Source organism: Pseudomonas sp. CGJS7, assembly GCF_036961695.1.
Genome location: NZ_JBAMDI010000005.1, coordinates 57,672 through 113,724, shown reverse-complemented (window position 1 = coordinate 113,724; position 56,053 = coordinate 57,672). Strand labels below are relative to the sequence as shown.

The 56,053-nt window shown below is 61.9% G+C and carries 55 protein-coding genes, 1 tRNA gene and 1 pseudogene (2 of these 57 only partly in view); 33 read left to right on the top strand and 24 right to left on the bottom strand.

From position 1 onward, the window contains the following. The 4 genes in view from V7787_RS05565 to V7787_RS05550 are tightly spaced (each overlapping or abutting the next) and all read left to right on the top strand, a layout consistent with a single transcriptional unit that may run on beyond the window. Window positions 1-253: the 3' end of a YbgA family protein gene (locus V7787_RS05565; protein WP_010951986.1), read on the top strand. It extends 716 nt beyond the left edge of the window; 253 of the gene's 969 nt are visible here — the last part of the coding sequence; its start codon lies beyond the left edge, outside the window; it ends in the stop codon at window positions 251-253. Continuing rightward, the gene (locus V7787_RS05560; RefSeq protein ID WP_198748413.1) at window positions 243-1,142 is read left to right on the top strand and encodes a MerR family transcriptional regulator; all 900 of its coding nucleotides are present in this window, start codon (window positions 243-245) and stop codon (window positions 1,140-1,142) included. The genes V7787_RS05565 and V7787_RS05560 overlap by 11 nt, the downstream gene beginning before the upstream one ends. Next, a complete protein-coding gene (phrB, locus tag V7787_RS05555; RefSeq protein ID WP_198748412.1) occupies window positions 1,133-2,578 on the top strand; it encodes a deoxyribodipyrimidine photo-lyase in 1,446 nt (481 codons plus the stop codon). The genes V7787_RS05560 and phrB overlap by 10 nt, the downstream gene beginning before the upstream one ends. Further along, window positions 2,571-3,269: an SDR family oxidoreductase gene (locus tag V7787_RS05550; protein WP_064490927.1), complete on the top strand. Its 699-nt coding sequence runs from the start codon at window positions 2,571-2,573 to the stop codon at window positions 3,267-3,269. Before phrB ends, V7787_RS05550 begins: the two co-directional genes overlap by 8 nt. A gap of 115 nt (window positions 3,270-3,384) precedes the next feature. Here V7787_RS05550 and V7787_RS05545 read toward each other — a convergent pair whose 3' ends face one another. From V7787_RS05545 to hemA, 6 genes are all read right to left on the bottom strand, one after another. After that, complete coding sequence (locus V7787_RS05545; RefSeq protein ID WP_003247385.1) at window positions 3,385-3,903, bottom strand: acyloxyacyl hydrolase; 519 nt, start codon at window positions 3,901-3,903, stop codon at window positions 3,385-3,387. A gap of 104 nt (window positions 3,904-4,007) precedes the next feature. After that, complete coding sequence (gene murI / locus V7787_RS05540; RefSeq protein ID WP_064490926.1) at window positions 4,008-4,805, bottom strand: glutamate racemase; 798 nt, start codon at window positions 4,803-4,805, stop codon at window positions 4,008-4,010. Then, on the bottom strand, window positions 4,798-5,553 hold the full coding sequence (locus V7787_RS05535) for a molybdopterin-synthase adenylyltransferase MoeB (protein WP_014589669.1): 756 nt from the start codon (window positions 5,551-5,553) through the stop codon (window positions 4,798-4,800). The genes murI and V7787_RS05535 overlap by 8 nt, the downstream gene beginning before the upstream one ends. Then, complete coding sequence (gene prmC / locus V7787_RS05530; RefSeq protein WP_014589668.1) at window positions 5,547-6,377, bottom strand: peptide chain release factor N(5)-glutamine methyltransferase; 831 nt, start codon at window positions 6,375-6,377, stop codon at window positions 5,547-5,549. The genes V7787_RS05535 and prmC overlap by 7 nt, the downstream gene beginning before the upstream one ends. Next, the gene (gene prfA, locus V7787_RS05525) at window positions 6,377-7,459 is read right to left on the bottom strand and encodes a peptide chain release factor 1 (protein ID WP_003247392.1); all 1,083 of its coding nucleotides are present in this window, start codon (window positions 7,457-7,459) and stop codon (window positions 6,377-6,379) included. The genes prmC and prfA overlap by 1 nt, the downstream gene beginning before the upstream one ends. After that, window positions 7,456-8,733 carry a glutamyl-tRNA reductase gene (hemA, locus tag V7787_RS05520; protein ID WP_010951977.1) on the bottom strand — a complete coding sequence of 426 codons (1,278 nt, stop codon included), beginning with the start codon at window positions 8,731-8,733 and terminating at the stop codon, window positions 7,456-7,458. The genes prfA and hemA overlap by 4 nt, the downstream gene beginning before the upstream one ends. Window positions 8,734-9,542: 809 nt before the next feature. Here hemA and V7787_RS05515 point away from each other — a divergent pair. The 14 genes and pseudogenes from V7787_RS05515 to V7787_RS05450 all read left to right on the top strand — a co-directional run bounded on the left by V7787_RS05515 (window position 9,543) and on the right by V7787_RS05450 (window position 22,594). Further along, entirely contained in the window at window positions 9,543-10,736 is a 1,194-nt protein-coding gene (locus V7787_RS05515; protein ID WP_231114221.1) for a hypothetical protein, read from the top strand. A gap of 23 nt (window positions 10,737-10,759) precedes the next feature. Continuing rightward, window positions 10,760-11,377: a CDP-alcohol phosphatidyltransferase family protein gene (locus V7787_RS05510; RefSeq protein WP_064490923.1), complete on the top strand. Its 618-nt coding sequence runs from the start codon at window positions 10,760-10,762 to the stop codon at window positions 11,375-11,377. 12 nt (window positions 11,378-11,389) lie between these two features. Next, window positions 11,390-12,700, top strand: a complete 1,311-nt coding sequence (locus V7787_RS05505; RefSeq protein ID WP_064490922.1) for an ATP-grasp domain-containing protein — start codon at window positions 11,390-11,392, stop codon at window positions 12,698-12,700. Between the two features lie 59 nt (window positions 12,701-12,759). Beyond that, window positions 12,760-13,503 (top strand): PEP/pyruvate-binding domain-containing protein, encoded by a 744-nt coding sequence (locus V7787_RS05500; RefSeq protein ID WP_336086332.1) that lies wholly within the window; start codon window positions 12,760-12,762, stop codon window positions 13,501-13,503. A gap of 23 nt (window positions 13,504-13,526) precedes the next feature. Next, window positions 13,527-13,655, top strand: a pseudogene (locus V7787_RS05495) (IS5/IS1182 family transposase); the annotation flags it as partial. A gap of 255 nt (window positions 13,656-13,910) precedes the next feature. Then, window positions 13,911-15,632: a tetratricopeptide repeat protein gene (locus tag V7787_RS05490; protein ID WP_336086330.1), complete on the top strand. Its 1,722-nt coding sequence runs from the start codon at window positions 13,911-13,913 to the stop codon at window positions 15,630-15,632. A 4-nt stretch (window positions 15,633-15,636) separates the two neighbouring features. After that, window positions 15,637-16,254 carry a lipoprotein insertase outer membrane protein LolB gene (gene lolB, locus V7787_RS05485; RefSeq protein ID WP_010951969.1) on the top strand — a complete coding sequence of 206 codons (618 nt, stop codon included), beginning with the start codon at window positions 15,637-15,639 and terminating at the stop codon, window positions 16,252-16,254. 4 nt (window positions 16,255-16,258) lie between these two features. Then, complete coding sequence (gene ispE / locus V7787_RS05480) at window positions 16,259-17,119, top strand: 4-(cytidine 5'-diphospho)-2-C-methyl-D-erythritol kinase (protein ID WP_019750445.1); 861 nt, start codon at window positions 16,259-16,261, stop codon at window positions 17,117-17,119. Between the two features lie 20 nt (window positions 17,120-17,139). Further along, window positions 17,140-17,214, top strand: a tRNA-Gln gene (locus V7787_RS05475). Window positions 17,215-17,262: 48 nt separating this feature from the next. Next, window positions 17,263-18,204 (top strand): ribose-phosphate pyrophosphokinase, encoded by a 942-nt coding sequence (locus V7787_RS05470; RefSeq protein WP_003247410.1) that lies wholly within the window; start codon window positions 17,263-17,265, stop codon window positions 18,202-18,204. Window positions 18,205-18,322: 118 nt separating this feature from the next. Continuing rightward, window positions 18,323-18,916: a 50S ribosomal protein L25/general stress protein Ctc gene (locus tag V7787_RS05465; protein ID WP_003247411.1), complete on the top strand. Its 594-nt coding sequence runs from the start codon at window positions 18,323-18,325 to the stop codon at window positions 18,914-18,916. Window positions 18,917-18,995: 79 nt separating this feature from the next. Continuing rightward, entirely contained in the window at window positions 18,996-19,580 is a 585-nt protein-coding gene (gene pth, locus V7787_RS05460; RefSeq protein WP_003247413.1) for an aminoacyl-tRNA hydrolase, read from the top strand. Window positions 19,581-19,604: 24 nt separating this feature from the next. Further along, complete coding sequence (gene ychF, locus V7787_RS05455) at window positions 19,605-20,705, top strand: redox-regulated ATPase YchF (protein ID WP_003247414.1); 1,101 nt, start codon at window positions 19,605-19,607, stop codon at window positions 20,703-20,705. A gap of 176 nt (window positions 20,706-20,881) precedes the next feature. Then, complete coding sequence (locus tag V7787_RS05450; protein WP_064490918.1) at window positions 20,882-22,594, top strand: SulP family inorganic anion transporter; 1,713 nt, start codon at window positions 20,882-20,884, stop codon at window positions 22,592-22,594. A gap of 18 nt (window positions 22,595-22,612) precedes the next feature. Here V7787_RS05450 and V7787_RS05445 read toward each other — a convergent pair whose 3' ends face one another. The 7 genes from V7787_RS05445 to ycaC all read right to left on the bottom strand — a co-directional run bounded on the left by V7787_RS05445 (window position 22,613) and on the right by ycaC (window position 30,150). After that, window positions 22,613-23,635, bottom strand: a complete 1,023-nt coding sequence (locus V7787_RS05445; RefSeq protein ID WP_020190536.1) for a DUF2955 domain-containing protein — start codon at window positions 23,633-23,635, stop codon at window positions 22,613-22,615. Further along, on the bottom strand, window positions 23,625-24,722 hold the full coding sequence (locus V7787_RS05440) for an HlyD family secretion protein (protein WP_020190535.1): 1,098 nt from the start codon (window positions 24,720-24,722) through the stop codon (window positions 23,625-23,627). The genes V7787_RS05445 and V7787_RS05440 overlap by 11 nt, the downstream gene beginning before the upstream one ends. After that, window positions 24,719-26,233, bottom strand: coding sequence for an efflux transporter outer membrane subunit (locus tag V7787_RS05435; RefSeq protein WP_064490917.1), 1,515 nt, complete (start codon window positions 26,231-26,233; stop codon window positions 24,719-24,721). Before V7787_RS05435 ends, V7787_RS05440 begins: the two co-directional genes overlap by 4 nt. 3 nt (window positions 26,234-26,236) lie before the next feature. Continuing rightward, window positions 26,237-27,334 (bottom strand): AI-2E family transporter, encoded by a 1,098-nt coding sequence (locus tag V7787_RS05430; protein WP_064490916.1) that lies wholly within the window; start codon window positions 27,332-27,334, stop codon window positions 26,237-26,239. 40 nt (window positions 27,335-27,374) lie between these two features. Next, the gene (locus V7787_RS05425; RefSeq protein WP_064490915.1) at window positions 27,375-28,571 is read right to left on the bottom strand and encodes a monovalent cation:proton antiporter-2 (CPA2) family protein; all 1,197 of its coding nucleotides are present in this window, start codon (window positions 28,569-28,571) and stop codon (window positions 27,375-27,377) included. A 36-nt stretch (window positions 28,572-28,607) separates the two neighbouring features. Then, window positions 28,608-29,423, bottom strand: a complete 816-nt coding sequence (ppk2, locus tag V7787_RS05420) for a polyphosphate kinase 2 (RefSeq protein ID WP_064490914.1) — start codon at window positions 29,421-29,423, stop codon at window positions 28,608-28,610. Window positions 29,424-29,529: 106 nt separating this feature from the next. Continuing rightward, a complete protein-coding gene (gene ycaC / locus V7787_RS05415; protein ID WP_010951959.1) occupies window positions 29,530-30,150 on the bottom strand; it encodes an isochorismate family cysteine hydrolase YcaC in 621 nt (206 codons plus the stop codon). A gap of 207 nt (window positions 30,151-30,357) precedes the next feature. On the opposite strand from ycaC, the gene V7787_RS05410 reads away from it, so the two are divergent. From V7787_RS05410 to V7787_RS05400, 3 genes are all read left to right on the top strand, one after another. Further along, window positions 30,358-30,747, top strand: coding sequence for a YybH family protein (locus V7787_RS05410; RefSeq protein WP_064490913.1), 390 nt, complete (start codon window positions 30,358-30,360; stop codon window positions 30,745-30,747). Window positions 30,748-30,839: 92 nt separating this feature from the next. Beyond that, entirely contained in the window at window positions 30,840-32,339 is a 1,500-nt protein-coding gene (locus V7787_RS05405) for a purine-cytosine permease family protein (RefSeq protein WP_004575698.1), read from the top strand. Window positions 32,340-32,352: 13 nt separating this feature from the next. Then, window positions 32,353-33,783, top strand: coding sequence for an aldehyde dehydrogenase family protein (locus tag V7787_RS05400; RefSeq protein ID WP_064490912.1), 1,431 nt, complete (start codon window positions 32,353-32,355; stop codon window positions 33,781-33,783). A gap of 438 nt (window positions 33,784-34,221) precedes the next feature. On the opposite strand, the gene ahpF is transcribed toward V7787_RS05400, so the two are convergent. Together ahpF and ahpC are read right to left on the bottom strand one after the other, a co-directional pair. Continuing rightward, window positions 34,222-35,784 (bottom strand): alkyl hydroperoxide reductase subunit F, encoded by a 1,563-nt coding sequence (ahpF, locus tag V7787_RS05395; protein WP_064492461.1) that lies wholly within the window; start codon window positions 35,782-35,784, stop codon window positions 34,222-34,224. Between the two features lie 124 nt (window positions 35,785-35,908). Next, complete coding sequence (gene ahpC / locus V7787_RS05390) at window positions 35,909-36,472, bottom strand: alkyl hydroperoxide reductase subunit C (protein ID WP_003250537.1); 564 nt, start codon at window positions 36,470-36,472, stop codon at window positions 35,909-35,911. A gap of 321 nt (window positions 36,473-36,793) precedes the next feature. Between ahpC and V7787_RS05385 the strand changes: the two genes are divergently transcribed. Further along, entirely contained in the window at window positions 36,794-37,858 is a 1,065-nt protein-coding gene (locus tag V7787_RS05385) for a TerC family protein (RefSeq protein WP_064492460.1), read from the top strand. A 7-nt stretch (window positions 37,859-37,865) separates the two neighbouring features. Here V7787_RS05385 and V7787_RS05380 read toward each other — a convergent pair whose 3' ends face one another. The 3 genes from V7787_RS05380 to V7787_RS05370 all read right to left on the bottom strand — a co-directional run bounded on the left by V7787_RS05380 (window position 37,866) and on the right by V7787_RS05370 (window position 41,038). Beyond that, window positions 37,866-38,255, bottom strand: coding sequence for a hypothetical protein (locus V7787_RS05380; RefSeq protein ID WP_064492459.1), 390 nt, complete (start codon window positions 38,253-38,255; stop codon window positions 37,866-37,868). After that, window positions 38,248-39,645 (bottom strand): PAAR domain-containing protein, encoded by a 1,398-nt coding sequence (locus tag V7787_RS05375; RefSeq protein WP_064492458.1) that lies wholly within the window; start codon window positions 39,643-39,645, stop codon window positions 38,248-38,250. Before V7787_RS05375 ends, V7787_RS05380 begins: the two co-directional genes overlap by 8 nt. Window positions 39,646-39,808: 163 nt before the next feature. Continuing rightward, window positions 39,809-41,038 (bottom strand): acyl-CoA dehydrogenase, encoded by a 1,230-nt coding sequence (locus V7787_RS05370; RefSeq protein WP_064492457.1) that lies wholly within the window; start codon window positions 41,036-41,038, stop codon window positions 39,809-39,811. A gap of 140 nt (window positions 41,039-41,178) precedes the next feature. On the opposite strand from V7787_RS05370, the gene V7787_RS05365 reads away from it, so the two are divergent. Then, window positions 41,179-42,105: a LysR family transcriptional regulator gene (locus V7787_RS05365; protein ID WP_336086246.1), complete on the top strand. Its 927-nt coding sequence runs from the start codon at window positions 41,179-41,181 to the stop codon at window positions 42,103-42,105. 194 nt (window positions 42,106-42,299) lie between these two features. Further along, complete coding sequence (locus V7787_RS05360; RefSeq protein ID WP_064492465.1) at window positions 42,300-43,454, top strand: cysteine desulfurase family protein; 1,155 nt, start codon at window positions 42,300-42,302, stop codon at window positions 43,452-43,454. A gap of 34 nt (window positions 43,455-43,488) precedes the next feature. Here V7787_RS05360 and V7787_RS05355 read toward each other — a convergent pair whose 3' ends face one another. The 3 genes from V7787_RS05355 to V7787_RS05345 all read right to left on the bottom strand — a co-directional run bounded on the left by V7787_RS05355 (window position 43,489) and on the right by V7787_RS05345 (window position 45,210). After that, window positions 43,489-43,926, bottom strand: a complete 438-nt coding sequence (locus tag V7787_RS05355) for an RES family NAD+ phosphorylase (RefSeq protein WP_003250527.1) — start codon at window positions 43,924-43,926, stop codon at window positions 43,489-43,491. Beyond that, on the bottom strand, window positions 43,923-44,372 hold the full coding sequence (locus V7787_RS05350; RefSeq protein ID WP_003250525.1) for an antitoxin Xre/MbcA/ParS toxin-binding domain-containing protein: 450 nt from the start codon (window positions 44,370-44,372) through the stop codon (window positions 43,923-43,925). The genes V7787_RS05355 and V7787_RS05350 overlap by 4 nt, the downstream gene beginning before the upstream one ends. Before the next feature lie 184 nt (window positions 44,373-44,556). After that, the gene (locus V7787_RS05345) at window positions 44,557-45,210 is read right to left on the bottom strand and encodes an oxygen-insensitive NAD(P)H-dependent nitroreductase NfsB (RefSeq protein WP_014591578.1); all 654 of its coding nucleotides are present in this window, start codon (window positions 45,208-45,210) and stop codon (window positions 44,557-44,559) included. Between the two features lie 103 nt (window positions 45,211-45,313). On the opposite strand from V7787_RS05345, the gene V7787_RS05340 reads away from it, so the two are divergent. Genes V7787_RS05340 through V7787_RS05330 form a run of 3 tightly spaced genes read left to right on the top strand, consistent with a single transcriptional unit; the run spans window position 45,314 to window position 47,752 of the window. Beyond that, on the top strand, window positions 45,314-46,237 hold the full coding sequence (locus V7787_RS05340) for a LysR family transcriptional regulator (RefSeq protein ID WP_010953383.1): 924 nt from the start codon (window positions 45,314-45,316) through the stop codon (window positions 46,235-46,237). Window positions 46,238-46,285: 48 nt separating this feature from the next. Next, window positions 46,286-47,116: an AraC family transcriptional regulator gene (locus V7787_RS05335; RefSeq protein ID WP_003250518.1), complete on the top strand. Its 831-nt coding sequence runs from the start codon at window positions 46,286-46,288 to the stop codon at window positions 47,114-47,116. A 51-nt stretch (window positions 47,117-47,167) separates the two neighbouring features. Beyond that, entirely contained in the window at window positions 47,168-47,752 is a 585-nt protein-coding gene (locus V7787_RS05330) for a LysE family translocator (RefSeq protein ID WP_064492455.1), read from the top strand. Window positions 47,753-47,791: 39 nt separating this feature from the next. On the opposite strand, the gene V7787_RS05325 is transcribed toward V7787_RS05330, so the two are convergent. Then, window positions 47,792-48,991, bottom strand: a complete 1,200-nt coding sequence (locus tag V7787_RS05325; protein WP_064492454.1) for a sugar transporter — start codon at window positions 48,989-48,991, stop codon at window positions 47,792-47,794. 206 nt (window positions 48,992-49,197) lie between these two features. On the opposite strand from V7787_RS05325, the gene V7787_RS05320 reads away from it, so the two are divergent. Then, window positions 49,198-50,514 carry a hypothetical protein gene (locus V7787_RS05320; protein ID WP_104887378.1) on the top strand — a complete coding sequence of 439 codons (1,317 nt, stop codon included), beginning with the start codon at window positions 49,198-49,200 and terminating at the stop codon, window positions 50,512-50,514. A 104-nt stretch (window positions 50,515-50,618) separates the two neighbouring features. Here V7787_RS05320 and calA read toward each other — a convergent pair whose 3' ends face one another. Further along, a complete protein-coding gene (gene calA, locus V7787_RS05315; protein ID WP_010953379.1) occupies window positions 50,619-51,671 on the bottom strand; it encodes a vanillin reductase in 1,053 nt (350 codons plus the stop codon). 181 nt (window positions 51,672-51,852) lie between these two features. On the opposite strand from calA, the gene V7787_RS05310 reads away from it, so the two are divergent. Beyond that, window positions 51,853-52,758, top strand: coding sequence for an AraC family transcriptional regulator (locus V7787_RS05310; protein WP_064492452.1), 906 nt, complete (start codon window positions 51,853-51,855; stop codon window positions 52,756-52,758). A 44-nt stretch (window positions 52,759-52,802) separates the two neighbouring features. Here V7787_RS05310 and V7787_RS05305 read toward each other — a convergent pair whose 3' ends face one another. Then, the gene (locus tag V7787_RS05305; RefSeq protein ID WP_064492451.1) at window positions 52,803-53,402 is read right to left on the bottom strand and encodes a TetR/AcrR family transcriptional regulator; all 600 of its coding nucleotides are present in this window, start codon (window positions 53,400-53,402) and stop codon (window positions 52,803-52,805) included. Window positions 53,403-53,493: 91 nt separating this feature from the next. Here V7787_RS05305 and V7787_RS05300 point away from each other — a divergent pair, with 91 nt between their 5' ends. The 4 genes from V7787_RS05300 to V7787_RS05285 form a co-directional block, all read left to right on the top strand. Further along, the gene (locus V7787_RS05300) at window positions 53,494-54,090 is read left to right on the top strand and encodes an NAD(P)H-dependent oxidoreductase (RefSeq protein WP_064492450.1); all 597 of its coding nucleotides are present in this window, start codon (window positions 53,494-53,496) and stop codon (window positions 54,088-54,090) included. A gap of 122 nt (window positions 54,091-54,212) precedes the next feature. Continuing rightward, a complete protein-coding gene (locus V7787_RS05295; protein WP_336086238.1) occupies window positions 54,213-54,719 on the top strand; it encodes a sigma-70 family RNA polymerase sigma factor in 507 nt (168 codons plus the stop codon). Beyond that, a complete protein-coding gene (locus tag V7787_RS05290) occupies window positions 54,716-55,693 on the top strand; it encodes a FecR family protein (protein WP_104887374.1) in 978 nt (325 codons plus the stop codon). Before V7787_RS05295 ends, V7787_RS05290 begins: the two co-directional genes overlap by 4 nt. 90 nt (window positions 55,694-55,783) lie before the next feature. Further along, on the top strand, window positions 55,784-56,053 hold the start of the coding sequence (locus tag V7787_RS05285; RefSeq protein ID WP_336086234.1) for a TonB-dependent siderophore receptor. It continues 2,163 nt past the right edge of the window; the window shows 270 of its 2,433 coding nt (coding positions 1-270); it begins with the start codon at window positions 55,784-55,786; the stop codon falls past the right edge of the window.

Sequence of the window (56,053 nt, the reverse complement as noted above, 5' to 3'; positions counted from 1 at the left end):
CCGCTGCGCCAGCCGCGGCACCCACAGTAACGTGCTGCAGCACCTGAGCGGCTACTTCAAGGATGCCCTGACGCAGCAGGACAAGGCGGAGTTGCAGGCAGTCATCGGCCAATACCAACAAGGCGTGGTACCACTGGTAGTGCCACTAACCTTGCTCAAACACCATTTGCGCAAGCACCCAGACCCCTACCTGCAGCAACAAGCCTACCTGCAGCCTCACCCCGAGAGCCTGGGCTTGCGCAATGCGGTCTGAGGACTTGCTGCCCATCGGCGAACTTGCCCGTCGCACTGGCGTCAACCCGGTCACCCTGCGCGCCTGGGAGCGCCGGTATGGGTTGCTCAAGCCGCAGCGCACCGCCAAGGGGCATCGCCTGTACCCACTTGAGCAGGTCGAACGCGTCGAAGCCGTTCTGGCCTGGCTGCAGCGTGGCGCGTCGGTCGGCCAAGTCCGCGAGTTGCTCGACAAACCCGCCAGCACCCCACCGAAGGGGGACTGGCAAGCCCGGCAATTCCAGCTGATCGAAGCCATCGCCGGCCTTTCACAGCGCGCCCTCGACCAGCAACTCAACCAGGCCATGGCGCTGTACCCGGCGGTCACCCTGTGCGAGCAATTGCTGCTGCCGCTACTCGACATGCTCGACCTGCGCTGGCGCAATTACTTCAACGCTCGGCTGGAGCAGGTGTTTTTTCACAGCTGGCTGCGCAGCAAGCTCGGTGCCCGCGTGTACCACGACAACCAGCTGCTGCAAGGGCCTGCCGTGTTGCTGGCCGAAGACAGCGAACGCACCTTCAGCCCGGACTTATGGTTGTGCGCTTGGCTACTCACCAGCAATGGCTTCCCGGTCGAGGTGCTCGAGCAGCCCGTCGCAGGCCCGCAATTGCTAAGCGCCGTCAACGCGCTCAAACCACGCGCCTTACTCCTGCACCTGGGGCCACGCATCGACGACAAGGCGTTGCTGCGCACCCTGCAAGGCTTGCCGATCCCCAAGCTGCTGGGCGGTGCCACGCTGGCGCTGCATGAAGCCCGCTTGAAGGCTTTTGAGCTGCCCGACCTTTTCCTGTTCGACACCCCGCAGGCGGCATTGCGCGTGCTTCAAGCCCATGATCGACAGCCTGTAGAGATAAATCCCCCATGCACCTGACCTGGCTGCGCAGCGACCTGCGTATCGATGACAACACTGCACTCAGCGCCTCTACCGAACGCGGCCCGACCATCGCCCTGTGGCTGGTCAGCCCCGGACAATGGCAAGCCCATGACGATGCCGACTGCAAAGTCGACTTCTGGCTGCGTAACCTGCATGACCTGCGCCAATCACTGGAAAAGCTGAACATCCCCCTGCTGATCCGCACAATCGATACCTGGGACCAGGCGCCACAGGCGGTGCTCGATATCTGCCGCCAACATCAGGTGCAAAGCGTGCACTGGAACGAGGAGTACGGCATCAATGAGCAGCGCCGGGATGATGCCACCCGCGCACTGTTGGAAAAGTCGGCCATCCAGGCGCACAGCCACCTCGACCAGCTGTTCTTCCGTCCGGGCACCGTACTCACTCGCAGTGGCGATTACTTCCAGGTGTTCAGCCAGTTCAAGAAGACCTGCCTTGAGCATCTGCACCGCAGCCTGCCGGCCCTGGCACGGCGGGTGAAGCGCCAGGCCCCGCTGAACATCGACAGCGACCCGATCCCGCAACATGTAGAGGGGTTCGGAAAAACCACGCCCGCACTGCGCGACCACTGGCCAGCCGGTGAAGCTGAGGCACAGTCCCGCCTGTCACGTTTCCTGGACGAAACCATCGACGACTACCACCACTTGCGCGACTTGCCTGCCAAGCCTGGTACCAGCCAGCTATCCCCCTACCTGGCCGCCGGCGTGATTTCGCCCCGCCAATGCTTGCACGGTGCACTGGCCGGCAACCGGGGCGAGTTCGACAGTGGCAGCACAGGCGTGCAGACCTGGATCAATGAGCTACTCTGGCGTGAGTTCTACAAGCACATCCTGAGCGGTTATCCACAGGTCTCGCGCCACCGCGCCTTCCGCGCCCAGACCGAAGCCCTGCCCTGGCGTGACGCCCCGGCAGACCTGGAGGCCTGGGAGCAGGGCCGCACCGGCTTCCCGATCATCGATGCCGCCATGCGCCAGCTGCTGCACACCGGGTGGATGCACAACCGCTTGCGCATGGTCGTGGCCATGTTCCTCAGCAAGAACCTGCTGATTGACTGGCGCAAGGGAGAGCGGCACTTCATGCGCCACCTGATAGACGGCGACCTGGCCGCCAACAATGGGGGTTGGCAGTGGAGTGCGTCCACTGGCACCGACGCGGTGCCCTATTTCCGTATCTTCAACCCGGTTTCACAGTCGCAGCGCTTCGATCCACAGGGTCAGTTCATTCGCCACTGGGTACCGGAACTACAGGAGCTCGATGAAAAAGCCATCCATCAACCCATTAAATCGACGGACCTTTTCGGTAATACTTCGTACCTAAGTCCAATCGTAGATCTCAGCAGCAGTCGCCAGCGGGCCCTGGAAGCATTCAAAGGGCTGCCACGCCGGCAGAATCAGGGGATACGTCTTGATTAACTCGCGTAGTTTTTGGGTTACAGGCGCAAGCAACGGACTTGGCTTGGCTTTGGTGGAGCGGATGCTCGATGAAGGACATCGCGTTGCCGCGAGTGGCAAGGATAGCGATGCACTGGATGATTTGGGGGCACGCTACGGCAGCCAATTGTTGCGTTTGCCGTGGCAGTTGCAGGAAGAACAACACGTCACCGATGCGTGCCAACAGATTTGCCATGCCTGGTGTTCGCTGGACGGGCTGATCCTCAACACCGGCACCACCGATTACCTGCCAGACAATGTCAGTGACAGTGAGCTGATCGAAGCGATCGTCACCACCAACCAGCTGGCCGCAGAGCATTGCCTGAGCAAAGCGCTGCCGTTGCTGGCAAAGGGGCAGTCGCCCCAGGTGATGGGGCTTTTCAACCGCTATTCGGCGTTGCAGCTGTTTGCACCGACACAGGTGACTGCGGGCTGGAACAACTTGCCGCAATGGCTGCGTGAGCAGCGCAAGGCCCTTGAGGACCAAGGGGTAGCACTGACCATCGTAGGGCCACAATCGTTGAAGGTTACGGTAACGTCGGCACAGGCGATACCGGAGGCGTGGACGCCCGACAGTGCCGCAGAGGAGTTGCTGCGCCGGTGGCCTCAGAGAGAACCCGAACTGGTCCTGGAGACGCTGGACCTTAGTAGCCTGTGGCCGCTGGCGCGTTGACCGCTGAAATCAGCATTACCTTCTTCGCGGGCAAGCCCGCTCCTGCAGATTACCCAGACCTTTAATGCTGTGGTATTCCGGCAGGAGCGGGCATTGCCCGCGAATGCAGGTGAACTCAGAGCGCCATTCTGTAATGCAGGCTGTAGCTTTCTACACCATCGTTGGGCTCTTTGATGCCGGCGTTGGAATAGTGAATCGCCCGCACCCCAATCTCATGCCCGCCGGCAAAGCGCAAACCAAAACCAATGCGGTCCTCGAACTGGAACGCCGAACCCAGCTCGTTGCTTTCCAGCTCGGTGCTGGAGAACGCCGCCACCCCGATGCCGGCTTCGATGTAAGGCTTCACCGACTCCCCGGCAAATTCATAGACGAACACGGGCGCGAAGGACAGGCTGTGATTGCTCGCGGTCTCGTCGCCATCCCAGTAGGTGTAGGCCCCATCCCAATAGCCGGTCAGCCGACCAACGCTGGTCTGCCACCAACTCGCGTCCCAATTCGATTGCAGCCCTAGCCGGTAGACCATTGTCGAATCGCCAGTCTGCCCCACCGAAAACGAAACATCGGCAGCCTGTGCCGACATCGCTTGCCCCAAAACAAAGGCAGCAGCCGCTGCCAAGCCGAGCAGTTTCCTCATAAGAAACATCCTTCTTTCTGATGCTGTTATTTGTCCGCCTCATCTCAGGCAAAGCGGTAGAAAGCAGAAGTGGAACGATAGTTCAGCCTTTTTTCACGTTTTTTTCACAACGCAAAGCTTTGCACATCGTCAGACTTATGCCACAGCACAGGTAGGATTTTTCTTAAGGCTTCTGGATCAGCGCTTGTCCAGAAGCGTGCAGCGCCGGCCGGGCCTTCGGCCAACAGATCATTGGCACCCAACAGCCGTTGCAACTGACGCGCCACGGCCGCGCCGGTGTCGATGATGGCCACGTCATCCGGGACCATGCCGGCCAGCAATGGGCGAAGGAAAGGGTAATGGGTGCAGCCGAGGATCAGCGTATCGCAACCTGCAGTCAGTAGCGGCTGCACATAACCTTGCAACAGCTGGCGCACCGCCGGGCTTACCAGGTCACCGACTTCGATCAGCTCGACCAGCCCCGGGCAAGGTTGGGTAATAACCTGTACGTCATTCGCGAAGCGATCGAGCAAGGCTGCGAACTTGGCACTCTGCAGGGTACCGGTGGTGGCCAGCACACCGACCACGCCCGAGCGGGTGGCTGCCGCTGCAGGCTTGACGGCCGGTTCCATGCCCACCAACGGCCAGGTCGGATACAACTCACGCAGGTCGGCCACTGCCGCCACCGTGGCAGTGTTGCAGGCCAGGACCATGGCCTTTGCGCCTTGTTCATGGAAGAACCCGGCAATGCGTCGGCAGCGCTCGCGGATATAGTCCGGCGACTTCTCACCGTAGGGTATATGCCCGCAATCGCCCACATACAGCAACGTTTCGTTGGGCAGCAGGCGCTGGATCTCGGCCAGCACCGACAATCCGCCAACCCCCGAGTCCATGACGCCGATCGGCGCCGAGCGCTCAGCCATCGCGCTTACCACAGACCGTGCAAGCCGGGTCGCGCTTGACACGAAGCTCGCGGATACGGGTGCCAAGGGCATCGATCAACAGCAAGCGGCCGACCAACGGCTCACCGAAGCCAGCCAGCAGCTTCATCGCCTCCAGCGCCTGCAGGCTTCCCACCAGCCCCACCAGCGGGCCAATGACGCCTGCTTCGCTGCAGGTCAGTTCAGCTTCGCTACCATGCCCGTACAGGCAGTGATAGCACGGACTGTAGTCACGCCGCGGGTCGAACACCGACAGCTGACCTTCCAGACGGATTGCCGCTCCGCTGACCAGCGGCTTGCCGGCGGCGACACAGGCAGCGTTGACCGCCTCGCGGGTAGAGAAATTGTCGGAGCAGTCCAGCACCAGGTCGACCGCCGCCACCGCAGCCACCAGCGAGTCCTCGTCCAGTGCCTGGCGGTGAGCAACCAGGCTGACTTCCGGGTTGATTGCCTGCAAGCGCTGCAAGGCCGAGTCGACCTTGCTCATGCCAACGCTGGCACTGTCGTGGATGACCTGGCGTTGCAGGTTGGTCAGGTCGACGGTGTCGAAGTCGGCCAGGTGCAGCTCACCCACGCCAGCGGCGGCCAGGTACAGGGCGACTGGCGAGCCCAGGCCACCCAGCCCGATGATCAGCGCTTTGCTCTGCTTGAGCCGCAGCTGGCCATCGATGTCGATCTGGGCCAGCAGCACCTGGCGGCTGTAACGCAGCAGTTCCTGATCACTCAGCATGGCAGTCGCCCCAGGGTAATGCGTTCATGGCCGCCCAGGTCCGTGCGGCTGGCCACCTCGATAAAGCCATGTTCAGCCAGCAGAGCGCGTACCGCCGCCGCCTGATCGTAGCCATGTTCCAGCAGTAGCCAACCACCTGGCAACAAGTGCGCGGGGGCCTGGGCGGCGATCACGCGAAGGTCGTCCAGGCCATCGGCACCGGCCACCAGGGCACTGCTGGGTTCGAAGCGCACGTCGCCGGCCACCAGGTGCGGGTCTTCAGCGGCGATGTAGGGCGGGTTGCTGACAATGAGGTCGAAACGCTCCCCGGCCAGGCTGTCGAACCAGTGGCTCAGCCGTACCCGAGCGTTGGCCAGGCCCAACCGCTGGCGGTTGCGCTCGGCGAGGGCAGCAGCCTCCTCCACCCGGTCAACCGCTGTCACCTGCCAGGCCGGGCGCTCGCTGGCCAGCGCCAGAGCGATGGCACCCGTACCGGTACCCAGGTCGAGAACCTTGGCGGGCGAAGCGGGTTGCAGTTCAAGCGCCGTCTCGACCAGCAGTTCGGTATCCGGCCGCGGGATCAGGGTATGCGGCGCGACCTCCAGGTCGATCTTCCAGAAGCCCTGCAGCCCAAGGATATAGGCCACTGGCTCGCCGCCACGGCGGCGCTTCAGGTAGCCGGCATAGGTCTCGGCATCTTCGCTGCTGACAATACGCTCGGGCCAGGTATGCAGGTAGCTGCGCGATTTACCGATGGCCGCAGCCAGCAGCAGTTCGGCATCCAGGCGCTCAGTGGGCGATTCAGGCAACTGCGCGTTGCGCAACAGGCTGGCGATGACAGTCATCAGTCCCCCAAGGCGGCCAGTTGATCGGCCTGGTATTCGGCCAGCAGCGGTTCGATCACCGCGTCTACGCCACCGCTGAGAATGTCGTCAAGCGAATACAAGGTCAGGTTGATGCGGTGATCGGTCACCCGCCCCTGTGGATAATTGTAGGTGCGGATGCGCTCGGAGCGGTCACCGGAACCCACCAGCAGCTTGCGCTCACTGGCAATGGCGTTCTGCGCGGCACTGGTCTGCATGTCGTTCAGCTTGGCCGACAGCCAGGACATGGCGCGAGCACGGTTCTTGTGCTGCGAGCGCTCCTCCTGGCATTCGACCACGATACCGGTAGGCAAGTGAGTGATACGGATCGCCGAATCGGTCTTGTTGACGTGCTGGCCGCCGGCACCGGAGGCACGGTAGGTATCCACGCGCAAGTCGGCCGGGTTGATTTCGATGGCGGCCTGCTCGTCCGGCTCGGGGAGCACCGCCACCGTGCACGCGGAAGTGTGGACACGGCCTTGGGACTCGGTCTCGGGCACACGCTGAACCCGGTGTGCACCGGACTCGAACTTGAGCTTGCCGTAGACATTCTCGCCCTCGACGCGGGCAATGATTTCCTTGTAGCCGCCGTGCTCGCCTTCGTTCTCGGACAAGATCTCCAGGCGCCAGCCGCGCTTTTCGGCGTAGCGCGAATACATACGGAACAGGTCGCCAGAGAAGATGGCTGCCTCGTCGCCACCCGTACCGGCGCGGATTTCGAGAAACACGTTGCGACCGTCGTTGGGGTCTTTGGGCAGCAGCATGCGTTGCAGCTGCGCCTCCAGGGTCAACAGTTGCTCCTTGGCTTCACGCACCTCTTCCACGGCCATTTCACGCAGGTCCGGGTCACTGTCCTTGAGCAGCGCCTGGGCGCCTTCGAGGTCGTCCTGGACTTTACGCCACTCTTTATAAGCAGCGTAGACCGGCTCTACCTCGGCATACTCGCGGGAGTAGGCGCGAAAACGCGTCTGGTCGGAAATAACCTCGGCGTCACCGAGCAGGGCGGTGAGTTCTTCGAAACGGTCCTGGAGGATTTCCAGTTTGTTCAGCAGCGACGCTTTCATTGCGGGGATTTGTCCGTGGAGCCCTCGTTGAGGGCAAAGAGTTCCTGGGCCATGGCCAGCGCATCGAGGCGGCCCTCGGCCGAGAGCTTTTTCAGCTGCACGCTGGGCGCATGCAGGAGTTTGTTGGTCAGGCCCCGGGCCAGCTGGGCGAGCACGTCTTCGGGGTTGCCGCCATTGGCCAGCAGGCGCAGGGCCTTTTGCAGTTCTTCGTCGCGAAGGCGCTCACTTTGCTGGCGATAGGCCCTGAGCACGTCCACTGCAGCCAGTTCGCGCAGGCGCAGCATGAAGTCTTCGGCGCCCACGGATACCAGCTCTTCGGCCGCCTGAGCCGCGCCCTGGCGGCTCTTGAGGTTTTCCGCCACTACATCGTGCAGGTCGTCGACGGTGTACAGGTAGACATCATCCAGCTCGCCGACTTCGGTTTCAATATCGCGAGGGACAGCGATGTCGACCATGAAGATCGGCTTGTGTCGGCGCTGTTTCAGTGCGCTCTCGACCGCGCCCTTGCCCAGGATCGGCAACTGGCTGGCGGTGGAACTGATCACGATGTCACTGTTGGCCAGTTCCTGGGGGATGTCTGCCAGCAGCACGGCATGCGCGCCGAACTGCTCGGCCAGGATGCTGGCGCGCTCCAGGGTGCGGTTGGCCACCACGATACGGCGTACGCCCTGCTCGTGCAGGTGGCGGGCGACCAGGGTGATGGTTTCGCCGGCACCGATCAGCAGGGCCTGGCTGCGGCCCAGGTCGGCGAAAATCTGCTTGGCCAGGCTGACCGCGGCGAACGCAACCGAAACCGGGTTTTCACCGATGGCCGTATCGGTACGCACCTGCTTGGCGGCGCTGAAGGTGGCCTGGAACAGGCGCCCGAGCAACGGCCCGACGGTACCGGCTTCGCGGGCCACGGCGTAGGCGGACTTCATCTGGCCGAGGATCTGAGGCTCGCCCAGAACCAGCGAGTCCAGGCCCGAGGCCACGCGCATCATGTGCTTCACGGCGTCGTGCTCTTCATGCACGTAGGCGCTGGCGCGCAGCTCGTCGATGCTGAGGCGGTGATAGTCGGCCAGCCACTGCAGCACGGCGTCGGCGGACAGGTGGTCCTGCTCTATATAGAGCTCACTGCGGTTGCAGGTCGACAGGATCGCCGCCTCGCGGCTGGACGTCAGTCGGCAGAGCTGCTGCAGGGCGTCTACCAGCTGCTCTGGGGTAAACGCCACGCGCTCGCGTACGTCTACCGAGGCAGTCTTATGGTTGATACCAAGTGCAAGAAAGGCCATGCAAGGTCGCTGGTTGTGACGGGAAGCCGATAATTGTCCTCTTTCGCAGGTTTCAGGACAACCACCGTTCGCTATTGTGCTGATAGTCCTGCGGCTATCGCCTTTTCGTAGCCTGCCCTAGCGGTGTTTTCAGGTCTTGCCGGCTTTTGATCTGGCTTTTGATCCTGATCTTGATCTTCGCGACTTCAGGAGGCCGAACGCAGGCCTTGCACAGGGAGGTGACGGGCATGGATGCCCGTCAAGCGCTGTGCCCCAGGATGGGGCCTGCAGCGCGGTCCTCCCGGGAGCAAGCCCTACGCTCGGCCTCCTGAAGTCGCAATCTGCAGCGCCTGATCAACCGCGCGCTTAGAAGCGACAGTAAGAGCAAAAGCCAGAGCCATCGGTTCGACATCGCCCTAGCCAACTACGTTGACCGGGTCGAGAAGACTTTTGACATATTTCCAAAAGATTTATCCACAGTCTTGTAGTCCATTTCCCAAATACATGCCCAACTGTTGCCCTACCCTCCTTCCGGACCTAGTCTTGACACTGCTACATCGATATTTCTCACTGAGACAGCGATACGAATTGGATAGCATCGAGCTATCAGTCCGTCAGTTTATTTGTAGCTATTAATTTTGCCGATTATTAGAAGTTTTGTTGATGAGGATCAGCAGCGGTAATGATGAACTGAAATGATGCACACTTACTTGGTGACACACCAACAACAAGCATTTTTATATTTCAGTTTTGTTAAGCTTATCTTAAAACGATTTCCAATGCAGGGTATGCTTCGTGCATGGCAGGAAGCTATATAATAGGCACGCGCAATGGAAGAATTTGAAGCATCTCGTAGGCACTCAGTGCTACTTTGGGGCGTTAACTTGTGTGCTATTTCGGCCTCTACGCTGAGCTATATTTATTTTTCCTACTATATTTATGCTCATACTGCTAGTCTAATACTTTCCCAAGTAGTGCTGTTTGCACCAATGGTTCTGCCGGTAATTCTTGTCGCTCCAATCTACCGACTGGCTGACTATCTAGCGCCACGCACGTTGCTGTGGAGTGCCAACTTGCTGTCGCTGGGCTGCGCGGCGGCCACCTACAAGATCCTGCCACATCATGTGGAAGTCGCCGTGTTAGGCGCGGTAGTCATTGGCACCCTGGATGCGCTGCAACGGGTAGGGCGTATTGTTGCCATCAAGTGTTATTTCCCGGGTGCGCAAATCGCCAGCTCAGTGCCTCTGACACTCACCGCACAATTCATTGCCGGCGGCCTGGCAGGCATCAGTCTGCTACTGTTCAAAGCCAACATGACGCCTGGGTTAGCCCTGCTCATTACTGTCAGTCTTTTTTCCATCGCGGCTTTGGCGGCCTATCTACTACCTGCGCCAACAAAGCCTCCGATCACCGTGCAGGTCGCACCAAGACTATTGACTGCCCTTGGTTCGCTTTTGCAGGAGTATCCCGCGCTACGCCTCAGCCTCTATCAGTTCATCATCTTCGTCAGCCTTTTTCAGGGCTTCTTCAATGTGTCCAGGGTGCTGTTACCGGCCCATGTGCTGGGCTTGGGAGAGGTGTATGTCGGTTTGTTGCAGGCCGTCAATAGTGTGGCAGCTTTGGTGGGCGCAGTACTGTTCTATCGTTTGGGCAAGTGTAATGTGCAACCGCTACCTATGCCGATGGCTGTAGTCAGCGGCCTGTTCATGATGCTCGCAGCGTTCGGCCATGATATTCAGTCCAGTTACATCGCGTATTTTCTCTACATATTCTTTTTCGAACTGGCATTTTTCAAATTGCAAGCCGATCTTGTCAGGAGCACACCTACCAGCGCCATGCCGTTGATGGCATCTGTCCAGTATGCGGGGGTCTACTTAGGCATGATAATCACCATCTTCGCCGGATCAATACTGGTTAAGTATGTTGGCCTGTTCAGCACGAGCATTATCTTCGTTGCTTTCTATTTCGTCGCATCCAACGCCCTGCGAACGACAGTTACGATCAAGGGAAAACAACCTGTCTAAATAATTTCTTCAAGGAGAACAATATGCCCACATTGGCGCGTGTGTTTCCGTTCGTCCGTCTTTTGGATTTGGCGAACATATTAACAATGTTCAATATCGGCCTGGCCTTCGGTACTGTTTATTTTGCGTTGCAAAGACGGTTTGTTCTGGCGGCGACGGTGATTTGCCTGGCCGCGATGCTCGATTTCCTTGACGGCCACATAGCCCGGCGCTACCTGGCTGCGAACAGCGCGCAACGGGCCTTCGGCAAGCATCTAGACAGTTTTGCCGACTTGCTCAATTTCAGCATCACGCCAGCCCTTGTCATCCTAATCCTCGACCAGTCTCTTTCGGCCACGCTGGCCGCAGTAACTCTGGTTTTCACGGCCATTTTGCGGCTATCGCTGTTTGGCATGCCCGGCACATCGGCTGGCGGGGGATATCAGGGGCTACCCACCACATATTCAGGATTTGTCTTTGCGCTGGCGCTGATGGGGTTATCGGCCGGGCATTACGGTGCCGGTGTGATCGTCGGCCTAATGGCCCTGGTCGGCATCCTCCAGGTCACCAGCTTGAGAATTCCCAAGTATGGCGCACCTTCGACGGTCGCTTGCTTCGCAATGCTGTTCGGGCTCAGCACTATTTACTTTCATCCCTGGTAATCCGAGGTTCCAATGAAACACGTGGTTTTCGTCGACAGCACCGTAAGCGGCCTGCTGGCTTTTGAGGCAGCCAAACGGCTTGGCTGCCACGTCACCTTCATTCATCAGCGCGACGCCTCGTTCCTGACGATCTCGATCAAGGACGACACCTCCCGTCTCGAGCCTTACCTGCGATATGTGGATGCTTATTTGCGTATCGATAATCTGGAAGGCGGCGAATTCAGCCGGTTGTTGGCCAACCTGCACGCAGAGCGCCCTATTGACGCCCTGATCTCTACCTCTGAAGCAGCCATAGTACCGGTGGCGCGGGAGGCCCAGCGCATCGGCACCCTCTACCCGAGGTACGAAGCTCTGTGCGGGGCGGTATACAAGAGTCGACTGCGCGAAACGCTGCGGGCACACGGACTACGCTCTCCTGATTTTGAAGTACTAAGCGAGGAGCAACTGATCAATGGGGTCGTTCCGAGTTTGTCGCTGCCATTCGTTGTCAAGCCGACCCGAGGGTTCGCCAAGCAGTTTTCCGCCATTTGCCATAGCCAGACCGACTTTGACGCCTTTCTCGCCGAGCTGCGCCAGAGTCGCAAGGGTGCTGATCCTATGATCGACCACTTGGTAAGCCGCGACTATCTGGTCGAGCAATACATCGACGGTACATTGCATTCAGCGGAAGTCATCGTCCAGGACAGCAAGGTCTCCTGCTTTGCGACCACCATCCGTTTCCGCGCCGACTATAGCGAAATATTAGAAATGACCGCGACCATGCCGTCAGGCCTTGACGCAGCACAGCGCGACGAGATCAAAGCATATGTGCAGGCAGTGTTCAGCGCTCTGGGGCTGGATTTTGGCCTTTATCATGTTGAACTGTTGCGCGATGCCAAAGGGCCCTGTCTAGTGGAGATCAACGCACGCATGATGGGTAGCGTAGCGCCGCAGATGTACCGGATGCTGACCGGCATCGACCCGTTCGAACTGCTAGTCCGTCTGCACCTGGGCGAGCCCATTCTAATTGACGACTCAGTGCTTCAGCGCGCAGGTAGCGTCGTAACTGTCGCCTCCCGCAATGGCGGTCATATCGCCCACGACTACGACCCCGACACCCTACAGCCATTACTGGACAAGTACGCCATCCGGTTTTGCACCGCCCACGTTGCGCCTGGCCAGGCGGTAAACGTCTATAGCGGCAACATCGGCACAATTGGCCACGTCATCGTTGAGGACGACTGCCCCCACTCTGCGGCGAAAAAGGGCAATCGCTTCCTGCGCGAGCTGTCCTCACTTTACGGCCTTGAACTCGCGACTTATACCGGCGCCGAGTTGGCTTAAACCTGACATGAACTGACAGCCCCCTGCAACGGACTGATTCGACTGATTAGGGAAGACATATGCACTCAGTAAATCCTTCTCCCGTGTTCGCTTTTTCCGGCAAGGCCGATACCCTGCAGCAACTGGCACCACTTCTGAGCACCGGGCAAGTGTTGCCCCTTCGTCGATTCACCGTGGCACAGTGGCGGGAGGACTGGCAGGCAGTGATCGCGCACTGTCAGGCGTTCTTTGGCGATGAGCCGCTGATTGTACGATCCAGCTGCCTGGCCGAAGACCGCGACGGCCATTCCGGTGCAGGAATGTACGCGTCAGTTCTAGATGTGTGTGGCGGCCAGGCACTCGGCGAAGCCATCAAGACGGTGATCGCCTCCTACGGCCTAGCTCGCGAGCGCGATGAGGTGCTGGTGCAGCAGATGGCGAGAGGAGTATTGGCCAGCGGAGTGGCGATGACCCGTGATCCAGAGACGGGTTTGCCATATTACGTAGTTGACTATGTACCAGGTGCCAGCACTGACGGTGTCACTAACGGCAACGAGACTGTGCATGCTTTCGTCTCCCTTGGCAGCGAAGCGGCAAGCGAGCCTGCGGAATTACCAGGGCTGTTTGCGTTGCTCGAAGAGGTACAAGTTCTAACCGGGCGCGATGCCTTGGACATAGAGTTCGCGATCACTGTCGATGGCCCTCTGCTATTCCAAGTGCGTCCCATGACCGCAGATGGGCCCCGTAATGCCAGCGCACTTGCCGACGCCCAACTACGCGGTGCGACTAACCCTGACGGTAGATTCGAGGATCGCGGCGGATAAATGGCTCAAGGTTTTTCAGGCTGCACGTGGTTGAAAACGCCTTCGCCCGGTTGAAGCACTAGCGGGCGGCCGCATCGCGCTTCGACAAGCTCAAGCGGAATTATGAAAGCGCAGTGGCCATGGCCTGCGCCTTTCTTTGGCTACCCATGTGAAACGGGAACAGCCCCTAACTCCGCACATTACGCTTCTCATGGCGCTTGTGCTTTCCCATTTCCTGCTTCCAGGGACGTAAAATATACAGGCAGGGGCTGGGTCATTGCGTCAGAAGCCCCCTCGAACCTCTCCCCCACCCCGCTGTCCTACTCAGCACCACCCAGCCTGTAAACCACGACCTTCGCAGGTGGGTTTGCCTCCGCGCTTGTGTCATCATGCTCCGACCGCCGGTGAGTCCTCCTATAAGCCTTTCTATGAACAAACCATACGCATTGCTGCTTGCCTTCGCCCTGCTCCAGGGCTGCCAAAGCCTGGCCCCGCAAAAGGCCGAGCCTCCCGTCGCCGAAGCTGGCAAGGGCGAGGCGGAAAAGCCCGTGGTGTATGGCTCGTTCAAGCAGGACACACTCTATAGCCTGTTGGTGGCAGAGCTGGCCGGCCAGCGCAACCGTTTCGACATCGCCCTGGCCAACTACACCGATCAGGCGGCAAAAACCCAGGACCCCGCAGTTTCCGAGCGAGCCTACCGCATTGCCGAGTACCTCGGCGCCGACGAGCCGTCACTGGAGAATGCACTGGTCTGGGCGCGCAACGACCCACAGAATCTCGACGCCCAGCGCGCCGCCGCCATCCAGCTGGCCCGCGCCGGCCGCTATGACGAGTCCATGGCCTACATGGAAAAGGTACTGCAGGGCCAGGGCGACACCCACTTCGACTTCCTCGCCCTGTCCGCAGCCGAAACCGACCAGAGCACCCGCGACGGCCTGCTACACAGTTTCGAACGCCTGCTGGTGAAATACCCCGACAACGGCCAGCTGATATTCGGCAAGGCCCTGCTGCTGAACCAGGACGGCAAGACCGAAGAAGCCCTGGAACTGCTCGAGTCGCACCCGGCACAAAACGGCGAAGTCGCCCCGATCCTGCTGCGCGCCCGTCTGCTGCAGGCCCTGGACCGAGGTCCAGAGGCCCTGCCACTGCTGCGCGGGGCGATTCGCGACAACCCGGACGACAAACGCCTGCGCCTGACTTACGCTCGCACCCTGGTCGAACAGGACCGTATCGCCGATGCCAAAGGCGAGTTCATCAGCCTGGTCCAGCAATACCCCGATGATGACGAATTGCGCTACTCGCTGGCGCTGGTGTGCCTGGAGAACAAAGATTGGGATGAAGCCGAAGGCTACTTGCAAGAGCTGGTCGAGCGCGACAGCTACGTTGACGCCGCGCACCTGAACCTGGGCCGCATCCACGAAGAGCGCCACGACCCTGCTGGCGCTCTGCGTGAATACGCCCTGGTCGGCCCGGGCCCAGACTACCTGCCGGCACAGCTGCGCCAGGCCGACATCCTGATCGCCAACGGCCGCGGCACCGAGGCCTCGCGCCTGCTCGCCGACGCGCGCGAAGCCCAGCCAGACTACGCCATCCAGCTATTCCTGATCGAATCGGAAAGCTACAGCAACAACAACAAGGACGCCCAGGCCAACCAGGTGCTGCAACAAGCCATCAAGCGCTACCCGGACGACCTCAACCTGCTTTACACCCGCGCCATGCTGGCCGAGAAGCGCAACGATTTGACGCAGATGGAAAAAGACCTGCGCGCCATCATCGCCCGCGAGCCAGAAAACGCCATGGCCCTGAACGCCCTGGGCTACACACTGGCCGACCGCACCACCCGCTATGCCGAAGCCAAGGCGCTGATCGACAAAGCCCACCAGCTGACCCCCGATGACCCGGCAGTGCTCGACAGCCTGGGTTGGGTCAACTATCGCCTGGGCAACCTCGACGCAGCTGAAACCTACCTGCGCCAGGCCTTTGCCAACTTCCCAGACCACGAAGTGGCCGCCCACCTGGGCGAAGTGCTGTGGGCCAACGGCAAGCGCCGCGAAGCCCGCCAGGTATGGGCCAAGGGCTTCGAAGCCCAGGCCGACAGCCCTATCCTGCGCAAGACCCTCTTGCGCCTGACCGGATCCGAGACTCTTTAACGCCATGTTCCTGCGCCATTGCATCACCTTTACCTTGATCGCCCTGCTGGCCGGCTGCGCCGGCTTCGGTAGCCGTGAGGCCCTGCAGGGCCACGGCGACCCGCAACAGTGGCGCGCCCACAAAGCGCAGCTGAGCAGCCTCGATGGCTGGCAGATCAACGGCAAGGTCGGCATCCGCGCCCCGCGCGATTCCGGCAGCGGTACGCTGTTCTGGCTGCAACGCCAGGACTATTACGACATTCGCCTGGCCGGCCCGCTGGGCCGTGGCGCCGCGCGCCTTACCGGCCGCCCGGGTGGCGTGGTGCTGGAAGTGGCCAACCAGGGCCGCTACGAAGCCACCAGCCCGGAAGCCCTGCTGGAAGAACAACTGGGCTGGCAGCTGCCGGTTTCGCACCTGGTCTGGTGGGTGCGCGGCCTGCCCGCCCCCGACAGCAAGAGCAAGTTGACCCTGGATGGCGACAGCCGCCTGGCCAGCCTGGACCAGGATGGCTGGCAGGTGCAGTACCTGAGCTACACCGAACAGAACGGCTACTGGTTGCCCGAGCGCCTGAAGCTGCACGGCAAGGACCTGGACGTGACCCTGGTGGTCAAGGACTGGCAGCCGCGCCAGCTGGGGCACTGATCACATGCAAAAGCTCACCCTGCCCGCCCCGGCCAAGCTCAACCTGTGGCTGCACATCATCGGCCGCCGCGCAGACGGTTACCACGAGCTGGAAACGGTGTTCCAGTTTCTCGACCACGGCGACGAACTGAGCTTCGCCCTGCGTGACGATGGCGTGATCCGCTTGCACACCGAGATCGAGGCAGTCCCCCACGACAGCAACCTGATCGTACGGGCCGCACGCATGCTACAAGCTCAATCGGGCACCACGCTTGGCGCCGACATCTGGCTGACCAAGGTTCTGCCCATGGGCGGTGGCATCGGCGGCGGCAGCTCGGACGCCGCGACCACCCTGCTGGCCCTCGCCCACCTGTGGCAACTGGACTGGGACGAAGACCGCCTGGCCGCACTGGGGCTTAGCCTGGGCGCCGATGTGCCGGTGTTCGTGCGCGGCCACGCAGCATTCGCGCAAGGCGTAGGCGAACAACTGACCCCGGTCGACCCGATCGAACCCTGGTATGTCGTGCTGGTGCCGCAAGTGTCTGTCAGCACAGTAGAAATTTTTTCACATCCGCAGTTGACACGTGATTCTCTCCCCCTTAAGATGCGCCCCGTTCCCGAGGGAAACAGTCGAAATGACTGCCAACCGGTGGTAGAGCAGAATTACCCAGAAGTTCGCAATGCGTTGAATTCACTGGGGAAATTCACTGAGGCTCGACTAACCGGCACTGGAAGTTGTGTGTTTGGGGCCTTCCCAAGCAAAGCCGAAGCTGATAAAGTTCTGGCCCTTCTTTCAGCGACCCAAACAGGGTTTGTGGCCAAAGGAAGCAATATTTCGATGTTGCATCGTAAGCTGCAAAGTCTGGTCAAGAAGTCGAGCGCATGAGCGTTCGCAGCAACAGATACAGGGGCGTCGCCAAGCGGTAAGGCAGCAGGTTTTGATCCTGCCATGCGTTGGTTCGAATCCAGCCGCCCCTGCCATTTTCCTTATACTCATCCAGGTATACCCTCAGCCTTCAGGTACTGCGCGTGTCCAAGATGATGGTCTTTACGGGGAACGCTAACCCCGATCTGGCTCGGCGTGTCGTACGTCAGCTGCATATCCCTCTCGGTGACGTCTCTGTCGGTAAATTCTCCGACGGCGAGATCAGTACTGAGATCAATGAAAATGTTCGCGGTAAAGACGTTTTCATTATTCAGCCGACCTGCGCCCCGACCAACGATAACCTGATGGAACTGGTAGTGATGGCCGACGCCTTCCGCCGCTCCTCAGCATCCCGAATCACCGCCGTGATTCCCTACTTCGGATATGCCCGCCAGGACCGCCGTCCGCGTTCGGCACGTGTAGCCATCAGCGCCAAAGTCGTTGCTGACATGCTCACTGTCGTAGGTATCGACCGTGTACTCACCGTCGACCTGCACGCTGACCAGATCCAAGGCTTCTTCGATATCCCCGTCGACAACATCTACGGCTCGCCCGTACTGGTTGACGACATCGAAGACCAGCGTTTCGAGAACCTGATGATCGTCTCCCCGGACATCGGTGGTGTCGTGCGCGCACGCGCTGTCGCCAAGTCCCTGGGCGTCGATCTGGGTATCATCGACAAACGCCGCGAAAAGGCTAACCACTCCGAGGTTATGCACATCATCGGCGACGTCGAAGGGCGCACCTGCATCCTGGTAGACGACATGGTCGACACCGCCGGCACCCTGTGCCACGCGGCCAAGGCCCTGAAAGAGCACGGCGCTGCCAAGGTTTACGCCTATTGCACGCACCCTGTCCTGTCGGGCCGCGCAATCGAGAACATCGAGAAGTCGGTACTGGACGAGCTGGTGGTGACCAACACCGTTCCGCTGTCCGCCGCTGCTCAAGCCTGTGATCGTATCCGCCAGCTGGATATCGCACCGGTTGTCGCTGAAGCGGTACGCCGCATCAGCAACGAAGAATCGATCAGCGCGATGTTCCGCTAAGCGGGACACGTGTTGATGTGAAGCGCCCCGCCCCAACCTGTGTTGGGGCGGGGCTTTTTTGCCATCCCCGTTGGCGCTGGTCGCAAACGCCCTCGGGGGGCTATTTTGGAGAAACAAAATGACTGATTTTATTCTGAACGCCCAAGCGCGTACTGACCTGGGGAAAGGTGCGAGCCGCCGCCTGCGTCACTCGCTGAGCATCCCAGCCGTTGTCTACGGTGGTGATAAAGAAGCTCAATCCCTGACCATCCTGGCCAAGGAAATCACCAAGCTGTTCGAAAACGAAGCTGCCTTCAGCCACGTTATCGAACTGAACGTTGACGGTGTTAAGCAGAACGTCATCATCAAGGCCATGCAGCGCCACCCAGCCAAGCAGTTCATCATGCACGCTGACTTCGTTCGCGTCGTTGCTGGCCAGAAGCTGACCGCCAAGGTTCCGGTTCACTTCATCAACGAAGAAGCCCCGGTCAAGAAAGGCGGCGAGATCTCCCACGTTGAGTCCGAGATCGAAGTTTCCTGCGAAGCCAAAGACCTGCCTGAGTTCATCGAAGTTGACCTGGGCAACGCCGAAATCGGCACCATCATCCACCTGTCGGACCTGAAAGCTCCGAAAGGCGTAGAGTTCGTCGCTCTGGCCCACGGTGATGACAAAGCTGTTGCCAACGTTCACGCTCCACGCGTTGCTCCAGAAGCAGAAGGCGCTGCCGAGTAATCCACTCGCACGCCGGCGTTGATCGGGTTACAGTGCCGCGCGCACTGTAACCCACCAACTCCAAGGAAGAGCCCCTGACGTGACCGCCATCCAGTTGATCGTTGGCCTGGGTAACCCCGGCCCCGAATACGAACAGACCCGGCATAACGCAGGGGCTCTTTTCGTTGAACGCCTTGCCAGCGCCCAGCGTGTTTCGCTGACCGCTGACAAAAAGTATTTCGGCCTGACGGCTAAATTCAGCCATCAGGGCAACGACGTTCGTTTGTTGATCCCCACCACCTACATGAACCGCAGCGGCCAGTCCGTAGCGGCCTTGGCCAATTTCTTCCGCATCAAGCCGGAAGCGATACTGGTGGCACACGACGAACTCGATCTGCCCCCAGGCGTTGCCAAGCTCAAGCGCGGCGGCGGCCATGGTGGGCACAACGGCCTGCGCGACATCATCGCGCAGCTCGGCAACCAGAACGACTTCCACCGCCTGCGGCTTGGCATCGGCCACCCGGGTGACGCCAAACTGGTATCCAACTTCGTCCTGGGCCGCGCGCCGCGCGCCGAGCAGGAGAAGCTCGACGCCAGCATCGATTTTGCCCTCGGCGTGCTGCCGGACGTGCTTGCCGGCGACTTCGCCAAGGCGATGCGCGAGCTGCACAGCCAGAAGGCCTGATTTCCTTTAGAGAGGGGAATACCCATGGGTTTCAATTGCGGCATCGTCGGCCTGCCCAACGTCGGCAAGTCCACCCTGTTCAACGCCCTGACCAAGTCTGGCATCGCGGCGGAGAATTTCCCTTTCTGCACCATCGAGCCGAACAGCGGCATCGTGCCTATGCCCGACGCTCGCCTGGCTGCGCTGGCTGAAATCGTCAAGCCAAACCGCATCCTGCCGACCACCATGGAATTCGTCGACATCGCCGGCCTGGTTGCCGGTGCCTCGAAAGGCGAAGGCCTGGGCAACAAGTTCCTCGCCAACATCCGCGAGACCGACGCCATTGCCCACGTGGTGCGCTGCTTCGAAGACGAGAACGTGATCCACGTTTCCAACAGCGTCGACCCCAAGCGTGACATCGAGATCATCGACCTCGAACTGATCTTCGCCGACCTCGACAGCTGCGAAAAGCAACTGCAGAAGGTAGCCCGCAATGCCAAGGGCGGCGACAAGGATGCCTTGGCGCAAAAGGCCATTCTGGAAAAGCTGATCCCGCACTTCACCGAAGGCAAGCCTGCGCGCAGCCTGATGAAGCACATGGCTGACGACGAAAAGGCCGTCATCCGTGGCTTCCACCTGCTGACCAGCAAACCGGTGATGTACATTGCCAACGTGGCCGAAGACGGCTTCGACAACAACCCGCACCTGGACGTGGTCAAGGCCATTGCCGAGGAAGAAGGCGCGGTAGTGGTGCCGGTGTGCAACAAGATCGAAGCGGAAATCGCCGAGCTGGAAGACGGTGAAGAGAAGGACATGTTCCTCGAGGCCCTGGGCCTGGAAGAGCCTGGCCTGAACCGAGTGATCCGCGCCGGTTACGAGCTGCTGAACCTGCAGACCTACTTCACTGCCGGCGTGCAGGAAGTACGCGCCTGGACCGTTCGCGTCGGAGCCACTGCCCCGCAGGCAGCCGGCGTTATCCACACCGACTTCGAAAAAGGCTTCATCCGCGCTGAAGTGGTAGCCTATGACGACTTCATCCAGTTCAAGGGTGAAGCCGGTGCCAAGGAAGCCGGTAAGTGGCGTCTGGAAGGCAAGGATTACATCGTCAAAGACGGCGACGTGATGCACTTCCGCTTTAACGTCTAAGCGGTAACCAGCAGCACACACAAACCCCTTGAGGCTTGCGCTTCAAGGGGTTTTGTTTTGCCCAGACATGCGCGCCCTTGGCAGGGGCGGCCTTGTGTCGTGCCAGGCCGCAAAGCGGCCCCCGCCTTCAGCATCTAAGCTGAGGTTCAGCGCCCTTCTCGCCCAGAGCCGACACCATGCCCAAACCCACTCGTTTCGACTGGCAACGCTGGCTCCCCGGCCTGGTCACCCTGCTCCACTACAAGGCAGCCTGGCTACCCAAGGACATCGCCGCCGGCCTGGTTCTCACCACCATGCTGGTGCCTGTGGGCATCGCCTACGCCGAGGCTTCCGGCGTCCCCGGCATCTATGGCCTGTACGCCACCATCATCCCCCTGCTGGCCTATGCCCTGTTCGGTCCCAGCCGTATCCTGGTGCTGGGCCCGGACTCGGCGCTGGCCGCGCCTATCCTGGCTGTGGTGGTGCAATACGCGGCCAGCGACCCGCAGCGGGCGATCGCCATCGCCAGCATGATGGCCCTGGTCGCCGGGGCGTTCTGTGTGATTGCCGGGCTGCTGCGCCTGGGCTTCATCACCGAGTTGCTGTCCAAGCCCATCCGCTATGGGTACATGAACGGCATCGCCCTGACCGTATTGATCAGCCAGTTGCCCAAGCTGTTCGGCATCAAAGTCGACAGCGAAGGCCCCTTGCGCGACCTTTGGTACTTGGGCCAGGCGCTATACGCCGGCCAAGGGCACTGGCCAAGCTTTGTCGTGGGTGCCGGTAGCCTGGCGCTGATTCTGCTGCTCAAACCGTTCAAGCGCCTGCCGGGCATCCTGATCGCCGTGGTACTGGCGACGCTGGCAGTGAGCGTGTTCAACCTCGATCAGATGGGCGTCAAGGTACTCGGGCAATTGCCTCAGGGCCTGCCCGGCTTCGTCTTCCCCTGGGTCAGCGACATCGACCTGGTCGAGGTGCTACTGGGCGGGATTGCAGTGGCGCTGGTGTCGTTTGCCGACACCAGTGTGCTGTCACGCTCCTATGCCGCGCGCCTCAAGATGCGGGTAAACCCCAACCAGGAAATGTTCGGCCTGGGCGTGGCCAACGTGGCCTCGGGGCTGTTCCAGGGCATCCCGATCAGCAGCAGTTCGTCACGCACCCCAGTGGCCGAAGCTGCCGGCTCGCAGACCCAGCTCACCGGCATCATCGGCGCCCTGGCGGTAACCCTGTTGCTGCTGGTAGCGCCCAATCTGATGCAGCACCTGCCTAACAGCGCTTTGGCTGCGGTGGTGATTGCCGCTGCACTGGGGCTGTTCGAATTTGCCGACCTCAAGCGTATCTTCCGCATGCAGCAGTGGGAGTTCTGGCTGTCGTTCACCTGCTTTGTCGGCGTGGCGGTGTTCGGCGCCATTCCCGGTATCTGCATTGCAGTGGCGGTGTCGGTGATCGAGTTCCTGTGGGACGGCTGGCGGCCGCATTACGCAGTGCTCGGCCGGGCCGATGGGCTGCGCGGCTACCATGACATACAGCGTTATCCACAGGCCCGGCGTATTCCAGGGCTGGTGCTGCTGCGCTGGGACGCGCCGTTGTTCTTTGCCAACGCCGAGCAGTTCCAGAACACAGTGATGGCGGCGGTAGACGCGTCGCCAACGCCTGTGCAGCGGGTGGTAATTGCCGCTGAGCCTGTGACCAGTATCGATATCACTTCGGCGGACATGCTGGCCGAGCTGGACCGGGCATTGGAGGCGCGGGGGGTGGAGTTGCAGTTCGCCGAAATGAAGGACCCGGTGAAGGACAAGATGCGGCAGTTCGAGTTGTTCGAACATATGGGGGAGAAGGCCTTTCATCCGACGGTGGGCGCAGCGGTGGATGCGTACCTGGAAGAGAGCGGGGTTGATTGGCAGCCCTGAATTGCCTGGAGAGCGGGCTTAACCGCGAAGAAGCCCGCGCCGACTCCGAAGCCGGTCAATCCAGATCAACATGCCGCTGGCGTACACCGATACCGCCAGAAACAGCGCCATACGCACCGCAAATGCCTTGTACACATCCTGCCCACCTGCACTGTCCTGCACCGACTGCCCCAGCAAGATCAACATGGTCGTCAGGCAACTGACCCAGTACGCCGGGCTCTGCCGGCTCGGCACCGCCTGGTACAGGCGCCGAGCCTGCCAAAGGGCGAACAGCAGTACCCACAAGAAGAACATCCACAGGTGAACGAACAGGCTCAGCGCTACCCACAGCGCTATCGCCAACACCCCGGCAAGCAAGGTTGAACCGATCAGCTCCCGGCTGGCGTGCCGCGCGCGGGTTTCGCCTGCTTGTTGCCCCACACTCACGGCCTTCATGATCAACGGCATGTACTGGTCAGGGGCGATCAATGCCAGCAGAAAGGCCGGCATCACGATCAACGTGGCACGCAGCGCCACCCAGCTGACATGCTCGCTACCCAGCAGCGGCGGCACCGGCGGTGCTGGCGCATTGGCAGGTTCGGGGAACAACGTATGCGCCACCGACGTGCCCAGCACTGCCAGCAGCATGCCTTTGGCCAGCGCTTCGACCACCGACAATGCCAGGGTGAAGTCACTGGTGCCGGCAGCGGCGATCATGGTCAGGCCGATCACCAGCAGGTTGGCCAGCAAGCCGTTGCCGCCCTTCAGCGCATAGCGCAAGGTCAGGAAAACACCCACCCCAACCAGTAACACCCCAGCCAACGGAGCATGGCGCAACAGCGGAATCAGCAGCAACCCGCTGCCGCAAGCGAGCAGCACCAGTAGCGCCAGGGCCGGTGCTGCACGCAGGGGCAATGGCTGACTGCGCATGGCCAGCAACAGCACCGCAAACACCGGCGCCAGGATCGGCACCGGCAAGCCGATACCAAAGCTCACCGCCAGGCACAGCGCCACGCCCCAGGCCAGGCGCAGTGCGCGCAGGCGGCGCAATTCAATAGGCATACGACAGCCAGCTCATCAGCCACATGAACAACCGGCCCAGCAGGTTCAGTGGGTTGCCTTCGCTAGGCAGGGCCATGACCTCGGCCTGCCCACCGACCCGCAGCACGGTCTTGTCCTGAAGCTGATCGCGCTCCAGTTCGACAATCACCGGAAAGCGCTGCGCCGAACGCAGCCACTCGCGGCTATTCTGCACGGTCGGCAGCGTACCCGGCGGCGTGCTCTGGCCCACGCTCACGCCATAGCCAATGCTGCGTATACGCCCTTTCAACACAGTGCCCGGTAGCGCATCGAGCACCACCAGCACCGGGGTTTCAGGGCGCAAGCGACCGAGGTTGTTCTCGGTCATGTCGGCACTTATCCACACGTCATGGATACTGATCAGGGTCATCATCGGGCTACCTGCCCCGACATAGTGGCCAACGTCTGTGCGCAGGTCGGTGATCAGCCCGTTTGCGTCGGCACGCACCACGGTACGGGCAAGGTCCAGGCGCGCCTTTTCCACATTGGCCGCAGCACTGCGCAGCTGGGCGTTGTCTTCCTGTGCCCCGCCCTGCTGCTCACGGGCGCGCTCCACCTCGGCGCGGGCTGCCGCCACTTGGCTGATGGCCTGGTCGCGGGTGGCCTGGGCTCCTTCCAGGCGGCGCACCGACACCGTACCGGGGTCTTCGTCAATCAGCCGTTTGAGGCGCTCGGCGTCCTGCCGCGCCTTGCGTTCGTTGGCCTGGGCGGCCACCAGCGCTGCCTGCGCCGAATCGATACCAGCGGTACTGGCGCCGATCTGCCGGCGCACGGTATCAAGGTCGGCTTCGGCGCGGGCCAGGGCAATGCGGTACTGCTCCTGATCGAGTTCGAACAGCACATCGCCCTGGCGCACCTCCTGGTTGTTGCCCACGGCCACACGCTTGATCTGCCCGGCCACTTCGGCGGCCACCGGGACTACGTAAGCCTGCAGGCGAGCTTGCTGGGTGTACGGCGTATAGCGGTCAGCCAGCAAGTACCAGAGCAGGCTGACGGCAATCAGCAGCAGCACCCAGCGCATGCCGCGATCCGGGGCTGACGGGGGCGGCGTGGGCGTGGCGTCGCTCATTCGGTTTCACCTTGTGCATGCGCGGTGTGGGCTGGCTCGTCGAGCAACTCGCCCCAGTCGGTGCGTTGCTGCATTTGCTGGCGGGTGGCCGGGTCGATCGGCGCGCGGCTGGCGTCCCAACCACCACCCAGGGCCTTGTACAACGTCACCAGGCTGCTGACCGCGTTGCCACGGCTGACCAGGTAGCCGTCCTGTTGCTGCAACAGCAGTTGCTGAGCATCGAGCACCCGCTGAAAATCGGCGAAGCCTTCGCGATACTGCGAGCTGGCCAGATTCAGCGAGCGCTGTGCAGCCTGAGAGGCCTGGTCGCGAATGGTTGCACTCTGCAGCGAGCGCACCAGCCCGCTGGCAGCATCGTCGGCCTCACGGGCGGCTTCGCGCACGCCCTGCTGGTACAACTCGATCAGTTGCTGCAAGCGGGCATCTTCCACACGTACGGTGTTCTTGCGCCTGCCATAGTCGAACGGGTTCCAGATCAGGCTTGGGCCAGCCGCCAGGTCGAAGGTGTCGGGCAGATGATTGGCCGATAGGAAGGTCCAGCCGATACTGCCGAGCAAGCTCAGCTGTGGATAAAGATCGGCCTCGGCCACCCCGACCAGCGCCGACTGCGCCGCCACTGCCTGCTCGGCGGCGCGGATGTCCGGGCGGCGCTGCAGCAGGCTGGCAGGTACATCCTGCAACACTGCCCGGTTGGGCAAGGGCAGTTGGCCATGCCCGGCCTCCAGCTGCGGCAGCGGCCCGGGCGGGCGGCCAAGCAGCGAGCACAGTACGTTGCGCAGGGCGTTGAGCTGGTTCTCGAACTCGGGAATGGTGGCCAGGGTCGCCAGGTATTGAGTACGCGCCTGCTGCCAGTCGAGCTCGTCGTTTTCGCCGTGGCGGAACAACCGCTCGGTAATCTCCAGGCTACGCGCCTGGCGCTTGGCGTTCTCTTGTGCGATCGCCAGCCGCGCTTCGGCGGTACGCAGGGCAAAGTAGGTGTCGGCCACTTGCGCACGCAGCAGCAGCATGGCATCGGCGTAGTTGGCCTGGGAGGCGAAGTAGACGGCATCGGCGCTTTCGATGGCGCGACTGAAGCGGCCCCAGAAGTCAATTTCCCAGCCGATGTCGAAGCCCACGCTGGATTGCCAGAACACCGAATCACGGGCCGAAGGCGTACCAGACTGATTCTGCTTCAGGTACAGGCTTTGCGCACTCAGTTGCTGCAGCTGCGGATAACGCCCGGTCTGCACGATGGCCAACTGGGCACGAGCTTCAGCGATACGCAGGCCAGCCACGCGCAGGTTGGTGTTGTTGGCATCGGCCTCGGCTATCAACGCGTCCAGGGTCGGGTCGGCAAACACCGCCCACCACTGGCGCAGGTCGGGCGCCGCCGCGCTGCGCCCTGCCTGCTCCAGCATTGGCGTGCTCCAGCCGTCCAGCCACGGCGCTTGGGGCTTCTCGAAATCCGGACCAACCTGAGTGCAACCGGCCAGCACCATCAGCAGCCCCAGGCCATAGCAGCGGTTGGGCATGGCCTAGGCGGCAGGGGGTGCCGGTTGCTCCGGCACCTGCAGCGCAACCCATTGCCAGAACAGCACGTACGTCACGCCGAGGATTACCGGGCCGATGAACAAGCCGATGATGCCTTTGACCACCATGCCGCCCAATGCCCCGATCAGTACCACCGGCATCGGTACATCAACCCCGCGCCCCAGCAGCAGCGGCTTGAGCACGTTGTCGGCAAGGCCGGCGACGAAGGTGTAGATGGCAAAAATGATGGTCGCCACCGTGAAGCCTTCGGCGTTGAACACATAAATGATCACCGGCAAGGTCACCAGCGTCGCCGGGGCCTGTGCAATGCCCAGCATGAGGATGACGATGGCCAGCATCCCGGCACCGGGAACCCCTTTGATGACAAAACCAACACCGATCAGCAGCATCTGGATGAAGGCAATGCCGATCACCCCTTGTGCCACCGCGCGAATGGTGGCCGTGCACAGCGTGGCCAAGGGTTTACCGCGCTCTGCGCCTGAAACCCGCATGGCGATGCGTTGGGTAGCGATTTCACCTCGTTCACCGAAGGCCATGATGACCCCGGAAATGATGATTGCACCGATGAACAGAAGAAAGGCCCCGCCGGCGCTGGCCGCAGCGCCCAGCACCGTTAGCCCGGCCCCCTTGATCTGGGGCATCCACTGATTCAGTACACTGGCCATGTTTTCGGAGGCCGCCAACCACAGCGCGTGCACCTTCGGCCCGATCAGTGGCCAGGCCGCCACGGAATCAGGCGGGACCGGCACGCTCCAGGCGCCGCTCTTGAGTAGCGTCACCAGGCTGTCCACCGATTCGCCGATGGACATCACTACCAGGTAGATAGGCACCAGCAGCAGCACCAGAACCAATAGCACCACCAGCGTCGCCGCATAGCCTTGCTTGAGCCCGGTGCGGCGCTGGATGCGGCAATGCAACGGGTACAAGGTGACCGCCAGAATCACCGCCCACAGCATCAACTCCAGGAACGGCTGGAACACCTGGAAGGCGAAGATCACCAAGGCTGCCACCAGACCGGCCTTGATCAGCACATCGAGCAAGCCCCGCGAAAGGGCGCTGTCCAACTTGAAACTCGACTGCATGATTCATCTCCCGATATTCAATGCACCAGCACGGCGCAATTCACTGCCCCGTTTCAGGGGATGCCTGCACAGGGCTGTCATCGCGCAGCTGCCGCGCCAAGGCCATCATGACCAAGGGCACCACCGCCATCGACAAGGTGATGGCCAGCACCAGCAGGTCGTGTACTGCTTGCGTGAGCACTTGGTGCTCCAGCGCCAGCTTGAACACCACGAAGGCGAACTCGCCCCCCGAAGCCAGCACCACGCCCAGGCAGAGCGCCTGGGCCTTGTTGAGCCCACCCATCGTGCGCCCCAGGCCATACAACAAGGGCAGCTTGATGGCGACCAGCAGCAACGTCAGGCCCAACACCATCAGCGGCATGCCGAACAGCAGGCGCAGGTCGGCACTCATACCTACGCCAACGAAGAACAATCCAAGAAACAGGCCTTTGATCGGCTCGATCTGGGTTTCCAGTTCGTGGCGAAACGGCGACTCGGCCATCAGCACACCGGCCAGGAAGGCCCCCAGCGCCATCGACACACCCACATGCTCCATCAACCAGGCGGTGCCCAGCACGACCAGCAAGGCCGTGGCGGTCGACAGTTCAGGCAGGCCCGAACCCACCGTCCACTTGAATATCGGGGTCAGCAGATAACGGCCAAAAACAATCAGCACACCAATGCCGACAACCACAGCCAGCAAGGGCCAGGCACCTTCGTCAGCAGTGCTGACATCGCCACCGAGCAGCGGCACCACGGCAATCAAGGGAATGGCGGCAATGTCCTGGAACAGCAGGATGGCCACGGCCATGCGGCCATGAGGTTTGCCCAGGTCCTTGCGCTCGGCCAGTACCTGCAAGCCAAAGGCAGTGGACGACAGCGCCAGGCCCAGGCCCAGCACGATGGCGGCAGGTTTCGATTGGTCGAACAGCCAGAATGCCAGTAGCCCAAGCAGCACAGCGGTCAGCCCCACTTGCAAGCTGCCGACGCCAAATAGCGCCCGGCGCATGGTCCACAGACGCTTTGGGGACAGCTCCAGGCCAATCACGAACAACAGCATGACCACGCCCATTTCCGACAGCCGCGCCACGTTGTCCGGGTTGCCGAGCAGGCCAAACACCGACGGACCAATCAGGATACCCGCCAACAGGTATCCCGGTACTGCGCCCATTTTCAGACGCTGCGCCAGCGGTACCAGAAGTACCACCGCCAAAAGGAATACCACCGTCGCCTGCAACAGGCTGCCGTCATGTGGCATGAGCTCGTACCTTCGCAGCTCCCTGCTGGGAGGGGTTCAGAAGCGTTCTTCGACGAACTTGAACGGGTAGGCGACTGCCTTGTACTTGCCGATCTTGCCGCGTTTGGGCAGCTTCACCTGCTGGTCGCGGGTTATGTCCTTGTAGGGAATACGGCTGAGCAGGTGGCTGATGATATTCAGCCGGGCGCGACGTTTGTCGTTGGAATTGGCCATGAACCACGGTGCCCAAGCGGTATCCGACGCCTGGAACATTTCGTCACGCGCTTGGGTGTATTCATCCCAGCGGCTATACGACTTGAGGTCCATCGGCGATAACTTCCACAGCTTGCGGCCGTCGTTGATGCGGTCCTGCAGGCGCCGGGTCTGCTCATCGGCGCTGACTTCAAGCCAGTACTTGATGAGGATGATCCCCGAATCGACCATGACCCTTTCGAACACAGGTACACCGGCCAGAAACTTGTCCACTTGCTCACCAGAGCAAAAGCCCATTACCCGCTCAACGCCCGCTCGGTTGTACCAACTGCGATCAAAGATCACCACTTCGCCCGCCGCTGGCAGATGGCCCAGGTAGCGCTGCAGGTACATTTGGGTCTTTTCCCGCTCGGTCGGTGCGGGCAGGGCCACCACACGGAACACCCGTGGGCTGACACGCTCGGTAATGGCCTTGATGGTGCCGCCCTTGCCGGCGCCATCGCGGCCTTCGAAGACAATGCATACCTTCAGGCCCTTGGCCACCACCCACTCCTGTAGCTTCACCAGCTCTACATGCAGATTCTTGAGCGCTTTTTCGTAGGCCTTGCCGCCCAGTTTTTCTGGCTGTTTTTGGGGGGGCTTCCTGGACGGCTTCGACATGACACGCTCCTGAAGGCTGATGAAGAGTGAGTATGGTCGATTAATGCCAGTTTGCCGCTTCGCTTGCAGATTGATGTGGGGGCTGTCGTGCAGCCCCCGGGAGGCACTATTTGGCCAGCTTGTTGTAGCTGGTCATCAGGTTGCGGTAGTCCGGGATATGGTTGGAGAACAAGGTACCCAGCCCTTCGATGTCGTTGCGCCAGTCACGGTGCAGTTCGCAGGCCACGCCGAACCAGGTCATCAGTTGCGCCCCGGCAGCCTCCATGCGTCGCCAAGCCGAGTCACGGGTCAGTTCGTTGAACGTGCCAGAGGCGTCGGTGACGACGAATACCTCGAAGCCCTCCTCCAATGCCGACAGGGCCGGGAAGGCCACGCATACTTCAGTGACCACACCAGCAATCAGCAGCTGCTTCTTGCCGGTGGCTTTTACCGCTTTGACGAAATCTTCGTTGTCCCAGGCATTGATGTTGCCCGGACGTGCAATGTAGGGGGCATCAGGGAACTGCTCTTTCAGTTCCGGCACCAGCGGGCCGTTGGGCCCAGTCTCGAAACTGGTGGTGAGGATGGTCGGCAGCTTGAAGTATTTGGCCAGGTCGGACAGGGCCAACACGTTGTTCTTGAAGCGGTCGGGGTCGATGTCCCTTACCAGCGAGAGCAAACCGGTCTGATGGTCGACCAGCAGTACGGCTGCGTTGTTCTTGTCCAGACGCTTGTATTGGAAGGCCACGGTGGATCTCCTTGCTTCAGCGGGTTGGGAGTATCAGCGTAGGCAAGGATGGGGGGTGAGAGAGACCGTCAGTCGGCTTGCCTGTCCTGGCGCCCCCATCACTTCACAAATTCCTGAACTGATTATTTGCCGCCAGCGATTTTTCCCCTCGCCCACCGCCACCAGAATCGCTTCACCACAATCACAATAAACCGTGAGGCCACTCCCGTGGACCAGACACTTCAAGTGCGGCAAGCCGCCGCCGACCTCGTCGCGGCGTTCGCCAGCAACGACACCGCCCGCTATTTCGCTTGCTTCAGCGAAGACGCCACCTTTCTGTTCCACACCTTGCCGTATCCGCTGCTGTCGCGTCGCGCCTATGAAGAGCTCTGGGCCCAGTGGCAGGCCGAGGGCTTTACCGTGCTTGCCTGCGAATCGGGCAACGCCCATGTAAGCCTGCAAGGCGACGTGGCTGTGTTCATGCACGATGTGGCCACGCGTATCCGCATCGGCGGTGAAGAACACCCGTTGAGCGAGCGCGAGACCATCGTCTTCCGTCGCCATAGTGACCTGTGGCTGGCCTGCCACGAGCACCTGTCGGTCGTAACACCGGCCTGATCACCCTTTACGCGGCGCTGCCGCCCTGCCATCGCACCCACAAGAAGGCCCGCGCACTGCGCTGGCTACAACAACCGCGCTGGAGCACCACCATGAGCCACTCGACCGGTATCGAGACCAACGGCGTCGAACAGATCCCCGCCGATCAACGCGACGCCTCCCCGCTAGACCTGTTCCGCCTGATCTTCGGCGGTGCCAATACCTTCGCTACCGCCGTACTGGGCAGCTTCCCGGTGCTTTTCGGGTTGTCTTTCCAGGCGGGTGTGTGGGCGATTCTGCTTGGCGTTGGCATCGGCGCGCTGATCCTTGCACCGATGGGGCTGTTCGGCGCGCTTAACGGCACCAACAACGCCGTTTCATCGGGTGCGCACTTTGGTGTACACGGGCGCATCGTCGGCTCGTTCCTGTCGCTGCTTACGGCGGTGGCGTTTTTCTCGCTCTCGGTGTGGAGCTCGGGCGATGCGTTGGTCGGTGGTGCCAAGCGCCTGGCCGGCCTGCCAGAGACCGACCTGACCCTGGGCCTGGCCTACGGTGTGTTCGCGGTGCTGGTCCTGGTGGTATGCATCTTTGGCTTCCGCTTCATGCTGTGGGTCAACAAGATTGCCGTTTGGGCCTCGAGCCTGCTGTTCCTGCTGGGCATCGTCGCCTTTGCCGGGCCCTTCGATGCCGGCTACGCAGGCAGCGTAAACCTTGGCCAGGCAGGCTTCTGGGCTGCGTTCGTCGGCGCGGCGATCTTGGCCATGAGCAACCCGGTGTCGTTTGGCGCCTTCCTGGGTGACTGGTCGCGCTACATTCCACGCGAAACCCCCAAGGCACGCATCATGCTGGCAGTGATCGCGGCACAGGGGGCGACGCTGATTCCGTTCCTGTTCGGCCTGTGTACGGCCACCCTGGTCGCCACCCAGGCGCCCGACTACATTGCCGCCAACAACTATGTCGGCGGCCTGCTGGCGGTAGCGCCAAGCTGGTTCTTCCTTCCGGTGTGCCTGATTGCGGTGATCGGCGGCATGTCCACCGGCACCACCGCGCTGTATGGCACCGGCCTGGACATGTCCAGCGTGTTCCCGCGCCTGCTCAGCCGTGCTGGCGCTACGCTGCTGATCGGCGTGCTGGCGATTGGCTTCATCTTCATTGGCCGCTTCACCTTCAACCTCGTGCAGAGCGTATCGACCTTTGCCGTGCTGATCATTACCTGCACCAGCCCGTGGATGGTGATCATGATCCTTGGCCTGATTACCCGCCGCGGCTTCTACCACGCCGACGACCTGCAGGTATTCACCCGCGGCCAGCGTGGTGGCCACTACTGGTTCCTGCACGGCTGGAACTGGCGCGGCATGGGGGCGTGGATCCCCAGCGCGGCGGTTGGCCTGTGCTTCGTCAACCTGCCGGGGCAGTTCGTCGGCCCACTGGGTGACCTGGCGGGCGGCATCGACCTGAGCCTGCCGGTCACGCTGGGGCTGGCTGGCGTGCTGTACCTGCTGTTGCTCAACCTGTTCCCTGAACCTGCTGGCGTGTATGGCCCCCTGGGCCCGCGATGGGTGCGTTGCAAAAGCACCGCGCATACGCCTGTGACCACCGCCGAAATGGCCTGACTGGAAACCGACCATGACCACTTCCCACTATATCGCCGGCCATTGGGTCGAAGGCCAAGGCAGCGACTGCATCAGCGTCAACGACCCTGCGCTGGGGCAACCGTTCGCCGAGCTGATGGCCGCCAGCGTGAGCCAGGTTGACCAGGCCGTCGCCGCTGCCCGCAGCGCCCTGCCCGCCTGGAAAAGCACCAGCGCCAGTGAACGTGCCGCCTTCCTGCGTGGTTTTGCCGAACAGCTCGGGCAGCGCCGTGAAGCGCTTGTCACCGTGCAGATGCGCAATAACGGCAAACCGCGTCACGAAGCGGAAATCGACCTGGATGACGCCATCGCCACCTTTGGTTATTACGCCGAGCTGGCCGAGCAGCTGCCATCGAAAAACCGCACTGTGCCGCTGGCTGCGCCGGGTTTCACCGCCCGCACCCGTCTTGAACCGGTGGGCGTGGTCGGCCTGATCGTGCCGTGGAACTTCCCGTTGGTGACCAGCGCCTGGAAACTTGCCCCGGCCCTGGCCGCCGGTTGCACCGTGGTGCTCAAGCCTTCAGAGGTCACCCCGCTGATCGAGCAGGCCTACGGCCAGATCGCCGACGCCCTGGGCCTGCCCGCCGGGGTGCTGAACATCGTCAACGGCAAGGCCGAGACCGGCGCCGCACTGAGCAATCACAATGGCCTGGACAAGTTGTCCTTCACCGGTAGCAACAGCGTCGGCAGCCAGGTGATGCGCAGCGCTTCGGCGCAGTGCCGGCCGGTGACGCTGGAGCTGGGCGGTAAGTCGGCCATCGTGGTGTTCGATGATTGCGATGTCGACCAGGCGGTGGAATGGATTGTTGCCGGCATCAGCTGGAATGCCGGCCAGATGTGTTCGGCCACATCGCGGCTGCTGGTGCAGGACGGCATTGCCGATGCACTGCTGCCGCGCTTGCAGGCGGCACTGGAAAACCTGCGGGTGGGTAATCCTTTGACCGAAGAGGTCGACATGGGCCCGCTGACCAGCCAGGCGCAATGGTTGAAGGTGGCCAGCTACTTTGCCACGGCGCGGGAAGAAGGTTTGCAGTGCCTGGCCGGCGGCCATGCACTGGACCGTGAAGGCTGGTTCGTCAGCCCGACGCTGTATACCGATGTGCCGAAAGACAGCCGCCTGTGGACCGAGGAAATCTTTGGCCCGGTGCTCTGCGCACGGCGCTTTGCCACCGAGGAACAGGCCATTGCCGAAGCCAATGACAGCCGCTTCGGGCTGGTGGCTACAGTATGCTCCGCCGACCTGGAACGCGCCGAGCGCGTGGCCGATGCGCTGGAGGTTGGCCATGTGTGGATCAACTCGGTGCAGGCGGTGTTCGTCGAAACGTCATGGGGGGGCACCAAGGGCAGCGGGATCGGCCGTGAGCTGGGGCCTTGGGGGTTGTCGGCCTATCAGTCGGTCAAGCACGTAACCCGCTGCCTGGGCTGATATCGCAAGGGGTCGCGTAATGGCACCGGCTCTGCCGGTGTTCGCGGGTAAACCCGCTCCTACACGGCGGCCTGTGTCCAAACTCCGGTGTGTGTCCACCCCCGATCAGGTGTAGGAGCGGGTTTACCCGCGAATACGGTAGCGGCGGCAACGGTGAACGGCGGGTGGAGATTGGCCAGCAGGGCCGGCCTCTTCGCGGGTGAACCCGCTCCTACACGACGGCCTGTGTCCAACCCCCGAGGTGTGTCCACCACCAATCTGCGTAGGAGCGGGTTTACCCGCGAATACGGTAGCGGCGACAACGGTGAACGACGGGTGGAGACTGGCCAGCAGGTCCGGCCTCTTCGCGGGTAAACCCGCTCCTACGGGGATTTTCACAGTTTCAACAACTGCGCAGTCCTGTGAGAGCGGACTCAACCGCGAAAGGGCCGTACAGGCTTACGCCGGTGCCGAAGTCCGAATCAGGTGGTCAAAGGCCGCGAGCGACGCCTTGGCCCCCTCACCCACCGCAATGACGATCTGCTTGTACGGCACGGTAGTCACGTCACCTGCGGCAAACACACCCGGGATGCTGGTCTGGCCCTTGGCGTCGACAATGATTTCGCCACGCGGCGACAGCTCGACGGTGCCCTTCAGCCAGTCAGTGTTGGGCAGCAGGCCAATCTGCACGAAGATGCCTTCCAGTGCCACTTCGTGCTCTTCATCCGTGGTGCGGTCCTTGTAGCGCAGGCCAGTCACCTTCTCGCCATTGCCCAGCACCTCGGTGGTCAGCGCGCTGGTGATCACGTTGACGTTCGGCAGGCTGCGCAGCTTGCGTTGCAACACCGCATCGGCACGCAACTGGCTGTCGAACTCGATCAGCGTCACCTGGGCGACGATACCAGCCAGGTCGATAGCCGCTTCCACACCCGAGTTGCCGCCGCCAATCACTGCCACACGTTTGCCCTTGAACAGCGGGCCGTCACAGTGCGGGCAGTAGGCCACGCCGCGGCCGCGGTACTCCTGCTCACCCGGCACGTTCATTTCGCGCCAGCGGGCGCCGGTGGCCAGGATCACGGTCTTGGCCTTCAGCGAAGCGCCCCCCGCCAGGCGCACTTCGTGTAGAACGCCCTCGGCAGCCGGAATCAGCGCTTCACCGCGCTGCAGGTTCATGATGTCGACGTCGTACTGTTTGACGTGCTCTTCCAGCGCCGTGGCCAGCTTCGGCCCTTCGGTTTCCTGCACCGAGATGAAGTTCTCGATGGCCAGAGTGTCCAGCACCTGGCCGCCGAAGCGCTCGGCGGCAACACCGGTGCGGATGCCCTTGCGGGCAGCGTAGATGGCAGCAGCGGCGCCAGCGGGGCCACCGCCGACGACCAGCACGTCAAAGGCTTCCTTGGCGTTGATCTTCTCGGCCTGGCGGGCGCCAGCGTTGGTGTCGATCTTGCCAAGGATTTCTTCCAGGCCCATACGGCCCTGACCAAACACTTCACCGTTGAGGTAGATACTCGGTACCGCCATGATCTTGCGCGATTCCACTTCGTCCTGGAACAGCGCACCGTCGATGGCAACATGGCGCACGTTGGGGTTGAGTACCGCCATCAGGTTCAGTGCCTGGACCACGTCCGGGCAGTTCTGGCACGACAGCGAGAAGTAGGTTTCGAAGTTGAATTCACCTTCCAGGGCCTGGATCTGCTCGATCACTTCGGCACTGGCCTTGGACGGGTGGCCACCGACTTGCAGCAGTGCCAGCACCAGCGAGGTGAACTCGTGACCCATGGGGATGCCGGCGAAGCGCAGGCTGATATCGGCACCCGGGCGGTTCAGCGAGAACGAAGGGCGACGGGCATCGGTACCGTCCGCGCTGAAGGTAATGAGGTTCGACAGGCCGGCAATCTCCACCAGCAGGTCGTGCAATTCGCGGGACTTCGCGCCGTCGTCGAGGGAAGCAACGATCTCGATCGGCTGGGTGACCCGCTCCAGGTAGGTTTTCAGTTGCGATTTAAGCGTGGCGTCCAACATACGGGCGATTCCTTTTTCAAAACTCGGATACAAAAACGCCCAGGCGAGGTCGCCCGGGCGCTTGACGGGGCGGTAGGTATTTCAGCTTTGGCGGCTGCTTACCGCCCGCGTTATGGGCATGACCTTAGATCTTGCCTACGAGGTCCAGCGACGGCGCCAGAGTGGCTTCGCCTTCTTTCCACTTGGCCGGGCACACTTCGCCTGGGTGAGCGGCAACGTACTGGGCAGCCTTGACCTTACGCAGCAGTTCAGCAGCATCACGGCCTACGCCACCGTCGTTCAGCTCGACAATCTTGATCTGGCCTTCCGGGTTGATCACGAAGGTACCGCGGTCGGCCAGGCCAGCTTCTTCGATCAGCACGTCGAAGTTGCGCGAAATGACGTGAGTCGGGTCACCGATCAGCGGGTATTCGATCTTGCCGATGGTGTCCGAAGTGTCGTGCCAGGCTTTGTGAGTGAAGTGGGTATCAGTGGAAACACCGTAGATTTCCACGCCCAGCTTCTGGAACTCGGCGTAGTTGTCAGCAAGGTCACCCAGCTCGGTCGGGCAAACGAAGGTGAAGTCGGCCGGGTAGAAGAACACGACAGACCACTTGCCTTTCAGATCGGCTTCGCTGACCTGAACGAACTCGCCTTTGTGGTAGGCGGTGGCGTTGAAGGGTTTGACCTGGCTGTTGATGATTGGCATGAGAGACGCTCCTTCATGGGGTTGGAATCAGTTGATGGATAGAATCCTAACTAATCATCCCGCTGAAGGCTCATTGGCAAAGCTCATGCTTTCGATTGGTTTTGGCTATAACCGGGGCTACTTAATAGAAGGGAAAGGGCTGAGCAAAGGATTGCGGACCTGAGCTCTGCACTGGCAAAGAAATGTAACAGCTCCCCATTCGGCATCACGGGCAAACGGGTCTAGGCTCAAGCCCATGTGATACCGGGCCCCTCTGACGGCTGCCAAGCCGCCATGTCGGATCACTGTTGCCTTGCAACGTCGACATTCAAGGAGGGGCTCATGACAGCTCTGCAAGCATTCCTCACAACACCTGTCCTCGGTACCAGCGCCTGGTTGTGGCTGGTGTTCATGGCCATCGTCATCGGTTTGCTGGTGCTCGACCTGGGCGTGCTGCACCGCCACGACCGGGAAATTGAAATGCGCGAGAGCCTGCTGTTGTATTCAGGCTATTTCAGTGTCGGTGTACTGTTCGGCGCGGGGGTCTGGTACCAGTTGGGCGCGCAGTCGGCACTGGAGTTCTACACCGGTTTTTTGGTCGAGCAATCGTTGTCGATGGACAACGTGTTCGTCATGGCGATGATCTTCAGCTACTTCGCCATCCCCCGCCGCTACCAGCACCGCGTACTGTTCTGGGGCATCCTGGGCGTGGTGTTCCTGCGGGCCATCATGATCGGCGTGGGCGCGGCGCTGGTACAGAACTTTGCCTGGGTCCTGTACATCTTCGGTGCCTTCCTGCTGTTTACCGGGGTGAAAATGGCACTGTCGAAGGAAGACAGCCGCCCAGACCTGGCCAACAACCCGATCCTCAAGTTCGTGCGGCGGCACATGCGGGTTACCGACCAGATCCATGGCTCGCACTTCTTCGTACGCCACACCCCGGCCGGGCACAGCAAGGCGCTGCGTTATGCCACCCCGCTGTTTCTGGCGCTGGTACTGATCGAACTGGCCGACCTGGTATTTGCCGTCGACAGCGTGCCGGCGATCTTCGCTATCACCCAGGACCCGTTCATCGTCTACACCTCCAACATCTTCGCCATCCTCGGCTTACGCTCGCTGTATTTCGCGCTGGCGGCGCTGATGCACCGGTTCGTTTACCTCAAGTACGCACTGGCGCTGGTGTTGATCTTCATTGGCTGCAAGATTTTCTACCACGGCATGGTGGGCAAGGTGCCGGCGCTGCTGTCGTTGGGCGTGACATTCGGGTTGTTGCTGGGTGGGGTGGTGATTTCGTTGATCAAGACGCGGGGGCAGACGTTGAATAAAGACGACAAGACGATAGAAAAAGCAGCTAACGATAAGAAAACAACGGGACAAAAAAAGAATGACCCACAGTTACGGGTCTGAGTTGCAATCATTGCTTGATGATGAAGTAACCAACCGCTCCCCAAAGTGAGGCAATCAAGATCAACCAAAGGGCTGCTCCCATATCTCGCCTCAACTTTGGGGGAAAATTGTCAAGCTCCGCTTCGTTCAACCATCCGAGGCGTGAATGTAACCTTGGGAATGTGACCAAAGCGCTTACTGTACTCATCAGTAGGCATCGATGCCTTAGGTTTCGTCCGCCCCATACGGGTTTCATCTGCTCAAGATAGGGGTTGCTCGTGATCGCTGAAAGGGCGACATCAAAATCACTCGACAAAGCAATTTTCACATTGATAGCGATCCCCGCAAGGCCTAGGACGAAAGGCGCAATCAGGAATCCTATCTGCAACAATGGGGACCAATTGTCAAAGTCAATCATCAGTCACCTCATGAAGGAGTTCACCGGTCCGCTCTCCGAGGGCGCCAATACCAATAGCGCCTGCAGAAGAGGCTGCGCCAACGATCGCAATCCCGCACACTGCACCAAACCCACCGGTACCCACCGCAAAAATACCGCATAACGCAGCTGCTGCAGCACCTCCACCAGAGGCACCTACCAACCCTCCCGTTAGACCCCCTACAAAATTTCCCGCTTCAGTAAACCGAACCTTTCGACAAGCACGAGTCTCCCCGGCCCGACAGACTTCTTTTACTTTCAGATAAGACGAGGTCCCGCCCAGCCCAATCGCTGCATACCCTCCGTATTGCAGGTACTTACTTAACCGCGCCACCTTCTCAAGATGTGTCGCATACCCCGGAATCTGCCCCGGTCCGCCCGCTTTCGACCAATGGTGCACCAGGCTCTTGGTAGAGATATTCAAGCTCTTCTTCAGCCGCTCATAGCTCCCCAGATTCAGTTGCTTATTAAGCAACGCCGCTTTCAACTGGCCATCCAGTTGCTGCAACAACCGCCTGCGCTCGGCGAAGAAACCCGGACTATTCAAATGGCCATGGTGCATGAACTCACGCTGGTGCAATTGCTCGATGCTGGTCAAGGTATCGCTTACTTGTTTCAAGCCTTGATCCAGCATGTCCTTGCCCACGCCCATGGACAGACTGGCGTTGCTGAGCAAGCCGGCGATTTCGGCCTGGTGCTGCATCATGAAATCCGCTTCGACGTAGTCGAGTGCCTCCAGCGCACGCCGCGCATGCTGCGCAGCCGCCATAAGCTCTCCCTCTTCGCGCGTGCAGGCATTTCCATTGTCAGGATCACCGATAACGAAGATTTCCCCAGCTTTGAACCCTTGCGCATACGTGGGATTGAGCCGCTGTAACCGTGAGACCGGCAACGTGGAATCGTGACCGGCCAGTTGAAGCAGTATCTGGGGAAACGACATGCGTCGTGGAACCACGTAGAAGCCAGGCTCCAGCGAACCAGGCAGTGCACCTATTACCGGTTGGGAGAAGCGCTCGGGGTTGAAGGTGGGTGACAGCTCGGCAGCGTGGGTATTGGCACGCCCTGCAATGGAGTGCATGGAGGGCGGAGCCTCATACAAGGGCGCGACTACCCGGTTGGTGCCCGGCGAACAGCCACAGACAACCAACGCACCATCCATAGCCACCCGCTGGCCATCTGAAATAAAGTGATCCACACCTTCGGCGACAGTTCCCGCCTGCCCACAAAGAGGGCATGGCGTGGTGTGGTCGCCTTCACGGAGCACCATTCGGCCTTCGTCTAGATAGCCGGCCCCCGTCGCAATACAGACAGCACCCGTTGTGGTGACATCGCCATCTACCGCCTGACCTTTCCCCTCTAGATTGACGCGCATATATGAACTCCCTGTACTTGATTCAGGTTGGAAACCTATCACCAGCAAGGGAGATTCAAGTGGCCTCAGCCAAAATTCAGATACGTCCTACAAGTTGCAGGACTTTGCGCAATCACTGCAGGCGCGGGTTTGATCGCGAATGGGCCGGCGCAGGCTGACGCGTTCACCGCCCGCTACGCAACATCTCCACCGGCACATACTTGCCAATTTCGTACTTGCCAATCGCGGCCCGGTGCACTTCATCCGGCCCGTCAGCCAGACGAAGGGTGCGCTGCATGGCATACATGTAGGCCAGCGGGAAATCGCCGCTTACCCCTGCCCCACCATGTATCTGGATAGCCCGGTCGATCACTTTCAAGGCCACGTTCGGCGCCACCACCTTGATCTGGGCGATCTCGCTACGAGCCACCTTGTTGCCGACGGTGTCCATCATGTAGGCCGCTTTGAGCGTCAGCAGCCGGGCCATGTCGATTTCCATGCGCGAGTCGGCGATCTTGTCGACGTTGCCGCCCAAGCGGGCCAGTGGCCGACCAAAAGCAGTACGCTCCACCGAACGCTTGCACATCAACTCCAGTGCGCGCTCGGCCATGCCGATCGAGCGCATGCAGTGGTGGATACGGCCTGGGCCCAGGCGGCCCTGGGCAATTTCGAAGCCGCGTCCTTCACCAAGGATCACATTTTCGTACGGCACCCGCACATTCTCGAAAAGGACTTCGGCATGACCATGGGGCGCATCGTCATAACCGAACACCGGCAGCGGGCGGACGATCTTCACGCCCGGCGTGTCGGTAGGCACCAGCACCATGGAATGCTGCTGGTGGCGTGGCCCTTCAGGGTCAGACAGGCCCATGAAGATCATGACCTTGCAGCGCGGGTCGCAGGCGCCGGACGTCCACCACTTGCGGCCGTTGATCACCCACTCGTCACCGTCCCGTATGGCGGTAGCAGCCATGTTGGTGGCGTCCGAGGAGGCCACGTCCGGTTCGGTCATGGCAAACGCTGAGCGGATCTCGCCGCGCAGCAGCGGCTCCAGCCACTGGCGTTTCTGCGCCTCGCTGCCATAGCGCACCAGCACTTCCATGTTGCCGGTGTCCGGCGCGGAGCAGTTGAACGGCTCCGGCCCGAGCAACGAGCGGCCCATGATCTCTGCCAGCGGGGCGTACTCCAGGTTGCTCAGGCCAGCGCCGTATTCCGACTCGGGCAAGAACAGGTTCCACAACCCTTCGGCGCGGGCCTTGGCTTTAAGCTCCTCCATGATTGCAGTGGGCTGCCAGCGGTCACCCTCGGCGACCTGGCGCTCGAACACGGCTTCGGCGGGGTAGACATAAGCGTCCATGAACGCAGTGACACGCTCGCGCAGTGCCTGGACCTTGGGCGAATAGGCGAAATCCATCTGGGCTACCTTCACAGTTCGGAGTACGTGGGCCAGAGCCTAGAGCAGCATTGCTCCATCCACCTAGTCTATTTTCCGCGTGTATAAACATTCATAACCGATATATGATCGGCCGATAATTCCAACAAAGAGCGGCGCCCATGAACCTTAGCAAGGTCGACCTCAACCTGTTCATCGTGTTCGATGCGATCTACACCGAAGCCAACCTGACCCGCGCCGGGCAGATCGTCGGCATTACACAGCCGGCAGTGTCCAATGCCCTGTCGCGCCTGCGCGAAACCTTCAATGACCCGCTGTTCGTGCGTACCGCGCAAGGCATGGTGCCCACACCCATGGCGCAGAACATCATCGGCCCTGTGCGCAACGCGCTGGCGCTGTTGCGGACATCGGTGCAGGAAAGCCGCACGTTCAACCCGCAGCAGGCCAACAAGACCTTCCGCATCAGCATGACCGACCTGACCGAGGCGATCATCTTGCCGCCGCTGTTCCAGCGCCTGCGCCGCCTGGCGCCGGCGGTAATGATCGAGAGTTTCCTGTGCAAGCGCCGCGAGACCACCAAGGAACTCGCGGCCGGCCGCCTGGACTTTGCCATCGACGCGCCACTGAACACCGACCCGCAGGTGCGCCACATCAAACTGATGCAAGACCGCTATGTCTGCGCCCTGCGCCAGGGCCACCCGCTGGCTGACAGCAAGCTGACCCTCGACAGCTACCTGGGCATGACCCATATCCATATCTCCAGCCGCCGCAACGGCCTGGGTTACGTCGACCTGGCACTGGGCAAGATGGGTGTTCAACGCAAGGTCGCCCTGCGTTCGCAACACTACCTGATGGCGTCACAGGTGTTGCAGCAGACCGACATGGCGATGACGGTTCCCGAGCGCTTCGCCCGTCGCCATCAATTGCGTTATCAGGCGCTGCCGGTGGAGGTCCCTGCACTGGAAACGCACCTGTACTGGCATGAAAGCACCGACCAGGACCCAGCCAACCGCTGGATGCGCGAACAGATCACCGAATTGTGCGAGCGCGTGGTGGCAGAGGAAGAAAAGGCTCTGGAGCACGCCTGAAGGTGCCGGTGAGCTGCCATTGATGGCCCCTCACCAGGCAAAGTAGAAAATTCCATGAAAAATCTTCTATAGAGAATTTTTTTCTAAAATAATCGCGAATCGACCTGAGGGAAACGAAAAAAATACCGCTGTAGGCAGGTACGCTTACGTCAATGATCGCCGATTTCACGGCCACTGACACGGACCCGCCCTCAATGCCTAGCGCCCCACTCTACTTCGATTACGCCGCCACTACCCCCGTCGACGACCGGGTTATCGAAACCATGCTCGCCTGCCTGGGTAACCAGGCCAACTTCGGCAACCCGGCTTCCAGCGGCCACGCCTTCGGCCAGGCTGCACGTCACGCCGTGGAGCAGGCGCGCCAGCAAGTCGCCGAGTGCGTCGGCGCGCACGCCGAGCAGCTGGTATGGACCTCGGGAGCGACCGAGTCCAACAACCTGGCGCTCAAGGGTATTGCCCAAGGCATCGGCCAGCCCGGACACCTGATCACCAGCCAGCTGGAACACAAGGCCGTGCTCGACACCGTGGCCGAACTGGAGCGCCAGGGCTGGGCCGTTACTCGCCTGGCAGCGGATGCCGATGGCCTGATCCAGCCTGCAAGCGTGCAGGCAGCGTTGCGCGCTGACACCCGCCTGGTATCGCTGATGGCGGTCAACAACGAACTGGGCACGGTCACCGACTTTGCCGCGATCGGCGAGCAGGTGCGTGCCCACGGTGCCCTGCTGCACGTGGATGCCGCGCAGGCCGTGGGCAAGCTGGCTATCGACCTGCATACGATGGCCGTGGACCTGATGTCTTTTTCGGCGCACAAGGTCTACGGGCCAAAAGGCATCGGCGCGCTGTATGTCGGGCCGCGCGCCCGCGTGCTGATGCGTGCGCAGATGCACGGCGGCGGCCATGAGCAGGGCCTGCGTTCCGGCACCCTGGCGACCCATCAGATAGCGGGCATGGGCAGTGCCTTTGCCTTGGCCGGCCAACCTGGCGACAGCGAACACCAGCGCCTCGAGCAACTGGCAAGACGCCTGCGCACAGGCCTGCTGGCCATGCCCGGCATTACCCTGAACGGCTGCGCCAAGCAACGCATTCCCCATACCTTGAACCTGTGCATCGACAGCAAGGGCTTCAACAGCGCGGCGCTGGCCGGCGAGCTGGCCTTGTCGACCACCTCGGCCTGCAACTCGGCGAGCAACGCTGCCTCGCACGTGCTGCTGGCACTGGGGCTGGATGAGCGTCAGGCACGCAACAGTGTGCGTTTGAGCATCGGCCGTTTCAGCACCGAGGCGGACGTGGACAAGGCACTCGACGTGTTTGGCCGGGTGCTGGCGTCAGCATCGGCCGCACTGTGGTGACCACGCCCTAGTGTGGTGTTTCAGAAACACCACACTAGAACAGGCGGCTGTCCGGCGTGAAATCCTCAACCTGGATTTTCGCGCTCTGCGCCTGCGGGTGCCGTGGGTTGAACAGGTAATTGGTGGTGCTGGGCATGATCGCGCTTGGCACCGGCAGCAGCAATGCCGAACAGTCATCCAGAAAGCGATTGCCCAGCGTACGGGTCAACTCAGGCTGGGCAGACCAGCCGGGCTGCAAAGCGGGCAACTGCGCCTGGGAAACCGTGTCAGGCAGTTCGATGCGCAGCAAGCGCATGGTGGTAGGGAAATCCTCGGGGTCGATCTCCAGGTGCACCAACACTTCCAGCATCGCCCCGGGAGGACTGGTGGCGGCATACACCACCGGCCGACCCGCCTGGTGCCAGCGGCCACTTACACGCAAGCCCCCCGTACCGCTCAAGTCTGCATAGGCGCTGATTCGCCACAAAATCACAGGCCATAGCCCTCGGCAATCTGCAGCAGCATTTCTTCGACCTGAGTGGTGCCTTGCTGGGTGGTGAGCATCTGCATCGGCGTCAGCCCCGAGAAACGTTCCTTGGGCTTGGAAAGCCAGCGTTTGGCCTTGCCCGCTTCACCGAACACGGCCTCGGCCATGGCGGTGATGTGGGCCGAGCGGAACAGCCGATCGCTCTCATCCACGGTCAGCGGTTGGTCGCGCTCGATACGGGATTTGAGGGTGCGCAGCGGAATGATCTGGTCGCGCTCCACCGGGGTGAGCACACCGCGCTCGGTCAGCTTCACCAACCAGGTGGCGGCAAAACCATCGGTGATGCGGGTGTGAATTTCGAAGTCGCTGGCAAGCTCGGGAATGTCCAGCAGCGCCTGCAGGCGCGCCCGGTACTCGTGATAACCGTTGTCGCGAAGCACTTCGGCAAGCATGGCATGCTCCTTTTCGGCATTTGCCGACAAGTATGCGGTATATGCCGGGTCATTGCCAGTTTGCCGGGTCGGGCGGTCGAAGCCAGGGCTTTGCCAGATTGACCGCCAGCGTTGCCAGATTGACCGCCAGCGTTGCCAGATTGACCGCCAGCGTTGCCAGGGCCGCAAAGCGGCCCCAAAAACTTCAGAGGAAGGTGAACACTTGCGATGCCGGCAACCGCGACTTGTTCAGCCCGGCGTTGAAATCCGCCTCGCTGCGGTAACCCAGGCTCAGGATCACCACGCTGGTGAACCCACGCTCACGCAAGCCCAGTTCGGCATCGAGGACCTTGCTGTCGAAGCCCTCGATCGGCGTGGCATCCAGCCCATGCGCCGCCGCACCCAGCAAGGCAGTACCCAGCGCCAGGTAGGTCTGCTTTTCCATCCAGTGCTGCACATCCTTCTGGTCGAAGCGGTGCAGGTTGACGTAGTGGCGGCGGCTCTGGTTTTGCCCGGCGCGCGCTTGCTCATCACGGAAACGGCCATCGGCGGCCTCTTGATCGAGCACGGCGTTCAGGTGTTCTTCAGTCATCTCGGTACGGGTGCAGAACACGATCACGTGCGAGGCATCGAGAAGCTTCTGCGTGTTGTAGGCATAACCCTCAGCAGTGCTCTTGGCCAGGCGGGCCTTGCCTTCGGCCGTGTCGGCGACGATGAAATGCCAAGGCTGGGAATTGACCGACGACGGGCTGTGGCGCAGTTGTTCGAGCAGGGCATCGACAGTGGCCTGGGGAATGCGGCGTGAGGCATCGTAAGCTTTGGTGGTGTAACGGCGCTTGGCCAGCGATACGGTATCCATGCGACAACTCCGGAGTGAACAATGGGTTTGCCGGGCATCTTATCTTTCCAGCAAAAAAGAAAAAGCGGCACAATGTAACAACACTTTCATCCCTGGAATGAAAATGCTGCGCATCACCGACCTCGAACTGTTTGCCCGCAGCAGCGTGCTGGGTAGCTTCACTGCCGCTGCCCATGAAGCAGGCCTGCTGCCAGGCCAGGTGGCGGCCGCGATCAAACGCCTGGAACGCGACCTGGATGTACGCCTGTTCGCCCGCACCACCCGCAGCCTGCGCCTGACCGCCGAGGGCGAGCGCTACCTGCCAACCGCGCTGAATGTGCTGGAAAGCCTGCGCCAGGGCCATGAAGATCTGCATGGCAACCCCAATAGCCTGCGCGGCACCCTGCAGGTGTCGGCCCCTTCCGACATGGGCCGCAACATGCTGCTGCCCTGGCTCAGCGCTTTCCGCCGCGACCACCCGGCATTGCAACTGCGCTTCTTCCTGTCCGACCAGATGGCCGACCTCAACCGCGACCCTGTGGATGTGGCCATCCGCTATGGCCTCAACCAGGATGCCAACTACATCGCCCTGCCACTGGCCGAATGGAACCGCCGCGTGCTGGTGGCCTCGCCCGACTACCTGGCCCGCCACGGCCGCCCGCTTACCCCCGACGCGCTGCAGCAGCATGCCTGTCTGCTGTACATGCAGCACAGCCGGGTGTACGACAAGTGGCAGCTGGGTAACCGCACCGTGCAGGTGCGTGGGCCGCTGGTCAGTGACGATGCCGACGTCATCCGCCGCCTGGCCATCCAGGGGGAAGGTATCGTCTACAAGTCGTGGCTGGATGTCAGCGCCAACATCGCGGCCGGTGAACTGGAAATCGTCCTGCCCGAATTGATCGGCGAGCCTACCCCGCTGGCCTTGGTCTGCCCTCATCGCAAGCAGCTCACGCCTGCCGTGACGCAATTGCACCTGTGGCTACGCGAACGCTTCGAGGCCCTGCGCGCCCGGGCACTGACCAACGGCTGCACAATCGTTCCAGACTGAGCCGGGGGCGTTGCGCTAAGGTAGCCATTTACCCCACGGTACACGTCCATGAGCAACTGGATCGACTTCAAACAAGACGCCGACACCGGCATCGAGTCGGTCCGTGCGCATTTTGTCGGCCATGCCTATGACCCCCACTGGCACGACAGCTTCCTGGTCGGCGTGACCGAGCAGGGCGTGCAGCAGTTCAACTGCCGCCGGGTGCGCCACCGCAGCACGCCGGGGCAGGTATTTTTACTTGAGCCTGGCGACATCCACGATGGCCTGGCGCCCACCGAAGAAGGCTTCACCTATTCGACGCTGTACCTGGAGCCCGCCTGGCTCGACCAACAGCTGCGCGCGCTGTACGAGCACGCGCCGGGCGACAGCCTGCCCAGCTTTGCCGACACCCTGTGCCACGACGAACGCCTGGCACGGGCCACCGCCCTGGCCTTCAGGGCCGTGCATGACCAGGACTTGCGCATCGTCAGGCAAACGGCCATGGACGATCTGCTGGCCTGCCTGACCCGCCACCTGCACTGGCGCCGCCGCATCAACCCCGACCCGCGCCTGCCGCTGACCGCACAGCGCGCCCGGGACTTCCTGCATGCCAACCTGGAACGCGACATCGGCCTGGAGGACCTGGCCCAGGCCTGCGGCATCGACCGCTTCCGCCTGACGCGTGCGTTCAAGGCAGCGTTCGGCATTGCACCCCATGCCTACCTGATCCAGCTGCGCCTGGCCCGCGCGCGGCGCCTGCTTGCCCAAGGCCAGACACCTGCCGAAGTGGCCGTGGCGTTGGGCTTTGCCGACCAGAGCCACCTGGGGCGCTGGTTCCGCCGCGCCTACCAGTTGACCCCCGCCGACTACCGCAGGCGCTGCTCAAACCTTCCAGACTGAGTGCCGGCGGGCAGCGAGCATGGTGCTTCGATGTTACGGAGCCCATGAACCATGTCTGAGTCGCTGTTGCCCTTCATTCTGTTTGCCCTGGTGTCCAGTATCAGCCCGGGGCCGACCAACCTGTTGATCCTGGCCCATGGCGCCCGCCGGGGCCTGCGCGCAAGCCTGGCGCCGATCGTGGCGGCGTGTGGCGCGGCTGCCTCCATTGTGCTGCTCGTCGGGCTGGGGCTGGGCGAACTGCTGCTGCGCTACCCCTTGGCGCAACAGCTGATGAGCTGGGCCGGGGTGCTGTGGCTGAGCAGCCTGGCGTGGAAGATGCTGCGCAGTGCCGCCGCTCCGCTCCACGCGGCCACGGCACAAGGCTTCAGTGCGCTCAGTGCGGCCTCGTTGCAGGTGGTGAACCCCAAGGTGTGGTTGATGGCCGTGGCGGTGGTCGGGGTATTTGCCGCGCCGTCGTTGCCCGTGTGGCAGCTGGCGCTGGTGTTCTTGCTGATCGCTCTGCCGAGCATGGCCGCCTGGGCGGTGTTGGGGGTGGGGAGCGCCCGGTGGCTGCAGGCACCGGGGCGATTGCGGGTGTTCAACCAGGTATTGGCGGGGGTTTTGTTGATATCAGCATGGGCTGCAGTATTGGCCTGAGTCTCTGCTTGACTGGCAAGGGGCCTGAGCGGCCTCGGCTCAACGTGTCAACGCCTCGCGAAAGCGCCGGGTACTGGCAACGGCCAGTACCAGCCCGACCACTGCCACGCTGCCGCCCACTAGGCCGATATCCGCCACGTTCATCTGGCTGCTGACGATACTGCCGAGCAGCGCACCACCGCCAATGCCGATGTTGTAGATACCCGAGAACAGCGCCATGGCCACATCGGTGGCGTCGGACGCCAGCTTCAGGGTCTTGGACTGCAGCGCCAGGCTGAAGCTGAGAATTGCCACGCCCCAGAACATGCTCAGCACTGCGAACACATAGAAGTTGCCCGACAGCGGCAACATCAGCAACAGGCACGCGGCGAGTACCCCGATCGAACCCACCAGGAAGCCATGCGGGAAGCGTTCGCTGTAACGGCTGAACAACAACGAACCAAAAACCCCGGCACCGCCGAACAACAGCAGCAACAGCGTGGTGCGGTCGCCGCCGATCTGCGCTACGTGCAGGGCGAACGGCTCGATATAGCTGTAGGCCGTGAACTGCGCGGTAATGACCAGCGTTACCAGCAAGTAGGTAATGACCAGTGCCGGGCGCTTGAACAGAACCGGCAGGCTGCGCAACGAACCGGAGTTCTGGCTGGGCAGCAGCGGCAGCGATTTCATCAGGCACAGCATGGCGGCTAGCGCTACCCCGGCAATGCTCAGGAACGTGATGCGCCAGCCCAGTGCCTCGCCCACCACACGGCCCAGCGGGATGCCCAGGACCATGGCCAGGGTAGTACCGGTGGCCAGCAGGCCCAGCGCCTTGGCCTGCTGGCCCGGCGGCGCCACACGCACCGCCAGCGAAGCGGTGATGGACCAGAACACCGCATGCGCCAGGGCAATGCCGATGCGGCTGACCAGCAGCATGGCGAAGCTTTGCGAAAGCCAGGACAGCAAGTGGCTGACAACGAACACCAGGAACACGAACAGCAGCAGACGCCGCCGTTCGATGTTGCGGGTCAGCAACATCATGGGCAACGAGGCCAGCGCCACGATCCAGGCATAGATGGTCAGCATCAGGCCGACCTGGGCAGTGCTCATGTCGAAGCTGCGGCCAATGTCACTGAGCAGCGCCACCGGGACGAACTCGGTGGTGTTGAAAATGAAGGCCGCCAAGGCCAGGGCGATGACGCTCAGCCAGCTGCCGCTGCCCGTTGTGGGCGGCAGGTGAGTGGGTATGGGTCCGTTCATGGGTGGAAACCGCTTCTCCGCAGACAAGGCAACAGGTCGCACGCCAGCCACCCGCTTGCAGGGCTGCCAACGTACGTTTTTGTTATGGATAGGAATGCCCGGCATGGTACGCGCCAAGCTGGGGCCTCACAACCGCAAGGCAGGCAGAAGGAGTACCATGCGCGCTTTGTGTGAAACGCGTGTGCAACAAGGAGCCCGATCCGCTCATGGACAAGCAACACCCCCAGCAGCAGTGGCAGCAGGCAGTCATCGCCTATGCCCAGGCCGTCAACGACTACGTCGCGCAGGGCCGTGTGCACGGCTGGGACAACCTCGAAGAGCCGCAGGCACCCGCCACCGAACACCTGCTCGATGCCTGGCTGGCAGCCCTGCAGGCAGCCAACCGCCCTGGCGTCGACGAACCGCAGCGCCAGGCATTCCGCAAGGCCTGGCCACCCGCACACCACCCCTTGATACCGTTGCTCGAAGACCACGGCCAAGGCATCAGCCATGTCCTGCTGCTGGAAGATGGCAGCCTGCTGGCCCGCATCGGCATGCCTTACGACAAGGGCCAGGTGGTGCGTATCGACCACCATGGGGTAACCCCGGTCATCGGCATCGAACACTTTGGCCGCTGCCCCGCGCGGCGCTACTTCGCCCTGGCCAATGCCGAGGGCGTGCGTGTGACCGATGGCTGGGGCGGCCCGCAAGTGCAACGCCTGGCCTGGCCCACGGGGCTGGAGGGGTTGCCGCCAGGTTACCCGTTCGAGCCGTTCGACCTGCCGCCCACACCGACCGCGCTGATCCCCTTCCCCGATGGCCAGCGAGTACTGCTGGTGAGCGCCGAAGGTATCTTCGTGCTGGCCACTCAAGGTGCGACTCGCCTGCTGCCACAGCAGGCACGCGTGCTCGAAGAGCTGGCCGAGGGCACCGACCCGGACGACATCAGCCTGGGGCTGAGCATGGAGCATGGTGCGGTGTCGGCGGATGGCCGGCTGATCGTCGTGGGTGAGCAAGGCAGCCGACATCTTGTTCTGGACGAACGACTCAAGCCGCTGGCGCACATCGGCCCGGGCAGTGAATACCCGCACTTTGCCTTGTTCAACCGCGCGGGGGACCAGTTGATCGTCAATGCCTGCCATTTCTACAGCGGTGCCACGCTGGCCGTGAGGGTGGCAGACCTGCACGGGCTGGATACCGATTACTACAGCCAGGACCCGCGTACCCCGCTGGTGCAGGATGGCGCAAGGGTGTATGCGGGGGTTGCGCGCAATGGCGAGTACATCGTAGGGGATGCTTATGGCTACCTGCGGGCGTTTGGCGAAGAGGGTACGGAGCATTGGCAGCATTACCTGGGCTCGACCATCAGTGCGATGGATATCAGCGCCGACGGGCAAACGCTGGTGGCGGCGAGCCATGCGGGGGTTATTTCGGTGATTGCGCTGGATAGCGGGCGGCCCGAGTGGCAGATCGGTACCGGGGCGCACAGCGAGGTGCGGCGATGGTTGTTCTGGAAGGGCTGGGACAAGCCAATGGCCTGGTAAAACGGCTGCATCGTTGCTGCCTGTACCGGCCCGACCTCGGGCAAGCCCGCTCCTGTGTAGGAGCGGGCTTGCCCGCGAAAAGGCCCGTACAGGCAACCGATCAATCAGCCCTGTAGCGTGGCCATGTCGATCACGAACCGGTACTTCACATCACCGGCAATCATCCGCTCATAGGCCTGGTTGATGTTGCGGATGTCCAGCATCTCGATATCGCAACGGATGTCGTGCTCGGCGCAGAAGTCCAGCACTTCCTGAGTCTCGGCAATCCCCCCGATCAACGACCCCGCCAGCACCCGGCGCTTCATCACCAGGTTGGCCGCGTGCAATGCCGGGTCGATCGGTTCGATCAGGCCGACCAGGATGTGCACACCGTCGAACTTCAGCGTTTCCAGGTACGGGTTGAGGTCGTGCTGCACCGGAATGGTGTCGAGCAGGAAATCGAAACGGCCGGCAGCGGCGCGCATCTGCTCGGCATCAGTGGAGACAATCACATGGTCGGCCCCCTGGCGGCGCGCTTCCTCGGCCTTGGCTTGGGAGCGCGTGAACAGGGTCACTTCCGCACCCAGGGCCTTGGCCAGTTTGATGCCCATGTGACCCAGGCCGCCCATGCCGAGGATGCCGATCTTGTGGCCTGGGCCAACGCCGTGGTGCTTGAGCGGCGAATAGGTGGTGATGCCGGCACACAGAATAGGTGCAGCGCTGGGCAGGTCCATGCCGGCCGGTATGCGCACCACGAAGTGCTCGCTGACCACGATGCTGCTGGAGTACCCCCCCATGGTGTTGCTGCCGTCGACCCGGTCCGGGGTGGCGTAGGTCATGGTCGGGCCTTCGAGGCAATATTGCTCCAGGTCCTTGGCGCAGGCTTCACAGGTACGGCACGAGTCGACCATGCAGCCGACGCCCACCAGGTCACCGACCTTGTGCGCGGTGACCTTGTCGCCCACCGCCGTGACCCGGCCGATGATCTCGTGGCCCGGCATCAGCGGGTATACGGCAATGCCCCATTCGTTGCGCGCCTGGTGGATGTCGGAGTGGCACACGCCGCAGTACAGGATGTCGATGGCGACGTCATCCGGGCGCGGGCTGCGGCGTTGGAACGTCATGGGAGCCAGGGGGCTGGTGGGGGTTTGAGCGGCATAACCGATGGCGGTATACATGCAGGGCCTCGCAGTGAAGTGAAACGATTCAGGCGACGCATTCTGCGCGTCGTTCGCCGCCTCGCCCACGGCTGATTCTCCGGCATGCATGCCTGATTCTACGAAGATGCCAAGCCATGGCTGGCGCCACGCCCTCAATCTGCGATGATCAAGCTGTCTGATTCTCTGCCCCTGGTCCACCATGCAACTGACCCGTCACGTCGATGCCAATGCGCCGCTCTGCTCACTGATCCGCAGCCTCACCACGCGCCCGGGCTTCGTGCCCACCCTCCTGCCCCAGGTGCAGGTGCTGAGCTGGGACCACTATGTGGCCAGCAGCCCACAGATCTACGAACCCAGCCTCATGATCCTGGCCCAGGGCAGCAAACTGGCGCGCCTGGGGCCTCGCACCCTGGAGTACGGCGCCGGGCATTACCTGGTGCAGGCGTTGTCGGTGCCGTTCATGTGCGAAACCTTCGCCACCCCTGACGCGCCATTGCTGGGCGTGGCGGTGGGCATCGACCGTGGCGTGCTGGGCGAGTTGGTGCAGAGCATGGGCTTGGCACCGGACGCTGAAGTGCAGGCGCAAACCCCGCAATCGATGACCTCGGCGGCACTGGATGCACCCATGCGCGAAAGTGTGGAACGGCTGCTGCACTGCCTGCACGACCCGCTTGACGCCAAGGTACTGGGCCCGGCGCGCGTACGCGAGGTGCTGTATACCGCGCTGCGCGGCCCGCAGGCCGGTGTTTTGCGGGCACTGGTGGAGCAACAGGGGCACTTCGCCCGCATCGGCGCCGCCCTCGCCCACCTGCGCGAGCACTACGCCGAGCCGCTGAGCGTGGAGGCACTGGCCGCGCGGGCCAACATGAGCGTTTCGACCTTCCATGAACACTTCAAGCGCTGCACCGACATGGCGCCGATGCAGTACCTGAAGCGCTTGCGGCTACTCAAGGCGCAGCAAATGCTGATTGGCGAAGGCCTGGGCGTGGCACAGGCTGCGCACCGGGTGGGCTATCAGAGCACCTCGCAGTTCAGCCGCGAGTACAAGCGCCAGTTCGAACGCAGCCCGGGGGATGAACAGCCCTATCAGAGCTTGCCTGTGTAGCGAAGCCAGTTTATCAAGCATGCCCACACACAGTGGTCGGCGCTTCATGTTTGCCGTTCGACCATGGCGATAATTGCGGCCTTGAGCTCAGCCTTGGCCTGCCCGGCCTCCAGTTCCCCTGCTGCAGCCGCCTGGGACAGTGCATCCGCTGCCCCCACCAGCAGGCGCATGCCGGCAACCCCTACATTGCCGCTGGGCGAAAACCCGGCCAAGGCTTCGCGGCACTTGTCCAGGAACGGCTGCTCGTACGCCCGCTTCAGCGCCTCCATTTCCGGCGACCCGGCCAGCGCTGCCGACACTCCAGGTATCTCCCGGCCCTGGCTCATTACGCAGTCCACGTAGGCCTCGGCGATCACCCGGGCGCGGCTGGCCAGGCTGGCTTCACAGCTGGCCAAGGCTCGCGCCAGCATCTGCGACTGACGCGCATCGTATTCCTGGTACAGCGCCATCAGCAGCCCGTTGCGGGTCTCGAAATGGTCGTAGACCACCGGCTTGGTCACCCCCGCCTGTTCGGCCAGGCGGCCCAGGCTCAAGGCATCGGTACCCTCCTCCCGCACCAATTGCCAGGCCATATCCAGCAACTGCCTGCGTCGGTCGTCGCGGCTCAGGCGCTTGCGGGAACGTGCTTGATGATCGCTTGACATCGATTACCTACCAAAAGTAACTTACTAATCGTAACTTACCTGGAGTATATAACGCTTCAGGCTACCCTGCATCCTTGAATGGAGAGCCACCATGCACGCTCTGATCGTCGTCGGTCACCATGACCCGCAATCCCTCACCCACGCGCTGGCCCGGCAGGTTGCCGACGGCCTGGCCAGCGTCGGCCACAGCAGCGAAATCGCCGACCTGGCCAGCGAAGGCTTCGACCCCCGCTTCAGCCTGGCAGACCATGCCGTGCACCGCCGGCTGGCAGCACCGCCGGCCGATGTACTCAACGAGCAGGCACGCATCGAGCGCGCCGATGCCCTGGTGCTGGTCTATCCGATCTACTGGTGGTCGCTGCCGGCCTTGCTCAAGGGGTGGGTCGAGCGGGTATTCAGCAACGGCTGGGCGTTCGACTATGAAGGGGGCACCACGGTCAAGAAATTGCGCGGCATGAAGGTTCACCTGGTCGGCATTGCAGGTGCCGATACAGGCACCTTCGAGCGGCATGGCTATGGCGAGGCGATGCGCGTGCAGATCGAGCACGGCATCTTCGACTATTGCGGCGCAGAAGTACTCAGTTCCACATTGCTGGATGACAGCGAAGGGGCTGACCAACTTCCCCACTTGCACCACGCACACGCTTTGGGCAAAAAACTGTTTGCAGATTGCCAGGCCGCAGCCTGAACCGGCACAGTGCCGCTACTCAGGTAGCGGCAGCCTCGGTTCTGCAAGCCACCCCATTGCAGGAAATCAGACGACCCGGCTACCATTGAGAACGATTCACACTCACAACCGGAAGCCAGGCGTTGGACAGCACATCGACCCGTAAACTGGGCTTTTTCTTCAGCGACCACCATCGCTGGTTGCTCCAGCACATCCAGAAACGCCTGCGCAACCACGCCGACGCAGAGGACACCGCCGCCGAAACGTTCTGCCAGATGCTCGGCGCACGTGTCGACCCAGACAGCATTCAGCAGCCTCGCGCCTACCTCACCGTCATCGCCCGTCGGCTGATCTTCGACCGCCATCGCCGTCGCCAGCTCGAGCAGGCCTACCTGGAACACCTGGCACGGCTGCCTGAGGCCGTAGCGCCATCGGCCGAGGAGCAACTGCTGCTGATCGAGGCCCTGGTGAGTATCGATCAGGCACTGGACGGCTTGCCGGCAGTCGTCAAAGCCACCTTCCTCTACAGCCAGCTCGACGGCATGCACTACGCCGACATCGCGGCAAAGCTGCAGATCAGTGAACGCTCTGTCAGCCGCTACATGAAACAGGCGCTGCGCCAATGTTACCTGTGCGAGGTGCAGCCATGAGCAGGCCTGCTCTGGACCGGGTCAGCGAGCAGGCCATCGACTGGATGGTGGAGCTCAGGGCCGCTACGCCTGACCCGGCGCTGCTGCAACGGGTCAGGCTGTGGCTGCAGCAAGACCCCGCTCACCAACAGGCCTGGAACCGCCTGGAGCAACGCCTTGGCCATCCGTTCGCCGCGTTGCTCGCCCTGGATCAGCGGGCCCCTGGCCAAGCAGCAGAGGCACGCCGATTGCTGATGCAGCCTACTCGCTCACGGCGTGACGTACTTGGCGCCATGGCCAGTCTGGGGCTGTTCGGCGCGGCGCTGTGGGGTGGTTGGCGCAGCGACACCACCCAGGGCTGGCTGGCCGATTTGCACACGGGCCGTGGCGAGCGGCGCAGTTTTACCTTGGCAGACGGCAGCCGCCTGAGCCTGAACAGTGCCAGTGCGGTCGACGTGCAGTTCGATGCTGGGCAGCGCCTTCTGGTGCTGCGTCACGGCGAGTTGCTGATCCAGGTTGCGCGCGATCCGTTGCGCCCCTTGCGCGTGCGCACCGCGCAAGGGCAAGTGCAGGCGTTGGGGACGCGGTTTCTGGTCAGCCAGGAGCAGGACGCCACACGTGTTGTGGTACTGCAGCACAGCGTCCGCGCCAGTCTGGCCAATGGACAGTGGGCGGAGCTGCAGCAAGGGCAGGCTGCCCTGCTACGGAACAACACCATTGAGCGCCTGACAGGCGAGCAACAGCAACGTGCTGCATGGCTGGAGGGCCGCCTGGAGGTCCTCGACCAGCCTCTGCATGTGGTGGTCGACGCGCTGCGCCCCTACCAGCGCGGCTACATCCGGCTCGCCCCCGCGGCACGCGATCTGCGGGTGCAGGGCGTATTTCCTCTGGACCAGCCACAGCAGGCGTTCAAGGCCTTGGCCGAGGCCCTTCCAATCAGCGTGGAGCGCTATGGCCCGTGGCTGATGTTGATCGACCTGAACTCCGCCAGATAGAAATATTTATCAAAATCATTCGCAATCGTGGCAAGTTTTCTTTGCTCATCCCACATACCTCCTGACAGCCACTTCATTCGGGAGTAATCCGTGTACAACCCCTTGCCCCGCGCCCTGCCCCTGGTCGCTGCCCTGGCCAGCTTCAACGTGCTTGCCCAGGCGCAAACCCAAGTGTTCGACCTGCCACCCGCCAGCCTGGCTCACACGCTCAACCGCATCGCCAGCCAGAGCGGCCACATCATCGCGCTGGAGCCAGCACTGGTGCACGGCAAGCAGGCACCTGCCGTGGTCGGCCAGATGAGTGCCGAGCAGGCCATGCAAGCTGCGCTGGCCGGTAGCGGCTTGCAGTTGCGGGTTTCC

Bases quoted from the DNA above. Each gene is read 5' to 3' on its own strand.
- V7787_RS05380 (WP_064492459.1), bottom strand. From the start codon at position 38,255: ATGATTGACTTTGACAATTGGTCCCCATTGTTGCAGATAGGATTCCTG.
- V7787_RS05365 (WP_336086246.1), top strand. From the start codon at position 41,179: ATGAACCTTAGCAAGGTCGACCTCAACCTGTTCATCGTGTTCGATGCG.
- V7787_RS05535 (WP_014589669.1), bottom strand. From the start codon at position 5,553: ATGCTGAGTGATCAGGAACTGCTGCGTTACAGCCGCCAGGTGCTGCTG.
- V7787_RS05300 (WP_064492450.1), top strand. From the start codon at position 53,494: ATGCACGCTCTGATCGTCGTCGGTCACCATGACCCGCAATCCCTCACC.
- prmC (WP_014589668.1), bottom strand. From the start codon at position 6,377: ATGACTGTCATCGCCAGCCTGTTGCGCAACGCGCAGTTGCCTGAATCG.
- V7787_RS05330 (WP_064492455.1), top strand. From the start codon at position 47,168: ATGTCTGAGTCGCTGTTGCCCTTCATTCTGTTTGCCCTGGTGTCCAGT.
- V7787_RS05320 (WP_104887378.1), top strand. From the start codon at position 49,198: ATGGACAAGCAACACCCCCAGCAGCAGTGGCAGCAGGCAGTCATCGCC.
- V7787_RS05440 (WP_020190535.1), bottom strand. From the start codon at position 24,722: ATGAGCGACGCCACGCCCACGCCGCCCCCGTCAGCCCCGGATCGCGGC.
- lolB (WP_010951969.1), top strand. From the start codon at position 15,637: ATGTTCCTGCGCCATTGCATCACCTTTACCTTGATCGCCCTGCTGGCC.
- ahpC (WP_003250537.1), bottom strand. From the start codon at position 36,472: ATGCCAATCATCAACAGCCAGGTCAAACCCTTCAACGCCACCGCCTAC.
- V7787_RS05350 (WP_003250525.1), bottom strand. From the start codon at position 44,372: ATGCTTGCCGAAGTGCTTCGCGACAACGGTTATCACGAGTACCGGGCG.
- V7787_RS05405 (WP_004575698.1), top strand. From the start codon at position 30,840: ATGAGCCACTCGACCGGTATCGAGACCAACGGCGTCGAACAGATCCCC.
- hemA (WP_010951977.1), bottom strand. From the start codon at position 8,733: ATGGCCTTTCTTGCACTTGGTATCAACCATAAGACTGCCTCGGTAGAC.
- ppk2 (WP_064490914.1), bottom strand. From the start codon at position 29,423: ATGTCGAAGCCGTCCAGGAAGCCCCCCCAAAAACAGCCAGAAAAACTG.
- V7787_RS05430 (WP_064490916.1), bottom strand. From the start codon at position 27,334: ATGCAGTCGAGTTTCAAGTTGGACAGCGCCCTTTCGCGGGGCTTGCTC.
- V7787_RS05290 (WP_104887374.1), top strand. From the start codon at position 54,716: ATGAGCAGGCCTGCTCTGGACCGGGTCAGCGAGCAGGCCATCGACTGG.
- V7787_RS05505 (WP_064490922.1), top strand. From the start codon at position 11,390: ATGAAACACGTGGTTTTCGTCGACAGCACCGTAAGCGGCCTGCTGGCT.
- ychF (WP_003247414.1), top strand. From the start codon at position 19,605: ATGGGTTTCAATTGCGGCATCGTCGGCCTGCCCAACGTCGGCAAGTCC.
- V7787_RS05385 (WP_064492460.1), top strand. From the start codon at position 36,794: ATGACAGCTCTGCAAGCATTCCTCACAACACCTGTCCTCGGTACCAGC.
- V7787_RS05445 (WP_020190536.1), bottom strand. From the start codon at position 23,635: ATGCCTATTGAATTGCGCCGCCTGCGCGCACTGCGCCTGGCCTGGGGC.
- V7787_RS05400 (WP_064490912.1), top strand. From the start codon at position 32,353: ATGACCACTTCCCACTATATCGCCGGCCATTGGGTCGAAGGCCAAGGC.
- V7787_RS05560 (WP_198748413.1), top strand. From the start codon at position 243: ATGCGGTCTGAGGACTTGCTGCCCATCGGCGAACTTGCCCGTCGCACT.
- V7787_RS05360 (WP_064492465.1), top strand. From the start codon at position 42,300: ATGCCTAGCGCCCCACTCTACTTCGATTACGCCGCCACTACCCCCGTC.
- ispE (WP_019750445.1), top strand. From the start codon at position 16,259: ATGCAAAAGCTCACCCTGCCCGCCCCGGCCAAGCTCAACCTGTGGCTG.
- V7787_RS05305 (WP_064492451.1), bottom strand. From the start codon at position 53,402: ATGTCAAGCGATCATCAAGCACGTTCCCGCAAGCGCCTGAGCCGCGAC.
- V7787_RS05325 (WP_064492454.1), bottom strand. From the start codon at position 48,991: ATGAACGGACCCATACCCACTCACCTGCCGCCCACAACGGGCAGCGGC.
- V7787_RS05450 (WP_064490918.1), top strand. From the start codon at position 20,882: ATGCCCAAACCCACTCGTTTCGACTGGCAACGCTGGCTCCCCGGCCTG.
- V7787_RS05370 (WP_064492457.1), bottom strand. From the start codon at position 41,038: ATGGATTTCGCCTATTCGCCCAAGGTCCAGGCACTGCGCGAGCGTGTC.
- murI (WP_064490926.1), bottom strand. From the start codon at position 4,805: ATGGCTGAGCGCTCGGCGCCGATCGGCGTCATGGACTCGGGGGTTGGC.
- V7787_RS05435 (WP_064490917.1), bottom strand. From the start codon at position 26,233: ATGCCCAACCGCTGCTATGGCCTGGGGCTGCTGATGGTGCTGGCCGGT.
- V7787_RS05545 (WP_003247385.1), bottom strand. From the start codon at position 3,903: ATGAGGAAACTGCTCGGCTTGGCAGCGGCTGCTGCCTTTGTTTTGGGG.
- V7787_RS05490 (WP_336086330.1), top strand. From the start codon at position 13,911: ATGAACAAACCATACGCATTGCTGCTTGCCTTCGCCCTGCTCCAGGGC.
- prfA (WP_003247392.1), bottom strand. From the start codon at position 7,459: ATGAAAGCGTCGCTGCTGAACAAACTGGAAATCCTCCAGGACCGTTTC.
- V7787_RS05515 (WP_231114221.1), top strand. From the start codon at position 9,543: ATGGAAGAATTTGAAGCATCTCGTAGGCACTCAGTGCTACTTTGGGGC.
- V7787_RS05335 (WP_003250518.1), top strand. From the start codon at position 46,286: ATGAGCAACTGGATCGACTTCAAACAAGACGCCGACACCGGCATCGAG.
- V7787_RS05345 (WP_014591578.1), bottom strand. From the start codon at position 45,210: ATGGATACCGTATCGCTGGCCAAGCGCCGTTACACCACCAAAGCTTAC.
- V7787_RS05425 (WP_064490915.1), bottom strand. From the start codon at position 28,571: ATGCCACATGACGGCAGCCTGTTGCAGGCGACGGTGGTATTCCTTTTG.
- V7787_RS05510 (WP_064490923.1), top strand. From the start codon at position 10,760: ATGCCCACATTGGCGCGTGTGTTTCCGTTCGTCCGTCTTTTGGATTTG.
- phrB (WP_198748412.1), top strand. From the start codon at position 1,133: ATGCACCTGACCTGGCTGCGCAGCGACCTGCGTATCGATGACAACACT.
- V7787_RS05340 (WP_010953383.1), top strand. From the start codon at position 45,314: ATGCTGCGCATCACCGACCTCGAACTGTTTGCCCGCAGCAGCGTGCTG.
- V7787_RS05375 (WP_064492458.1), bottom strand. From the start codon at position 39,645: ATGCGCGTCAATCTAGAGGGGAAAGGTCAGGCGGTAGATGGCGATGTC.
- V7787_RS05500 (WP_336086332.1), top strand. From the start codon at position 12,760: ATGCACTCAGTAAATCCTTCTCCCGTGTTCGCTTTTTCCGGCAAGGCC.
- V7787_RS05310 (WP_064492452.1), top strand. From the start codon at position 51,853: ATGCAACTGACCCGTCACGTCGATGCCAATGCGCCGCTCTGCTCACTG.
- V7787_RS05465 (WP_003247411.1), top strand. From the start codon at position 18,323: ATGACTGATTTTATTCTGAACGCCCAAGCGCGTACTGACCTGGGGAAA.
- calA (WP_010953379.1), bottom strand. From the start codon at position 51,671: ATGTATACCGCCATCGGTTATGCCGCTCAAACCCCCACCAGCCCCCTG.
- ahpF (WP_064492461.1), bottom strand. From the start codon at position 35,784: ATGTTGGACGCCACGCTTAAATCGCAACTGAAAACCTACCTGGAGCGG.